Here is a 57346-nt window from a genome sequence, read left to right on the forward strand (position 1 = left end):
GCACTCTGTGGTTTGGCGCAAAGCATTGTACAACTTAGTATTTTTCGTGCGATTCAAGGGATTGGTGGCGGAGCATTGATGCCCATTGCATTTACAATTGTATTTGACGTGTTTCCACCAGAAAAACGAGGGAAAATGACTGGATTGCTCGGTGCAGTCTTTGGGATGTCAAGTGTGCTTGGTCCGTTGCTCGGTGCTTATATTACCGATTATTTAAGCTGGCATTGGGTTTTTTATGTCAATGTACCAATCGGCTTGTTGTCTATTTTCTTTATTGTTCGTTATTACAAAGAAACAACGCCACATTCAAAACAATCGATCGATTGGCTTGGGGCAATCACCCTTGTCGTCACAGTCGTTAGCCTAATGTTTGCTCTTGAATTAGGCGGAAAAAAATATGATTGGGATTCGATCACGATCATATCATTATTTACAATTAGCGCTGTTTTTTTAGTAGCATTTTTGTATGTAGAAACGAAAGCAAAGGAGCCCATTATCTCATTTTCACTTTTTAAACGGCGAACGTTTGCTGTCGCACAGTTGCTCGCTTTTTTATACGGTGCCACATTTGTTATTTTAACTGTTTTTATTCCTGTCTTTGTACAAGCTGTATATGGCGGTACAGCGAAAAATGCCGGACTCATCTTAATGCCAATGATGCTCGGGTCTGTCGCAGGCAGTTCGTTTGCTGGTGTTTCACAAACGAAAACGTCGTATCGAAATATTATGTTTATTTCTGTAATCGCTTATTTTACAGGTATGCTCTTACTTAGTCTTATGACACCAGAAACATCGCGCATATGGTTAACTATATATATGGCAATTTCTGGATTTGGTGTAGGGTTCTCTTTCTCTTTGTTACCGACAGCATCGATGCACAATTTAGAGCCACGTTTCCGCGGCACAGCAAATTCAACCAATTCGTTTTTTCGCTCGCTTGGTATGACACTCGGTATTACAATTTTCGGTACTATTCAAACAAATACATTAACTAACAACTTAAAAGAAGCTTTTCATTCGATGCCATCGACACATGCGTTTGACCCTCGCGCACTGTTTGAAGCGGGAACACGAGCTCAAATTCCGGCGCCCATTTTACAAAAAATTGTCGATGCGCTAGCATCATCGATTACTTATGCGTTTTCGCTTGCATTAATACCGATTGCCCTTTCTTTTCTATTCATTTTCTTTATGGGGAATGAAAAACTTGAAATACAAAAACGTGTAGAAGCAGGGAAATAAAATGAGCGTGAAACTCGTCATTCTCGGTTTGTTGATGGAAGGAGAAAAACATCCGTATGAAATTCAACAAATTGTCAATGAACGTCATATGAAGCATTACATCAAACTAGCAGCCGGATCGCTTTATTACGCTTTCGAGCAACTCGAGAAACAAGGATACGTAGAAGTAGTCGATGTTGTACGTGATACGAATCGTCCGGATAAAACAATTTACTGCATTACTGAAAAAGGAAAGCAACATTTTGAACAACTATTACTAGAACAGTTACAAAAACAAGAACATATTCATCGCTCTATTTATGCAGGACTGTCGTTTGCTGCATATGCTGATGTGGAAAAAGTAAGTGCAGTATTAAAGCAACGATTACAAGAAACAGAACAACAGCTTGAAAAGTTAAAGTCGATATTTGAACAAAAGCGTGAAAATGAATACGTGACAAAATTATACGTATTAAAAGGGGTCATTATGCATTTAGAAACAGAAGTAGAGTGGCTGCAACAATTGATTAACATTGCTAACAATAAAAAACTAAAAGAAAAAGGGGGAGGCTTATGGCAATAAGCTTCCCTCACTTTTTTTGCAACATAAACAACCACATAAACGAAACAGCTTGTTTTAATTCGGTTGGGAGCTGTTGAAGGAAGGAACCATCAACTCCGCGCTTATATACTCCTTCTTCGGCAATAAGAGTGAACCCATTTTCCTTCGCTAACTGTTCAAACTCCCAAGGCATCATCGTATTGCAAATGACTGCTTCACCATATAGACGGCGATAACTGTTCACTCGCGGAGCGGCCGTTGGTCCAAGAATGCCAACACATACATATGCGTTTGTTTTTAACACACGGCGAACTTCTTCAAGCGCTGCAAGCGGCTGTTCTGTCCATTCTAAACAATTAATGATCATGGCACCTGCAAACGTCTCATCTGGGAAAGGCAAATTCATAATATCCGCTTGTTGAAAATGAAGATGTTCATGAGGTCTTTGTTTTTTCGCCAATTCAATCATTTCACTTGATAAATCTAATCCAATGACACGATACCCTTGTTCACACAGTTTATATGATCCGTATCCATCGCCACAACCAATATCCGCAATATACCCGTCCTTCCGCATATATGTTGTCACAAACGGAATAATCGTCTTTCGACTTCCTCTCTCCCACATCTCTTCGCTGCTTTGATGCCACCACTCTGCTCGTTCATCCCATTGTTTTTCTGCCTCTTTATGCCATGTGTGCATAACTCCACTCCTTTCCGAAAAACTAAACATGTTAAGTCTATTGTAACAGAAAGGAGTAAAAAACATGACAAAAAAAGTGAATAAAGGAAGTAAAAATCAAAACGCACCGACACAGCACGGGGAACTACATGATGGTGTAGGAGACAACAGTAAAGGGCGCAAACAAAATAAAAACCAAAACGATAAAACAGATCATTAAGAAAAGCGCAAAACGCCCTAATTTCGCCTAAAAAAGCACGCATCCTGCGGGCAACGGCGAAATGTCGCCATCCTTGGCTCAGCGAAGAGCGCACGAGTCCCACCGAGGAGGCTCAGACAAAGCAAATGGGATATTTCAAAGAAGCAAACTCAATGTGTCGCCGCCGCAGTGTGGGCGGAGCGCATCACACCGATGGCGCTTGTAGCTAGACAGCGCTCCACCTAATGGTAAGATTTTATACTTTCTTACCTTTTAAAAAAGTCGGGCTGATCGCCCGACTCACTCTTCTTGCTTACTAACACGAATGGCAGGTGTATTGTTGCCAATATAAAAAGGGACAACTTCTTCACCTTGATGCTCGTAAAAATAACGATTGATTTCTTGCTCAGCAAACGCTACTCCATCTTCTATAATCGTTCGTTTTTTATCCATCGTCTATTCCCCCTTTAGACGATAGAATAACCAAAAAAATTGCTATTCATGTAATGGATCGTCTGAAACGATCACACCATCTTCATCAACATATACGTATGTACCTGGCTTCCACTCCATATCTCCGAAATGTACAATCGTATCTCGCGTCCCTTTTCCTTCCTTTTTACTTTTACGTGGGCATGTTCCAAGTGCAAGTACGCCAATGGGCATCGCGCTTATTTCTTTCGAATCACGAATACATCCATGTACAATAATGCCTGCTAATTGACGGTCACATGCAATTTGCGCAAGACGATCGCCCACAAGTGCACATTGTTTTGAACCTTTTCCATCAACAACGACTACACTTCCTGCCGGTACCGTTTCTAGTGCTTCTCGGACAAGTACATTATCTTCTAAAACATCTACTGTTGTAATAGGTCCATAAAACGATGTCTTTCCCCCGTAGTTTTGAAATGCAAGTGAACAAACGCGTACACGTTCCCCATATTGATCACATAAATCTGCTGTTTTCATCCTCATCCCCCATTTTCGCTAATCTCACCATAATAATAGTCAATCTATTCTAAAAAATCAATCAATTAGAATAGAAATAATGAACCTTGTTCTTCTATCGCGCCGTTCGTTAAGAAATAGATGAACAAGGCGAGAAAACAGTAAAAAAGCACAGTTTCAAAAAAACTAGATGTACGATATGTAACAATAAACCGATATCTTTTTTTAGAAAATGGCCATAATAATGGGACACCTTGACTTGAACAGTAATCGGCTAAAACATGAAACGCATAACCAAGACATAATCCAAGTGTAAAAGATGAAAAATGTTGCAATAATAAAACGGCGGTGATCGTTCCCCATGCTAATAGTGAGTGCGTGAATCCGCGATGACCGAACGCCTTTTTTACTTGTTTTGCCACACCGAGCGAACGGCGACCGATGTATGAGTTTGGCTCATCAATATCAGGAAGCAGCCCCCCTATAGCTAATCCAGCAGCATAAGCAATAGTGAAAGATACGGGAGTATACGTTGCAACTCCAGCACCAATAGCTAATGATGAAACAATATGAGTATGATAACGCATTATTTTTTCGCCTTCCTTTTTGTAAACGTTTTACACAACATTTATTATTAACATTCATGAATTTGTGATGGTTTTTTCAACAAATGTTCATCCCTTGAACCAACTTTGTGAAACTATTAGCATTATACTAGTATATGAACAAACTGACAAATGAAGCTGGTGAGGAAAAGTGATGAAAAAAACACCTGCAGAACTAACCGTTATGAAAAGTTTAGCATTTTTAGCTGTCGTGTTTCAAAGTGCGTTATTATACATTATGAATTATCGCTCTCCACATGCTGAGGAAGCGATTATGATGGGGATGTTATTCCATTTTGTCAAATTTTCTGCCCCTGTGTTCGTGTTTTTAGTTGGATTTCATATGGCGCAACAGAAAGAAGCGATTCATTATCGACGATACGTATCTCATAAATGGACAGAACTCATGATTCCATATATCGCATGGTCATTTGTTTATTTTACATTATTTTCTAGTCATCTGCATGCATCTGAAGTAATGAAACAACTAGTGCTCGGCGAGGCAGCACCACATTTATGGTACGTCGTAATGATTATACAATTTCATTTACTGATTTTAATCATTGTTCCATTTTTCCGTTGGCTTGATCAAAAAAAGTATTGGAAATCATTTATTATCGTTAGCGCAATTATTTACATTGGCTTCATTACGTTCATTTCTCCAATCGTTCAAAGCGAATCATATATACATTATGTAGATCGCACGTTTTTGGCTTATTTCTTTTATTTTTGTTTAGGGGGTATGGCAGCATACACGCTACCAAGTTGGCGGAAATTTGTTATTCAGGCGATTCCACTTAACACATTTTTATTTTTATCGCTTTTTATCGTTGTTGGTTATGAGCTATTTATATCTCAAAGTATCTTTTCTATCGATTTAACAGAGATTACGTATTTAAAACCTTCGATGGTGTTATACGTTACATCAGAAACTTTCTTGTTATACGGTTTATCGATCACGATTGTGCAGACAAAATCTCGATTATATACCGCGTTGCGTTTTATCGGTCGATATACGTACGGTGCATATATTGGACATGTGTTCTTCCTACATATGTTCGCACCGATGATTCCGACGACAATGTATTCCATGTTACAAGCGGTCATCTTATTCTTAATTACAACCATCGCGTCAATCGGCATTTGTTATATGGTGCACGCAACACCCCTTAGCTTGCTTTTAATCGGTCAAACCCGGGAACATCGGACACTTTCTATTCCAACGATTTCAAAACTCAAAAAAGGGATCCCAAGTTAATAGTGGGATGCCTTTTTATTTTGTTTATCCAAACATCTTCTTGTTTCAAACATATAATAAATTGGACAAATAGAGAAAGGAGTAAGAAAATGAGCATTAGTCGAAAAATATTTTTAGGATTTTTCATCGTTTTGTGGTTCGTGATATGTATAGGAGGATTTCAAATATTTAGAATGAATGAAACAAATGAAATGTATAAACGTTTAATCAATCATCGTTTCAATGTCATTACGAAAACATACGAAATGGTTACTATTTTTTATGAAGAAAGGAAGGATATACTTACTTATTTACTACTAAAAGACAACGATTTTTTAACGAGTTACGAAGAAAAACGAAGACTGTTTTATACAAGTTATGAGCAAATAAACTCGATGTTATCGACGTCAGAAAGTAAAGCAATTGTCAATCAATTACAACAACTAGAATATGAATATTTTCAACTCGTCCAGCAATTTTTACGCACAACTAACAAACTAGAACAGTCAAACGTCATTCAAAAACTCCAAAAAACAGGAAGCCTCTTTTTACAAACAGCTGAACAAATGTTGCAACGACAGAAAAAACTATTAGTAACGGATCAAAAGCATATTGAACATTACATGAGACAAACGTACATTATATCACTTACGAGCATCACATCCCTTGTTTTACTAGGTGGCATCGCTTCCTTTTTAGTCAGTCGTCAAATTGCCCAACCTATTCTCCTCGTATCTGATGAACTACAACGTGTGGCAAAACAAGATTTATCTTCTCCCCCTTTATTAGTTAAAACAAAAGACGAGACAAGACATATGATTGAATCAATTAATCGTATGAAAATGCATTTAAAAGAAACGATACAAACAATGAAAGAAGTATCAATCCAAGTGGCATCACAAGCAGAACAGTTTACAGCAAGCGCCGAACAAAGTACACAGTCAGCTGAAAAAGCCACGGAAATGGCCGAACAAACATATGCAAAAGCCGAGCAACAACTACGTATGTTAGAAGAAGTGAACCATTCTTTACATGAGTTTGCGATCGGAATGAATCAAATTGCTGAAAACAGCGGGGATTTACTTACATCAGCGGAGCGAGCATATGAATCTGTAAGCAAAGGGAAACACGCTATCCAGGCCGTTTCGACGCAAGCAAATGAAGTACGCGTCGCCATGTTTACAACTAAAACACTTGTCGAGTCGTTAGAAAGTCATTCGGAAACGATCGGAAAAATTACAAACGTCATTACTGCAATTGCTGAACAAACAAATTTACTTGCATTAAATGCTGCAATTGAAGCGGCCAGAGCAGGAGAGCATGGAAAAGGATTTACCGTTGTCGCCGACGAAGTGCGAAAACTATCTGAGCAATCAAAAGATGCGGCAAAAGAAATTGAGATGATGCTTGAGAAAATAAAAATAGAAACGAAAAAAGTTTCCAAAGCAATGGAACAAAATACACAAAAACTTACAGACAGTACAATATACTACGAACAAACGGAACAATCATTTTACGCCATCAATGAATCTGTTGAACAAGTATTTTCAAAAATACAAACAACATCTGCAGCCATTGAACAAATGACGGCAGTTTCGAACGAACTAACACAAACCATGAAACAGCTAAAACAGCTATCACAACAAGTCATGCAGAAAAGCAAAGAGAACGCAGTAACCGCGGAAGAACAACTAGCAATGAACGAACAAATCTCTTCCGCTGCTCAATTACTAGCGAAACTCGGCGATCAGCTACGCTCAACTGTCGAATCATTTCGTATGTAGACGTGCATGCATGAGTGCACGTCTACTTCTCAAAATACTTAGCTAGTTCAACAATCATAGCCCCCATTCGTTCGTGATCGGGTGCAATGACACGTACAATCCCTTCTTCATGTAACGCTTCTTTTGTCACCTTTCCAACAGCAACAGCCACAACATCCTCTGCAAATGCTTGTTTTACTTCTTGTAAATTCCCCCACTTGTTAACAAACGAAAAGAAAAAGCGTACTTGAATCGCTGATGTAAAACAAACCGCTTGCACAGAACGAGAAATAATTTCTTCAACAAGCTGTTTCACCACATCTGATGTAGGTGGGGTATGAAGATATGGCCATACTTCTTTATACAAAGCCCCTTGTTTAACTAGAAATTGTTGTAACGATGGGATAGAATCTCCGTAAAGCTGAACAACTACGTTTTTGTTTTTCCATCCCACACCTTCCAAAGCGCATATAAGACCTTGTGTCGTTCCATCATCTGCCGTTATATCCGGACTGACCCCGTATGTACGTAGCACATTCATTGTTTTATAACCACGTACCGCCACATGTGCTTGCCGAATCGCTTCAAGTAACGCTTCCTTCATTCCCCATTCGTCCGCGGTTTTCATGAGCGTTTCGACACCGATTCCTGTCGTGAAAATAAACCAATCATTCTTTTCATTCACAATTTGGTGAAGTTGTTGCTTTAGCTCTTCATTGAAAAATATTGTTCCTTGGACAGGTCGTGAGATCGGACTGCCTCCTTGCTTAGCGATAAGTGCACTCATTTCCTCAATTTTACGGGAGGCACATATCACAATTTTTTTATTCGTCAATGCTTTCTCAACCATTTCTCTCATCTCCTTTTTCCCCATCATATCATATAAAAATGCAAAATAGCGCAAATTTTGTTGAAACATGACAAAAAACATCGAACAGTTACACATTCACACCGTCGTTAACATAGCTTACAATGAAAGAGACGATTCGACGGGAATATTCAAATTATTCAAACATATGTCGAAAGGAGCGGCTTCATATGCCCTCGCTAATTAAAGAGATTTTGTTAAACTTATTTTTTATTATACTAGCACTATTAATCATTCCAATTTGGCTTGAAGAACGTCGCATATCCGATCACTTAAAAACAATCTTGAAAACGATCGCTATTGGGGTATGCATTATATTTTGCATGACATTTCCTATACATACAACAGGAGGATTTATTTTCGATTTGCGTCAAGTCGCCATTTGGATTGGTGGTTTATATGGTGGGGCGTTTTCTGCTATTTTTCTTTCAATCGTTACTGTCATTTATCGAATTATAATTGGCGGTACAGAAGGTATTATTGTAACGATGATAATTACAGCAATCCAAGTCATCATTTGTTTCTTTTTTTATCAAAAGTTCCAAACATATTTATCCGTTAAAAATCGAATTGTTACGATTACCCTTCTATCTGTCGGAACAACGATTTTGACAATTGCATTTTCTGGGATATGGATTGTTGATGAATATCAACTGTCACATATTATCACTACGTATTTTCCAGCGCAGCCACTTGCCGCGTTTTTAGGTGCTTATATTACTGAAACTATTCAAAAACATAGTGAACTTCGTCGACGTATTATTCGTGCTGAAAAGATGGAAGTCGTTGGACATTTAGCCGCCTCGATTTCACATGAGGTGCGCAACCCGTTAACCGTATCGAGAGGATTTATGCAATTGTTATTACAAAGTGAACGAATGAATTATAAAGATAAACAATATATTCAAATCGCCATTGAAGAAATTGATCGTGCAGAAGCGATTATTACCGATTATTTAACGTTCGCAAAACCAGCGCCAGAGCACGTCGAAAAATTAAATGTAAAGACAGAAATTGAGCGAGTAATTGATATTTTACGTCCTCTTGCCAACATGAACAGCATCGAAATTCAAGCATCTCTTCTACCATTTGCAGTGAAAGGAGAACGACCAAAGTTCCAACAATGTTTATTAAACGTTATGAAAAATGCGATTGAAGCGATGCCACACGGAGGAATATTGCGTATTAATGTGTCTATTGATAAAGATTACGTACTAATTCATATCGGTGACACAGGAATTGGTATGACAAAAGAACAAATTGAACGCTTAGGGGAACCTTACTTTACGACAAAAGGAACGAAGGGAACGGGTCTTGGGATGATGGTTGTATACCGTATCGTTGAAACAATGAAAGGTGATTTATTTATTCATAGCGAAGTGGGCCACGGAACAGATGTATATATGTATTTTCCATCTTATTATAAGTCGGATATCGAAAAATCGTCAAAGCGACATCAGTTTGAACAAGTTAGTTATTGACTTGTTCTTTTTTTGTTTTTATTGATTATTTAGAACATAGTTTAATTAATGAAAAAAGGCCATGTATAAAGCGGCCTTTTATAACTGCTTGACAAAATCACGCCCGAACGCAATACATAATTGCTTATCTTCATCTGTGGGCGTCAGTTCGATCTTTAGTCCATCAAGAATGACTTCAGCTCCTCGTTCTTGTAACTTTTCAATTAGAATATCAACCGCAGCACCGTATTTTTCATAACTTGAATCGCACGAACCGAAAACTGCTGCTTTTTTCCCTGTTAAATCAACATTATCTAGTTCATCATAAAAGTCTAAAAAGTCGTCTGGTAATTCACCGTCTCCCCACGTATACGCTCCAAGTAAAATACCGTCGTATTGCTCAAGCTCTGTCGCAGTGGCGTCTAATACCTCTTTGACATCTAATTCAATCCCTTGTTCACGAACACCGTCAGCAATCGCTTCAGCCATCTCCTCTGTATTTCCTGTCATACTTGTAAATACCATGATAACTTTTGACATTAGTCATCCCCCTATCTATATTATTGATAATCATTTTCAACAATTATATATTAAATGATAATGATTATCTTTGTCAAAACTTTTTAAAAAGAAAAACGCGCGATTTTTATCATCGCGCGCTCTTGATCTATTACTCTTTCACTTCTTTTTTCCATAATCCGACCATTAATGCTGTTACGAGCGAGCCAACTAAAATTGCAAGCACATACAAAAACGGATTTCCTTTTACAATTGGGATTACGAAAATTCCGCCATGTGGGGCAGGAAGACCAATACCAAACACCATTGTCAATGCGCCCGCAATTGCTGAACCAACGATAATTGATGGAATGACACGCCCTGGATCAGCTGCCGCAAACGGAATAGCTCCTTCTGTAATAAACGAAGCTCCCATAATATAGCACGTTTTTCCAGCTTCTCGTTCTGCTTTTGTGAATTTCTTTTTAAATAACGTTGTTGCGAGCGCCAATCCTAACGGCGGAACCATTCCACCCGCCATAATAGCTGCATGTGGGGCATAGTTTCCTGCATCAATCATCGCGATACCGAACGTAAACGCTGCTTTATTAATTGGTCCACCCATATCAACTGCCATCATACCTCCAAGAACAAGACCGAGTAAAACGAGGTTGCCTGTACCCATGTTTTCAAGCCATGTTTTCATTCCTTCATTTAGTGCTTTTACTGGATCAATAACGATATACATCATAATAAGTCCTGTGAGCAATATGCCGAATAACGGATAAAGAAGAACAGGTTTAATCCCTTCAAGTGATTGTGGCAAACGACTAAACCATTTTTTTAATCCAATAACAACATAACCTGCTAAAAAGCCAGCGATCAGTCCACCTAAAAATCCTGCACCACCATTTGCTGCCATAAATCCTCCGACCATTCCGGGCGCAAATCCTGGACGATCCGCGATGCTCATTGCGATAAAGCCAGCTAACACAGGAATCATAAGTGCAAAAGCACTGCCCCCACCAATGTCCATCAGCGCTTTCGCAATCGGGTGGAACGACGGATCATTTGGATCAAATGCTTTAATACCGAAAATAAATGAGATTGCAATTAAAATACCGCCACCAACAACGAACGGAAGCATATTCGATACGCCGTTCATTAAATGTTTATAAAATCCTGTTCGTTCTTTTGACGCATACGAACGGTTTCCACCACTTGCACGATAAATTGGAGCATCTTGTTTTAATGCTCGTTCAATGAGTTGCTCTGGTTTACGAATCGCATCGGCAACAGGTACTTGGATCACATATTTGCCGTCAAATCGATCCATTTCTACTTGTTTATCCGCTGCAACGATAATCGCGACCGCTTCTTCAATTTCTTGTTGTGTTAACTCATTTTTCACCCCGCTAGAACCGTTCGTTTCTACTTTAATATCGACCCCCATTTCTTTTGCTTTCGCCTTTAAGGCATCAGCTGCCATATACGTATGCGCAATTCCTGTTGGACACGCTGTAACGGCTAATACTTTTTTGCCTCCAAACACCTGTTTTTCTTCTTTCATCATTTCCCCCTCCTTTTCTTGAATCGCCTGAATAACTTGTTGTTTTGTTAAAGCGTTTTCAATTTTTGATCGAAATGATGAGTCCATTAATAATGTGGATAATCGCGATAAAGCTTCTAAATGTGTATTGTTTGCTCCTTCTGGTGCGGCAATCATAAAAAATAAATGACTTTGTTTTCCGTCTAACGCATCGTAATCAATTCCATCTTTCGAACGTCCAAAAACAACAGCTGGCGTGCGAACCGCTTTTGTTTTGGCATGAGGGATGGCAATTCCTTCACCGATCCCTGTCGTACTTTGCGCTTCACGAGCAAAAATCGCTTCGATAAACGTCTCACGATCGTGCAATTTCCCCGTTTTCTCAAGAACATTTGCTAATTCTTCGATCACTTCTTTTTTTGTTCGTGCTTTCAAATCAAGAACAATCGTATCTTCTGTCAACAAATCAGTTATTCTCATACATCATCCTCCATTCGTGTGATGTTTACTTCACCGAGCAAGCGATGAACTTCTTCTTCTGTACATAAATCTTCAGAAAATGCCGTCGCACTCCCTGCCGCAACGCTATATCGAAACGCTTCTTCAAGCGATGCTTCATTCACATATGCAGCTAAAAAACCAGCTACCATTGAATCACCAGCACCAACTGAATTTTTCACTATTCCTTTTGGTGCTTGAGCAACTAATATGACATCTTTATGGAATAAAAACGCCCCATCTCCTGCAAGGGAAACGATGACATGTTGCACGCCATTGTCAATTAGTTTTTTTCCATATTCGATGATTTGATGGTGACTATGAATATGTGCTCCGAACAATTCTCCAAGCTCGATTTGGTTCGGTTTAAGTAAAAACGGCTCGTATGCCACTGCTTGTTTTAGTGCCTTTCCACTCGTATCAACAACAACAGAAACCCGTCGTTTTTTTGCTTCTTCTATCATAGTGACATAAAATGTATCATCTACTGACGGCGGAAGGCTTCCTGCTAAAACAAGTATATCTCCTTTTTTTAGCTGTTTAATTTTATCGATCAGCGCTTCTTTATGTTCATCGCTAATGACAGGCCCTTCGCCATTTATTTCTGTTTCTTTCTCCCCTTTTAACTTAATGTTTAATCGCGTTTGTCCAGGCACAGCAATAAAATCCGTTAAAATATGTTCTCGTTTCAATTCATCGGCAATAAACTGCCCCGTAAATCCACCAATAAAACCAAGCGCAACATTATGAACATGTAGTCGCTTCAATACGCGTGATACATTAATCCCTTTCCCGCCTGGAAAATATGCTGTTTTTGTCGCGCGATTTAATTGCCCTAGTTCAATCTGTTGTGCTTCAACAACATAATCAACAGAAGGATTTAACGTACATGTATAAATCATGATTTCACAACCTCTACTGTCGTTTTTGCTTCGTACATCGCTAGCAATTCTTCATCCGTTTCATTTGTAATCATTGTTGCTTCTTGTAATTCTGCAATTTTCGCAAATGTGCTTTCATTCAGTTTCGAGTGATCTGCCAATACAAAAGCTCGTTGTGATAAATGAATCGCTGTTTGTTTCATAAATGCTTCTTCAGGATCTGGAGTTGTATACCCAAAGTCAATATGAACACCATTTACTCCAATAAAACATTTATCAAAGCTATATTGTTGCAAGGAATGGATCGCTCCTCGACCAATTAACGCATTCGTTTTTTTCTTAATGACCCCCCCAACGAGATATGTTGGAATGTCTTTTTCTAACAACACCTCAATATGCATAATACCGTTAGTGACTACAACGATATTTTTTGCTTCGATATAAGGAATCATCTGTAACGTTGTCGTTCCCGCATCTAAATAAATACAATCTCCATCTTGAATAAGACTGGCCGCATATTTGCCAATGAGCTGTTTTTCATGAATGTTTTTGGTCGATTTTTCAAAAACGCTCAACTCTTCTCTTTTTTGTTGTAATAACGCTGCTCCGCCATGGACACGCTTCAATTTTTTTTCTTTTTCCAGCTGGCTTAAATCACGTCGAATCGTCGATTCTGAGCATTGCGTTACTTCGACCAATTCATGTAACTTTACAACTTCTTTTTCTTGTAACAACTGCAAAATAATACGATGTCGTTCTGGTGTTAACAACTTTACACCTCCTTTTTTAAATCGCTTACATCTTTATCATACCGAAGTACATGTAAAAAATCAATCAAATTCAATCAATTTTATTCAAAAATAATCATTATTTTTTACATATCATTCAAAAACGTTCATTTTTCAGAAAAATAAAAAACTGCCTCACATTGAGACAGCTTCATTTGCATTTGCAATTTTTTCTGGATAATATTCTTCAATCATTTGGATAAATGGCTCGACATATTGAGGATCGAATTGCGTCCCAGAACAACGTCGCAATTCAACAATCGCTTCGGAGAATGTTTTTGTTCGTTGATACGGGCGGTCTGTTGTCATTGCATCAAATGAGTCAATAATGCATAAAATACGTGCTAATTTTGGAATTTCTTCACCTCTCAGCCCATAAGGGTAACCTCGTCCATCATAACGTTCATGGTGAAGTTCGACAAGCGGAATAACTTCTTCAAACCGACCATCGGAAAGGACAATTTCTTTTCCCCATATGACGTGTTTTTTCATTATTTCCCATTCATCACGGTCAAGTTTGCTTGTTTTGTTAATAATATCTCGCGAAACTTCGATTTTGCCGATATCATGAACAAGTGCACCTAAAATAAGAGTTCGTTTTTCTTCTTCCGTAAGAGACAAACGATCACTAAACTCCATCGCATATTTGAATACACGTTTACTATGGCGATATGTATATACATCCTTATAGAGAAGCAGTTTCAACTGCTCTTCAATAGCATCTAAATCTTCTTTAAATTTCAATGCATCACGAGATATTCTTTTTTCATCATATAATTGCACATTATTTTTCCCTTGTGTTTTTGAATAATAAAGCGCTTGGTCTGCCTTATGTAACAATTCGCTTTCCTCATACATTTCGGCTTCATACTCCGCAATTCCGCATGAAAACGAAATACAACGATACGGAAGGCGATCAACTCCGTCAAACGGTGTATCATTTAATTTCTTTCGCAACCCATCCATAAAAGTGGCTGCCTCATGCTTTGTTGTTTTTGGCAAAACGATCGCAAACTCTTCTCCACCATAACGCGCAACAGTAAAACCTTGTTCTTTCGTTTCGTTTTTTAAATACTCCCCAACAAATTTTAATAATCGGTCACCTTGCACATGGCCATGGTAATCATTATATTTTTTGAAATCATCTAAATCTAAAAAAGCAAGTGAAAACTGCCCGCCCGCTTTTTTCGTCTCTCGAAACAGTTCCTTTAAATAATCTTTAAAATATCCGTGGTTATATAAGCCGGTGAGGTAATCTTTATTTGCTTGATTAGACATTTCTTGATACCATTCGAGCACTTTCCCAAATGTAATGGATAATAAAACAACTAAAACCGTAAACAAAAACAATCCAAAAAATCCTTCGTTATCAATTAAAATAATAAGCACTAAAGAAAGAAGAAGCGTGACAAAATATGCAAAAAATACTTCCTTTAAAAGACCCCTATTAAGAATACCTTTAAACTCCGGATGGGCGGAAACAACAAAAAATACAAAAGTAATAAACAAGTTTAACAGAAAGTAAACAAATAAGCTAATGATATATGGGAAGAGATTATCAAAATTACCCAATCTTTCCGATCCACCGAATAAAGCGAAAACTTTATGAGTAGCAAAAATCATGATGGAGTACATACAAAAATTAAAAATATGTGCCCGATTCGATACCGTTCTATTGTATAAAAAGTTTATAAAATACGTTAAAAATAATACTACCAATCCATGACCCAAACTAAAATAAAAAATAGTCGCTAAGTATACAGATGACTCCATAGAAAAAGCATTACCATTAGGCGATAATCTCATATCAAAATAACATAATAAAAATGATGCAATGGATAAGTTATAAATCCAAACCCAATCATTTAATGAATATTCATTTGGAGATACATTCATTACAAAAAATATAAAACCCAAAACTAAAATAAAGGTTAAGTATATTTTAGACATCAAAGAGAATCTATTTATTAACTTATTTGACATATAGATCACTCACTACTTTTAGATTTAATTTTGTTTTGTTTATAAAAATTAGGGAGATTTTTCTCCCCCTAAACGTTCTTTAAAAATTCACTTTAATCCCTGATGTCAAAGCGACAACAACAGAACCGATAACAATTAAGTTAATAAGTACATTTTTCACGCGTGCGTTCATGCTTTTCACCTCCCTTCATGTGTTGGTTGAAGAGAATTTGTTTGTTTTTCTTTCATCATTAAATACTGAATAAACAAAAAGACGCCAATATTCATGACAACATCGCCAATGCTAATGACTTTCGCTCGCGGATAAGGCGGTGCTAATGGAATAATGTCACCTAAAAACGGGAAAATAGTATCAGCTGTAATAACTGTATGCTTCCCGTAAAGCCCTGTTTTCAAAAGTTCAACATATTCTTGTCCTAAAACCGCTTGTGTAGCTTCAAGCGATACGGGCATTCTGCCACCGTTTAACGCGATAACAATGAAATTCAAGAGCACTCCAACAAAAATCGTCTTCATCCCTGGATAATGGCGGTTAAGCCAAATAAATGTTAATCCGACAATGTAAACGATAATAAATGTAATGTTGCTTATATTCGCTAATATAGCGATTCGGTCTTGCAATAGGAAGAAAATCCATTGCACAAGCAACAGCACAGGGAAGATCCAACCACCTTTTAACTTCAATGTTGCGATCCCTTTAAAATTGCCTCCGCGAAATAAACCGATTAAAATGCTTAAAATAATTCCATCGTATACCATATAACCCTCACATTTCTTCAAAAACAAAAATTTTTGTCTTTTTATTGATTATAATAGCACATTTTTTTTTATATGAAAACGATTATATTGACGAAATATTTCGTTTTTCTTACTGATTATTTAGAACATAGTTTTATTTATAGAAAAACCGACTGCCCAAAAGACAGCCGGTTTGGCTCTTTATTTAAACATTTGCGCAGCACGAACTGCTTTTTTCCACCCATCATATAGACGTTGTTGAGTGTCTTCCTCCATTTTTGGTTCGAAAGCACGATCAATGTTCCATTGTTTCGCAATCTCTTCTCTACTTTCCCAATACCCAATCGCAAGTCCTGCCAAATAAGCAGCACCGAGAGCAGTTGTTTCGTTCACAACTGGTCTCTCAACTGGTACGCCAAGAATATCGCTTTGAAATTGCATCAAAAAGTTATTTTTTACTGCTCCACCATCAACACGCAATGTTTTTAACGTAATGCCCGCATCTGCTTCCATTGCTTTTAATACATCTTTTGTTTGGTATGCGAGCGATTCGAGTGTCGCTCGAATGAAATGTTCTTTTGTTGTACCACGTGTCAAGCCAAATACAGCTCCTCGTACATCGCTGTCCCAATATGGTGTTCCGAGTCCTACAAACGCAGGCACCACATATACCCCATCTGTTGATTGTACTTTTGTCGCATATGCCTCACTATCTTTTGCTTCCTTAATCATCCGCAATCCGTCACGCAACCATTGAATAGCAGATCCAGCAACGAAAATGCTTCCTTCTAGCGCATATTCAACTTTTCCATCAACTCCCCACGCAATTGTCGTTAATAAGCCGTGTGTAGACTGAACTGCTTTTTCACCTGTATTCATTAACATAAAGCAACCTGTTCCGTATGTGTTTTTCGCCATTCCTTCTTCAAAGCATGCTTGCCCGAACAAAGCCGCCTGTTGATCTCCTGCAATTCCAGCAATCGGCACTTCTTGACCAAAGAAATGGTACGGTGCCGTATGTGCGTAAATTTCTGAAGATGGCCGAACATCTGGCAACATCGTTTTTGGTACATGTAAAATATCAAGTAGTTCGTCATCCCATCTTTGTTCATAAATGTTAAACATTAACGTTCTTGACGCGTTAGAGTAATCTGTCACATGCGCTTTTCCACCAGATAATTTCCAAGTAAGCCACGTATCAATCGTCCCGAACAATAAGTCACCGCGTTCCGCCTTTTCACGTGCTCCTTCGACATGATCTAAAATCCATTTCACTTTCGTTCCCGAAAAGTAAGCGTCAATCAACAAACCTGTTTTTTTCCGAAATATATCATCATATCCAGCCCGCTTTAATTGTTCGCAAATTTGTGCCGTTTGACGTGATTGCCATACAATGGCATGATAAATTGGCTGTCCTGTTTGTTTATCCCATACGACCGTCGTTTCTCGTTGGTTTGTAATACCAATGGCCGCAATTTGTTTTGGTTCAATAGCTGCTTCTGACAACACCGTTGCAATGACGGCTAAAATAGATCCCCAAATTTCATTTGCATTATGTTCTACCCAGCCTGGTTGTGGGAAATATTGTGTAAACTCTTTTTGTGCAATATGAACAATTTCCCCTTTTTTGTTAAATAAAATGGCACGTGAGCTTGTTGTTCCTTGATCAAGAGCTAAAATGTACATATACCTATCCCCCTTGCAAAAAAAGACCCACAGCGCAATCAATAAAAATGCGTGTGAGTCTCCGTTTCTCCGTCACTAACATGATGAACTTACTATAAGACTAATCAATTTCGAAAACGCTGTCAATACATTTATTACGGAGCAAAATACCGCCAAAGTTCGACATTTGATGTCGTTACCGCAACAGCTCCTGCCGCAAGCGCTGCTTCGACTTCGGTTTCGTTTTCGATTAACCCTCCAGCAATAATTTTCTTTCCGGTTCGTTCGTGAAGTTGAGCAATGACTTTTGGAACAACACCAGGCAATACTTCAATATAATCCGGATTTGTTTTTTCTACAAGCTGAACACTTCGCTCAAAGGCATTTGAATCAATAATAAATGTGCGTTGAATCGCAACAACACCTTTTTGCCTTGCTTTCGTAATCACACTACTTTTTGTTGAGATCAGTCCGTATGGTTTAACGAGCTGACATAAAAATTCCGTCGCATACTCATCACTTTTTAACCCTTGTATTAAATCAACGTGAAGAAACATTTTTTTCCCATGCTCATTTGCATATGTATACACGCTTTTCAACATACCGATATGAATGTCTAAAAACACCCCATATTCATAATTCATTTTTATTAGTTTATCAAAATCTTTCATCGAGCGCACTGCTGGCAAAATACGTTGTCCGTTCATCCTTCCATCACCTTCACATAAAACGTGCGCGTTCGCGGTCCGTCAAACTCGCAAAAATAAATGCCTTGCCACGTCCCAAGAAGCAGCTGACTTTTTGTGACAATAACATACGCTGATGAACCAACTGTGCTTGCTTTCATATGTGCTGCTGTGTTTCCTTCGCCGTGTCGATCGAGTGGATGATGCCATGGATACAACTCATCAAAACGGCGAATCATATCTCGTTTGACATCGGGATCGGCATTTTCATTAATCGTGATTCCTGCTGTCGTGTGCGGACAATAAACAACAACAATTCCTTCTTGTACACCACTCTCTGTAATAAAAGATTGAACAAAAGAAGTAATGTCTACAAACTCATCTCGCTTCGTCGTTTGAATCGTCCATTGCTTCATCATCATACTTTCCCACCTTTATTTTTAATATATTTACAATCATATATATTTTCACATTTCTTTTCCATAAAAAATTCCTGACTTAACAGCTCCTAACGTTGTTAAAGCCCAGATCATTCTGGGCTTTAGTCGTATACGTGATGGGACGGAATAATATAATCAACCGAAATCACAGGCAAATCGTGTTGTTCAACTGAGGCAACAATTAAACCTTGTTTGCTTACAATACCAAATTGTTCTTTCTGTTGATCAAATGCTGCTTCACCAAATGCTAAAACCGTGTGATATAACTTTTCTTGATCAACTTTTTGCTTCCGTACATGATTGCTTAACTTAATGATCACTTCTTTCCCACGAATTTGACCACGATACATGCCACTCACTTCCTTTCTATACTCCTTACTGTTAATGTTATGCACTTAAGATAAAAATCCTTCTCTTAAAAAATTTTTTGAAAAAATCGCCTTTTTGTCTTGACTCTTCCTTGTTGTTCGTGTATAGTCTAATTATCATCTAACTGAATATATGTCCTGCACCGAGTGGTTGCTGTGAGTATATTCCGTTATATGAAAAATTTTTTCATTAGCCTATTGGCTAAAAGGTATTAGGAGGATTCAGTATTATGCAAAACGGTAAAGTAAAATGGTTTAACAACGAAAAAGGTTACGGATTCATCGAAGTAGAAGGCGGAGACGATGTATTCGTACACTTCACAGCAATCCAAGGTGAAGGTTACAAAACATTAGAAGAAGGTCAAGCTGTTTCTTTTGAAATCGTTCAAGGAAACCGTGGCCCTCAAGCTGCAAACGTAGTGAAATTATAATCGTCTGAGATGATTCATATATAGCTCGACGAAAAGACCAGCAAATGCTGGTCTTTTTTATTACATACTCTCCTCTTTTCACACAAATACTACAAGCGAGGAGGGATGACGATGACACAAAATCCAAAGAACCCACATCTTCAGGCTGATAGCGTATTTACGAAAATTGAAAATGCACATTTGGCAGTTGAATCAGCGAAAAAAATGGTTGCAGCAGCAACGATGAGCTTAGATGAACACGCTTTTGTTCATGCAAAACAAGCGATTGAAAATGCAAAAGAAGCGATTACGCGTGCCAAAACAAGCACGCAAGATCCCTTGCTTTTGCAATGCGAAAAAGAACTTGCAGATGCACACCATCAATTAACTGAAACGATGAATCATATGTAGCAACAAGGTGTCCCGTATACTTGGGGCACCTTGTTACGTTTTTTGTTTCGCGAGCAACTGACCGTATTGTTGAATTTTTTCCCCTACTGTACACATTTGAATACAAAACGATTGTGCATACGATTTTCCGCACTCTTTACGAAACGTTCTCTTCACAAAACAACCTTCGCAATACGTATCGAATAATTCATTTATCCGAAACAACACGTCTTTTCGATTCATCGTTTACGCTCCAATTGTATTGTACTTCTAATCATCGTCCCTCGAAGCGCCTGCGTTGCTAACTGATCGGCTTCACTATTTTCTTTTCTACCAATCGGTTCATAAATAGGAGAAATACGAAGCTTCTCCATTTTTTGCTCAATTCGCTTCACCCATCTTCCTTCGTCTGAAAATACAGGCCAATCACTAGATAATTGATGCAATACAACATGCGCATCCCCGCGGAACACAACGGGTAAATGGTGAACACCAAGATGTTCAAGTTGCTCAAGTAAAAAATGAAATGCCGCATACTCTGCTTCGTTATTTGATTGTAATTCATCTAACTGCGCATTTGCGCGGATACGAAATTGTTCACCGTTTTGTTTATAATAAATAACGATCCCAATCCCTGCTTTTTTCGTTTGACGATCAAACCCACCGTCAAAATAAGCAATCACATCATGCGGTTCCGTTTCAATTTCTTTCATTAGCTTGATTAACTCTTTTTTCGTCCACGCCACATCGCTTGCATCATAAAATAAAAGTTGTTTCACTCTCCCTGTTTTTTCTATATCCTCTGCAAAAATTAAAGCCTCCGTCACTTCCATCTCTGTTGATGTCCACACCATTTCCTTTTTCTTCGGTGTTACATATGTCCACTCCATAAATACCTTCATATCGCTCACCTTTTCTTTTTATTTTATTATAACAGCTTAGACAAATAATGATGTCAGTTGTATAATATCGTTTGTGTCTTTATATTTTCATACGAGGAGGGATCACCATGTTTAACGAAATACTCGGTCTTATTTCTGCCATCGTCACCTTTTCACTTGTGTTGCTCATTTATCGTTTCTTTGGTCGCTCAGGTTTATTCGTATGGATTGGTTTTTCTACTGTCGTTGCTAATTTACAAGTCGTCAAAACGGTTGAATTGCTTAGTATGACAGCTACACTTGGAAACGTCATGTACGGAACCGCTTTTTTAGTGACAGACATTTTAAGCGAAAAATATGGGAAGAAAGAAGCACAAAAAGCGGTATGGCTTGGCTTTTTTACACTTATTTCTCTCACAATCGTCATGCAAATCGCTTTATTGTTTCAGCCGCATGCGAGCGACTTTGCTCAACCAGCGTTAGAAACGATTTTTGGTTTATTGCCACGTATCGCGCTTGGTAGCTTGCTTGCTTTTTTAATTAGTCAATCGCTCGATGTTTACTTATTTCATTGGTTTAAAAAGAAATTTCCGCGCGATTCTCAACTTTGGATTCGTAATAACGGAAGTACAATGATTAGCCAATTGATCGATACACTCGTTTTCACATCCATTGCTTTTCTCGGTGCATTTCCGTTACATGATTGGATACAAATTTTTATTACGACGTATGTACTGAAATGGATTGTTGCGATGTTGGATACACCGTTTGTATATTTTGCAAAAAAAATATCCCCAAAATATACAGAATGATGGTAAAATGTTGTATGAGACTTCGGTCTTATACAACATTTTTTGCAAAGGAGAGTCAAATGAAATACAAAGCTGACGTTAGTCTATTGTTTGTTGCATTCGTTTGGGGTGCTACATTTGTCGTCGTTCAAAACGCCATTGCTTTTTTACCCCCATTGATGTTTAATGGCGTACGTTTTGCGATCGCAAGTGTATTGTTATGGATTTGGGTATTTATCTTCGAACGCAAGCCTCTAGATCGACAACTCGTCCGTGCTGGATTGATGCTTGGCGTATGGTTATGTCTTGGATATGCCTTTCAAACGATTGGCTTATTGTATACTACTTCGTCAAAAGCTGGATTCATTACTGGATTAAATGTTGTTATCGTTCCTCTCCTCTCATTTATCATTTTAAAACATAAACCTTCGTTTAACGCTGTGATCGGAAGTATATTGGCTACATGCGGGCTATATTTTTTGACCACAAGCGGAGATATGACAATCAACAAAGGCGATGTGTTTGTGTTTTTATGCGCCATTGCTTTTGCGCTACATATCGTGTCAACAAGCATATATGCAACAAAATTTTCATCTATCCTACTAACTGCTGTTCAAGTTCAAACCGTATCTATCGTTTGTTTTATATGTTCATATTGGTTTGAAGATTGGTCCCTTATTCCGCTTGCCACTTTTTTTGAATTTGATGTATGGATGGCTCTACTCATTACTGCACTGTTCGCAACAACAATTGCTTTCTTTATTCAAACGCATTTTCAACAATATACATCTCCAACGCGTGTTGCTTTAATTTTTGCTCTCGAACCTGTTTTTGCCGCTTTAACTGCATATATATGGAATGATGAACGCCTTCAACAAGCAGCTTTATTTGGAGCTGGGCTCATTTTATTAGGGATGGTATTATCTGAACTTCCTCAACATATATGGCAAAGAAAGAAGAGCGCTCGCCTTTCATAGCGAGCGCTTCCATCTACTTATTACGTAAGATAATCCCCCTGTGGCGATACCGAGAAACGCCCCACCAATGACTTCAATTGGTTGATGACCAAGCCGTTCCCGCAACAATTCTTCTTTTCGATCTAGCTTTCCATCATCTTCAGCACCTTTTAACCGCTCAATCTCTTCAGTTAATTCGTTCACACGAATAGCTAGCTCTCCTGCTTGATGACGCACACCTTGAGCATCATACATAACGATTAAACCAAAAATAGAAGCAAGAGCAAAGTCTATACTATGCACTCCCCGTTTTAAAGCAACATATGTGGCCAGCGAAGCAACACCCGCGGAATGTGAACTTGGCATACCTCCTGTTTCAAAAAAAAGCGACCAATCCCACTTTTTTGTTTTTCTTTTCGTCAATGGAATTTTTAAAAATTGCGCTAACGCAATTGTACATAATGCTGTTTGAATGGCTCGATTCATGTCACTGCCTCCTCTTTATATATATTTTTCGAAAGAGACGGATACAATATGCACAGGAGGTGGACATAATGAGTAAAAATAACGGAAGGAATCGTGGGCAAAACGCTCCAAGCGTCAATCCACAAGGATATGATGCTACATTTACACCCGAGCCAAAAAGTGCCTTAGAAAATGCGGCGAAAAAAACGAACAAAAAATAAAGAAGAGAGCGGTCTGCTCTCTTCTTATCGTTTTAATTTTTCGCGTAATACCATCGGTAAAATACCGCCATGGCGATAGTAGTCAATTTCTACTTCGCTATCAAAGCGTACAAGCACTTCAAATTCCTTTTTGTTTCCTTCTTCGTCTGTTGCTGTTACTTTAACGTAGTCGCGCGGTTTGACGTTTTCATCAATATGCACTTCAAATACTTCTTTACCTGTCAATCCAAGCGTCTCAGCATTTTCCCCTTCTTTGAATTGAAGTGGTAATACTCCCATAAGCACAAGGTTTGAACGATGGATACGCTCAAAACTTTCAGCAATAACTGTTTTAATACCAAGCAAGTACGTTCCTTTTGCTGCCCAGTCACGCGAACTTCCCATTCCGTAGTCTTTACCAGCGACGACAACGAGTCCTGTGCCATCTTGCTTATATTTCATGCATGCATCGTAAATCGACATGACTTCGCCTGTTGGCCAATATGTTGTATAGCCACCTTCTGTACCTGGTGCAATTTGGTTACGGATACGAATATTCGCAAATGTACCTCGCATCATCACTTCGTGGTTACCACGACGAGACCCATACGAGTTAAAGTCTTTTGGATCGACACCTTTAGAAATCAAATATTTTCCTGCTGGTGTATTTACACCAATTGATCCAGCTGGTGAAATGTGGTCTGTTGTAACAGAGTCGCCAAACTTACCAACCACTCTCAAACCAGTAAGTGGTTTTACTTCTTCCACTTCTGGGGATAGTCCTTCAAAGAATGGTGGATTTTGAATGTACGTTGAATTCTCATCCCATTGATAAAGCGGCTCGTCCGTCGTTTCAATCGCGTTCCAACGCGCGTTATCATCGAATACTCGCTCGTATTCTTTACGGAACAATTCTGGTGTTACCGCTTGTTTCACAACTTCTTTCACTTCTTCGGTAGATGGCCAAATATCATTAAAGTACACATCATTTCCATTTTGATCTTTACCGATCGGCTCATTTAATAAATCAATGTCGACTGTTCCAGCTAGTGCATATGCCACAACCAGCGGTGGCGATGCTAAATAGTTACCTTTGACGAGCGGATGAATGCGCCCTTCAAAGTTTCTGTTACCAGACAATACGCTTGTTACAAGCAAATCGTTTTCTGCAATCGCCTTTTCAAGCTCTGGGGCAAGTGGACCAGAGTTACCGATACATGTCGTACAACCGTAACCAACGATATTGAAGCCGATTTGCTCTAGGTAAGGGAGAAGACCTGAATCTTTTAAGTACCCTGTGACGACTTTTGAACCAGGTGCAAGCGATGTCTTTACATATTTCGGCACTTTCAAACCTTTTTCTACCGCTTTTTTCGCTACTAAACCCGCCCCGATCAACACATATGGGTTAGATGTGTTCGTACAGCTTGTAATCGCTGCAATGGCAATGGCACCTGTTTTCATTTTTACTTCTTCGCCGTTTAACGTAACTGTCATTTCTTTATCAAAATCCGCCTCAGTCAAACCAAAGCCTTGGTTTCCTTGCGGAGAAACGACCGCTTGACGGAACGATTCTTTCATTTTTGAAAGCGGAATTAAATCTTGTGGACGTTTTGGTCCAGAAAGATTTGGTTCAATTTCTGATAAGTTAATTTCAACAACATCTGTAAATACAGGCTCTTCTGCATCTGGTGTATAGAACAAACCATTTGCTTTGCAATATGCTTCAACGACTTGCACATGTTGCTCATCGCGACCTGTTAAACGCAAGTAATCAAGCGCTTCGGCATCAACTGGGAAGAACCCGCATGTCGCCCCATATTCTGGAGCCATATTTGCCACTGTCGCACGATCAGCTAACGGCAATGTTGCAACACCAGGCCCGAAAAATTCAACGAACTTGCCGACAACGCCTTTTTTCCGAAGCACTTGTGTCACTTTTAGCGCAAGGTCTGTTGCCGTTGTTCCATTTGGCAATTTTCCTGTTAAGCGCACACCGATCACTTCTGGTACTGGGAAGTACGAAGGTTGTCCAAGCATACCTGCTTCTGCTTCGATACCACCAACGCCCCAACCGAGTACACCAATGCCATTAATCATCGTTGTATGAGAATCCGTACCTACAAGTGTATCCGGGAACGCTTCATATTCGCCATTTTCCCCTTCAACAACGTGAACAACGTTTGCTAAATACTCTAAGTTTACTTGATGCACAATACCTGTTGCTGGTGGGACAGCACGATAATTGCTAAACGCTTTTTGTGCCCATTTTAAAAACTTGTAGCGTTCTGCATTGCGCTCAAATTCTAAATTCATGTTATACTCGAGCGCATCTTCTGTTCCAGCTTTATCTACTTGAACAGAGTGATCAATCACAAGATCAACAGGAATTTCGGGGTTAATTTCGTACGGATCTCCACCGATGTCCGCCATCGCTTTGCGCATAGATGCTAAATCAACAACGGCAGGGACACCTGTAAAGTCTTGCAAGATAACGCGAGACGGTTTAAATGGAACGTCTACATCTTTCAGTTCGCTCGTTCCCCATTTCGCCAAATTTTCAACATGCTCTTTTGTAATAACGCGTCCATCAACTTGACGAAGTACGGATTCAAGAAGTACTTTAATGGAATACGGAAGGCGTGATACGTTTCCGATTCCTGCTTCTGCAAGCGCTTGTAAGCGATAGTAATGATATTTTTTTCCGTTTACTTCAAATGTAGAACGAGCTTGAAACACATCATTTTTCACCATTATGTATTACCCCCTTCTAAACAAATCATCTTCTCCCACACCCACAAAATTCCTACGCTTTTATCTTAATACAATGCTCTACATAAGTAAATAATAATTGTTTATAAGTTTCAGATAAATGCATATTTTTTTGCTCTCTTTCCAACAATAGTTGCAGGAGGTGAAACAAGATGGTGAAAAGAAAAGCTAATCATGTAATCCCTGGTATGAATGATGCGAGTGCCCAAGGAAAGGGTGCCGGCTACAATGAAGAGTTCTCCAATGAGCCGCTGACAGAAGCGCAAAAACAAAATAATAAAAAACGGAAGAAAAATCAATAATCCCGCTCTAAGCGGGATTATTCATACATGTTGACCTCGTCGACAATTGCTTGCAAATCGTGGCGAAATTGTTCAAGCTGTTTTCGTTGTTTTTCCGAAGCTACTTCAAGTGCGTTATTAATTTGCTCAAACGCTTCATTTACCTCTTGTTTCAAATGGTGCAATTGACTTCCATAATCTGCATCACTTTTTACAAGATGATCGTACCATTCTTTTGCTTCCATTGTTCCTTGTTGCGCAGCTTCAAACGCTTGTTGCTTATTTTTATGATAAGGCATGTGATTCACTTCCTCTCTTTTTAATATTATCGTGCCTATTCACGGACGAAATATGCATAAATACCGTTTATCATGCCATCATATGAAAGAAAGGAGTGTTCTGCATGAACAAAAATACAAGCAAAGATATGCGCAAAAATGCCCCAAAAGGAGATAATCCGGGACAACCAGAACCACTTAGTGGTTCAAAAAAAGTAAAAAATCAGAATCATACCCGTCAAAAGCATAACTCAAGTCACGATATGTAAAAGAGCTGACGCCATTGTCAGCTCTTTTACTTGATTCTGTTATTATTTTTTTACATAATAAACGTTGAGGTGGAATGTATGCTAACAGGTTGGTTTTTATGGTTTATTTTATTTTGGGTCGTTTTTCTTCTCGTTATGATGTCGATCGGTGGGTTTTTTATGTTTCGAAAATTTTTGAAACGTTTGCCAAAAGAAGATGGAAAATCCGAATTAGACTGGCAAGAGTATTACATTGAACAAACGCGTCATTTATGGTCTGAGAAAGAAAAAGAGTTACTTGAAGATTTAGTTCGTCCTGTTCCCGAGCTGTTTCGTGATGTAGCTCGCCAAAAAATTGCTGGCAAAATTGGAGAGTTAGCGTTACAAGAGAAAGTGAATCGAATTACAGAAGATTTAGTTGTCCGTGGCTATATTCTCGCCACACCAAAACGGGACCATAAATTTTTAATGAAAGCACTACGAGAAAAACAAATTGATTTTACAAAATACGAACATTTACTAGCCAAAAAAAGCTAATCGCCTGTTGCTGATTAGCTTTTTTCTTTTATTTCGCATTGAAGTCGACGATACGATGCGTACATCGCTACGCGCCACGGAACGATCATCGAAAAGGCTAAAATCCAAAACATTCCCGCGAGTTCTCCGTACTCAATAGTGCGACTTAAATATGTTTTTAGAGCTAGACGCAATACAATTAAACCAACAAAAATAAAAACGAACGCTTTTGATCGTTGTAAGTAAATGTCGTTACCTCGAACTTCAAACGAGGATGTTTTAATTAACAAAACAGAAAAAAGCGCTCCAACAAAAATTGCTTCTACACATTCTAGCGCCGTTACTCGAAACATCGGATGAAGAAACATAAGAGCTCCTGTGCTCATAAAAATAGGGGGTAATATAATTTTTTTGGCGTTTGTAGGTTTTTCGGCTGCTTTCATACGAATAAAGAAAACGATTCCAGCCATAAATACCGCAAATACTGAACTAAAAATAGCCAAAGTGAATCTTCCTTTCCCGCCTTACTGTAACACACGTTGAATAGCTTCCATGACGCGACTTTCATCAAATGGTTTTACGATAAAATCGAGCGCTCCTGCTTCAATAGCTTCAACAACCATCTTTTGTTGTCCCATTGCTGAACACATAATAATTTTTGCATCCGGATCATGCAATTTAATTTCCTTGACAGCTTCAAGTCCGCTCATTATCGGCATCGTAATATCAAGTGTCACCACGTCTGGCTTTAACTCTACATACAGCTCAACAGCTTCTTTCCCGTTTTCTGCTTCCCCAATCACTTCATGATTTGCTTTTTTTAAAATGTTCGCTAATGTCATGCGCATAAATTTTGCATCATCCACAATTAAAATTCTCGCCATTTTCTTTCCCTCCACACCCTAAGAAACTAGAAACCTGTAAAGCCACCAAATATATTTGTCATATAGATCGTGATTTTCGTCATCCAGTCAAAAAACAATACAACCCCCATACCAATCATGACATATCCACCGACTTTCATTAGCTTAACATGATGTCTTCGAATCCAACCCATTTTTCCAATAAAAAACGATAAAAGTAAAAACGGCAAAGCAAAACCAAGTGAATAGGCCGTCATATAAACAACACCTAAACTCGGGTTCGTCGCTGCTAGAGCAATGACCGATACTAAAATCGGACCTGTACACGGCGTCCAGCCAGCAGCAAACGCCATACCGATAAGAAAAGAACCAATGTAACCTGATGGACGTTGTTGAAATGATAAACGTCGATCAGTCATTAAAAAGGCGGGCTTAAAGATGCCGATAATAACAAATCCGAAAAATACCATCAATATTGCCCCAATTTGACGAATGAGATCTTGGTATGTATGAAAAAAACGTCCAAGCATAGATGTACCAAAACCAATGGCGATAAAAATAAATGAAAATCCGAGCAAAAAAAATAACGTATGTAACAAACTTCTTTTTTGTAACAATGCATAATCGGATTTTAAATCACTAACAGAAATTCCTGTAATATATGATAAAAAAGCTGGATAAAGTGGTAAGCAGCATGGGGATATGAACGAGAGCACACCTGCCCCAAACGCAACAAGCAGTTGAATGTCCATATGATTGACACTCCATTCTTTCTTCATTTAATTATATTTTATCAAAAAAATACAAATACGAGCAACAGCTTCTTCCTGTGCTAAAAAAGACACTCGTCACGAGTGCCTTGCCTTTATTTTAACTGGTTATTCATTGCTTTCATCATTTGATTAATTTTCTTTTGCGATGGAGTCATACCCATTTGCATCATCATCATTCGAATCATTTGCTCGTTAATCGGTGGATTTTTCTTTAAGTAGTTCATCATTGTTTTACGCGCAATAAAAAATCCTAGGGCAACGCCAGCAGCAAGCGCTACAATGCCTACTAAAATCATTTCCCACATATTTTTTCCTCCTTCATGTTGTCTACATTACACTATACTAAACAATAACGGTTTGTACAATATGTTCAGCAAAAAATCTTTATTCGATAATAAAACGGGGAGATGTGCTCCCCGTTTTATTATTTGCCTAATAATGCTTTGACTCGTGCCACAACGTTTTCCACTGTAAATCCATATTCTTGCATAATTTTTTCACCAGGTGCCGAGGCCCCGAAGCGATCGATAGCTAAAATATCACCTTCATCACCTGTATAGCGCTCCCAGCCAAGAGATGAGCCCATTTCAATAGCAAGACGTTTTTTCACATGCTTCGGAATGACACTCTCTTTATATTGCGCTGGTTGTGCTTCAAAACGATCCCATGAAGGCATGCTTACAACAGAAACGTGAATACCTTCATTCGCTAACGCTTTTTGTGCTTCTACCGCTAAGCTCACTTCTGAACCAGATGCAAGCAATAAAGCTTGTACTTCCCCTTGCGCTTCAGAAACAACGTACGCTCCTTTTTTCACTCCTTCATATGCACGCTCCGCTGTCGTTGCTAGCGTAGGAAGATTTTGACGCGTCAACACAAGCGCCGTCGGACGATCTGTGGATTCTACAGCTAATCGCCATGCAGCAGCTGTTTCGTTTGCATCTGCTGGACGAATGACACATACATTCGGCATCGCTCTTAATGAAGCAAGTTGTTCAATTGGTTCGTGCGTTGGACCATCTTCACCAACCGCAATGCTGTCATGTGTAAATACATATGTGACAGGTAATCCCATAAGCGCAGCAAGTCGAATTGCTGGACGTAAATAATCTGAAAAGACGAAGAACGTACCACCGTACACTTTTACACCGCCGTGAAGCGCCATACCATTTAACGCTGCACCCATCGCAAATTCACGTACACCAAACCAAATGTTACGACCTTCGTAACTTCCAGGTAAGAAGTCCCCTGCTCCTTTAATCAACGTTTTATTTGAACCTGCTAAGTCTGCGGATCCACCTAAAAATTGTGGCACGACTTTCGCAATTGCATTCAATACTTCTCCAGAAGAAGCACGTGTTGCTAGACTCTTTCCTTCTGCATATACCGGTAACGCTTTTTCCCAACCTTCAGGAAGTTTACCGTCAATCGCCGTTTTTAATTGTTTTGCTAAATCTGGATACGCCTTTTCATATTCAGCAAATAAAGCATTCCACTCTGCCTCTTTTCTCTCTCCAGCTTCTTTTACTACTTTTTCAAAATGAGCGTACACTTCGTCTGGAACATGAAAATCTTCTTCAAACGTCCATTTATATGCTTGTTTTGTTAGCTTAATTTCATCTTTCCCAAGCGGAGCACCGTGCACGTCTGCTGTTCCTGCTTTGTTTGGTGAACCGTAACCGATTGTTGTTTTCACTTCAATTAATGTCGGGCGTTCTAAATCTTTTTGAGCTTCAGCAATAGCCCGAGCAATTTCCTCGATGTTATTACCATCTTCTACACGAACATATTGCCATCCGTACGCTTTGAAACGCTGTTCTACACTTTCTGAAAACGAAAGATTTAATTCGCCATCTAGCGAAATATCATTCGAATCATAAAGGACGATGAGGCGACCGAGTTTTAAGTGACCAGCTAACGAAGCCGCTTCTGCAGAAACCCCTTCCATTAAGTCACCGTCACCGCAAATGGCATATGTAAAGTGATTGACGATTTCAAATTTTTCCTTGTTGTATGTAGCCGCTAAATGACGCTCTGCCATCGCCATTCCGACAGCCATCGCAATCCCTTGCCCAAGCGGTCCAGTCGTTGCTTCGACACCTGGTGTATGACCGTATTCTGGATGTCCAGGTGTTTTACTTCCCCATTGACGAAACTGTTTAATATCTTCCAGCGTGACATCGTAACCGCTTAAATGGAGCAAGCTATACAACAACATAGAACCATGTCCTGCTGATAATACAAAACGATCTCGGTTGAACCATTTTGGATTGCGCGGATTATGGTTCATAAACTTCGTCCATAATGTATACGCCATTGGCGCTGCACCCATTGGCATACCTGGATGACCAGAATTTGCTTTTTCAATAGCATCAATTGACAACGTACGAATGGCTGTAATTGATAATTGTTCGATAGAGTGTGTCATTATCTTCATCCTTTCGTTTGCAAGCATTCTCACCTTTTATGATATAGAAAAGTTCGTAAAATGTACAATGGTTCACAACATTTTTTTTGACAAACTACTGAAAAAAGAGAACATCTATGTAGTATGTTCTCCATGATAAGCACATTAATGCAAACGTTTTTTCTTACTATCCCTTAATTTTTTTGGTGTGACATCATTGCCATTTGGATCAATAACTTTTACAGCATGCAACGTTTCAATCATCGACGCTCGAAAGGCAGCAATATACTCCGTACGGAGTTGAAGCTGTTCTTGCTTTTCTTCATCTGTAAGACCTTCTACTTTTGCTTTTTTAGCTAGCGCATTAATTCGTGCTATTTTTTCAGAAGATAACATTCAACCTCATTCCTTTGTATTGACATTTTTGCTCGTATCATCATACAAAAATTTTTCTTTGTTGGCAAGTTGCTCATATTCTTTGTATCGGCGATGAACAGTCGCTTTTGATACATCATATCCTAGTGAACGGAGCGTAGCCGCAATTTCTGCGAACGTTAAGCGATTTTGACGCAAACGAACAATGTCCTCTATCGGTACGTCTTTCCTATCTCTTCCAGCCTGTTCACCAACATTGCGTAAATTATTTTCCGGTCGATAGCCGTTTTGAACAGCCCGTTGCATCCCACGTTTAATTTTTAAGTTATGTATTTTTCTTTGATACTCCTCTACAATACTAATGATTTCTAACACCATCGAATCGGCTTCTGACAACTGAAGCTCTCCGCGATGACTAACTGTATACACGCGAATACCTTCTTTTTGTAAACAACGGAGAAGGGCAATTTTTGCATTTCCCCGTCCGAGCCTTGTTTCATCTTGAACGAGAACGACATCAATGCGATGTTGTTTAATTGCATCAAGCAACTCCATAATTCCTACGCGTTCAATGTCATAACCACTTGCCTGTTCTTCAATGATCTTGATAATATTCATCTCATATTCTTGGGCTAATTTTTTGAGCTCCTCTTTTTGTCTTTGTAACGATGTTTCTTGCGCCTGTTTTGTCGTACTTACACGACAATAAATAATTGCGTTCATCCGTCATCCCTTTCTCTATGGTTTGTTAGCAACAAGTTGATTTTCATGATTTGATTTTAACACAGGAATGACAATTTTCTCACCAACGATTAATCGGTCATCCGAACGCCCATTTACTTTCATCACCCATTCAATAAATTGCTGGTGCGACAATTGATGCTCGTGTTTATATTGATCTGCAAGCTCCCATAACGTATCGCCGGCTGATACTGTAATCTCAACATATTTTTCTTTATCCACGGATTGTGTTACATGTAGAAATGCCCATACAAATAGTACACTAAATAAAACCATCACCACATAATGTGATTTCCCCATACGACCTACCCCCTAGAACATTTGTTTGTATACATAATAACGGGAACTTTTGTTCGTGTCAACTATTTTTTCGAACTTATGTTTGTATTAATGTACAAAATTATGTTATAATATGGACAAAGATTGAAAAGGAAGAGGTGCATAATGATGACGAAATTGTCAAAACGGCAACAACAAATTTTGGACTTTATTAAACAAGAAGTGCGTACAAAAGGGTATCCACCGTCAGTAAGAGAAATCGGCGAAGCAGTTGGTTTAGCCTCGAGTTCTACCGTCCACGGACATTTAGCTCGTTTAGAAAGTAAAGGCTTCATCCGACGCGACCCTACAAAACCTCGAGCTATTGAGATTTTGGACGAGCACGAATCCATCCCAAAAACCAATGTCATCAATGTTCCGATCGTTGGAAAAGTCACAGCCGGACAACCAATTACTGCAATTGAAAACATTGAAGAATATTTCCCTCTTCCAGAACGGTTCGTCTCACCAGATGATCAAGTATTTATGCTACAAATTGTCGGAGAAAGCATGATTGAAGCCGGTATTTTAGACGGAGACTATGTGATCGTTCGTCAACAACAAACCGCTAATAATGGGGATATCGTTGTAGCGATGACTGAAGATCATGAGGCGACAGTGAAGCGATTTTTTAAAGAAAAAGATTATATCCGTTTGCAACCCGAAAATTCAGCGATGGAACCAATTATTGTTCAAAATGCTACAATTTTAGGGAAAGTCATAGGTGTATATCGTGCCATTTATTAAAAAAGGAAACATAAAAAAGCTAACGGAAAAACCGTTAGCTTTTTTTAGTAAAGGCTCATATATTGCTCACGTTCCCATGGGTGTACCGCTGTGCGGAACATATCCCACTCAATTTCTTTCGCTTCGACAAAGTGCTCGAATAAATGTTTACCAAGCGCGTTAACAATTACTTCATCCGATTTTAAGTTTTGAAGCGCTTCTGCTAATGTTGCAGGTAAGTCAACAATACCTTCTTCTAAGCGTTCCTCCTTTGTCATCACATAAATATTGCGATCGACTGGTGCAGGAGGTGTTAATTTATTTTTGATTCCATCTAATCCAGCTGCCAATAATACAGCCATCGCTAAATATGGGTTTGCCGCAGGGTCTACACTGCGCACTTCAATGCGCGTACTCATGCCACGTGACGCAGGAATGCGAATAAGTGGGCTCCGGTTGCGTGCTGACCAAGCAACGTAACAAGGTGCCTCATATCCTGGTACAAGTCGCTTATACGAGTTCACCGTCGGGTTTGTTACTGCTGTAAAGTTTGGCGCATGCTTTAACACACCTGCGATAAACTGCAATGCTGTTTCGCTTAATTGCAATCGACCGTTTGGATCAAAGAAAGCATTTTCACCATTTTTAAAGAGCGATAAGTTACAATGCATGCCTGAACCATTCACGCCAAAAAGCGGTTTTGGCATAAATGTCGCATGTAAACCGTGTTTACGTGCAACTGTTTTTACGACAAGTTTAAATGTTTGAATATCGTCGCATGCTTTTACAGCATTCGCATACTTGAAGTCAATTTCATGTTGCCCTGGTGCAACTTCATGATGGGATGCTTCGATTTCAAATCCCATCTCCTCTAACTCTAGTACAATATCGCGTCGGCAGTTTTCACCTAAATCCGTTGGTGCTAAGTCAAAGTAACCGCCATTATCGTTTAACTCTAACGTCGGCTCTCCTTTTTCATCTAACTTAAATAAGAAAAATTCCGGCTCTGGACCTAAATTAAACTCTGTAAATCCGAGCTCCTCCATCTCTTTTAATACACGTTTTAAGTTATAACGTGGACACCCTTCAAATGGCGTACCATCTGGATTGTAAATATCACAAATAAAACGTGCCACTTTTCCTTTTTCTGCTGTCCACGGAAAGATCACAAATGTATCTAAATCTGGGTATAAATACATATCAGACTCTTCGATACGAACAAATCCTTCGATTGATGATCCGTCAAACATCATTTTATTATCGAGCGCCTTTTGTAATTGACTAACTGGAATTTCCACATTTTTAATCGTGCCGAGAATGTCTGTAAACTGCAAACGAATATACTTTACATTCTCTTCCTTAACAATACGAAAAATGTCTTCTTTCGTGTACTTAGCCATACATATTCCTCCCCCAAAATGAAAAAGATCATTTATGTTAAAAAACATAAATTTTTAGTGAAAAAAGCGAGCAATATCTCCTTGACGAAGCGATGCCCGATTAAAACGGCCGGCTTGCATCAACTCGGCACGCAACAGTTTGCGCAACTCCGCTTCGGACAAATCTTGTTTCATCACTTTCGGTGCAACAGATGGCGTTGTTTCCATATGTTGTTGTTGACGCGAAGCAAAAATTTGTTTAATACCTGCTAAATTAACACCTTGCTCGATTAAATCTTTAATTTCAAGCAAACGATCCACGTCATTAAACGAAAATAATCGGCGGTTACCTTCTGTCCGAGCAGGTGAAACAAGACCGTGTTCCTCATAATAACGAATTTGTCGCGCTGATAAATCTGTTAATTGCATAACGATGCCCATTGGAAATAACGGCATGGAGCGACGAATGTGACTATTCATGTCGACCCCTCCTTACGTAATACGTATTTTCATTTTATTCTATGTCACTTTATATGTCAATGATATGTTATATTTTATCACATATTTTTTCTGAAAGATTTTATAATTGAATCAATTGTTTTTCAAGCAATCGATCAATCGCCATACACACAGCAATTTTTACATGTGAATACGTTAATCCGCCTTGCACATACGCCACATAAGGCGGCCGAATTGGCCCATCAGCTGATAATTCAATGCTTGCACCTTGTACAAACGTTCCTGCGGCCATAATGACGTCATCTTCATAGCCTGGCATGTAGTTTGGATATGGCGTAAAATGCGAATTGACAGGAGACGCAAATTGAATCGCTTGACAAAATGCGATCATTTGTTCTGCATCGTCAAATTGCACAGATTGAATTAAATCGGTACGTGTTGCGTTCCATGTCGGATACGTATTCATACCAATACGCTCAAGCATCGCCGCAGTAAAGACCGCACCTTTTAACGCTTGGCCGACAACATGTGGCGCTAAAAAAAAGCCCTGATACATCTCCTGCAAGCTGTACAGCGAGGCGCCTGCTTCCGCACCAATTCCCGGTGATGTCATCCGATACGCACACATTTCGATATATTCGCGTTTACCAACGAGATATCCTCCTGTTTTCGCTAATCCGCCACCTGGATTTTTAATAAGCGAACCAGCAATTAAGTCTGCACCAACATGGCACGGTTCCTGCTCTTCGACAAATTCTCCATAACAGTTATCGACGAACACGACGACGTCTTGTTTGATTGCTTTGACAAAATCAATCATCTCTTTTATTTCAGCAATAGTAAACGACGGACGAGGGTCATATCCTTTCGAGCGTTGAATGCCGATCATTTTCGTCCGTTCGTTAATCGCTTGTTTCACCGCTGCAAAATCGACTTTCCCTTCAGTGGTCAGCGGAACGCTCTGATAGCCGATATGGAACTCTTTTAACGAACCGATGCCTTTGCCACGAATACCGACGATTTCTTCGAGCGTATCGTATGGTTTGCCGGTAATATATAATAGTTCATCTCCCGGACGTAATACACCAAATAAGGCAATTGTAATCGCATGCGTGCCAGAAATAATTTGTGGACGAACGAGCGCCCTTTCTCCTCCGAATACGTCGGCATACACTTTTTCGAGCGTATCACGTCCGATGTCATCATAGCCATATCCTGTCGATGGAATAAAATGCGCATCGCTTACCTGATGGTGGCGAAAGCTTTGTAATACACGATATTGATTGGAATCAATACGCTCATCAATCGCTTGATGAATCGGTGCAATTTGTGCTTCAATTTCTTTAACGAGCCTAGCAATTTTTTCTCCATGTGTAAAATGCTGAAACATAACAAAACCCTTTCTATTTACTGTATGTTCTTAGTTGTAACAAAAGTGGATGCTCTGGCAATAGGTAACCGCTACATTCATACATACCACTTTGTTCATTGAAATGAATGTGTCGTACAATTGTTTCTGCTTTTAGCTGGGCGAGCAATTTTCCTGCAAACGCTGGAATCGCCACATCGTAACGCTCCATCGCTTCTGTCATCTTTTCTTCAATAAAATTGCGCAAATTTTGAACATCTTGTTCATAAAACGCACTCACTAACATATAATCGGTCTTCGGGCTTGGTACAAAGCTTGGAAGAACGATGTCACGTTTGTTATATACCGTCGCCATTGGAATGTTTGTCGCTTCCAGCTCCTCAAGCAAACGGTAAACGGTTTGTTCATGTTGAATATAGTCCGGATTTGACGAATCAACAATATGTAAAATCAAGTCGGCTTCTTTCACTTCTTCTAGCGTCGAACGAAACGCCGCAACGAGCGTTGTCGGCAAGTCTTGAATAAACCCGACCGTGTCCGTCAAAAGCGTGGTATAGCCACTTGGTAACACCAGTTTCCTTGTGAGCGGGTCTAGTGTCGCGAACAATAAATTTTCTTCAAACGCATCCGCGTTCGTGAGCCGGTTAAAAAGCGTTGATTTCCCAGCGTTTGTGTAGCCGACTAGCGCGATTTGAAACACCGCATTTCTCTTTCGTCGTTGGCGATACCGTCCGCGATGTTCAACGACCGCTTTTAGCTGCGCTTTAATTTCGTCGATGCGGCCGCGAATATGACGACGGTCTGTTTCTAGTTTCGTTTCTCCCGGTCCTCTCGTTCCGATTCCACCGCCTAATCGAGAAAGTTCTACACCTTGTCCACTTAAGCGCGGCAAAATATATTGTAACTGAGCAAGCTCGACTTGCAATTTCCCTTCCCTTGAGCGAGCACGGCTTGCGAAAATGTCTAAAATAAGTTGCGTCCGATCAATGACGCGTACGTGTAATAACTTCGTTAAGTTGCGGTTTTGGCTTGGTGACAATTCATCATTAAAAATAACGACATCTGGTTCAAGCTGTTCAACAAGCCGAACAAGTTCTTCCACTTTTCCTTTACCGATATATGTCGCTGGATGAATCGTGTCCCGTTTTTGTGTAAGACTTATGACTACCTCACCGTTTGCGGTATGAACGAGTGAAGCAAGCTCTTCTAGCGAATACGAGAACCTTTCATCATCAACGTGTGGTAATTGACACCCAACAATAATGACTCGCTCTTGTTTTTTTTGCATATTTTCCCTCTTTCCTGTTGAACGTCTGTTCTCATCATAACAAATCTTATGTAAAAGTGCTATGACTGAAAAATGATCGTTGATTTTTTCATATTTTATACATAAAATTTTAACGTAATGTTACATTATAGAAAGGATTGCGAGAATGACTTGGGAAGTATTAAGTATGATTGGTACCATTGCTTTTGCGATTAGTGGAGCTATTGTCGCTATGGAAGAGGAATACGATATTTTAGGTGTATACATCCTCGGAATTGTTACGGCATTTGGTGGCGGTGCTGTGCGCAACGTATTAATTGGTGTACCTGTATCTATTCTTTGGCAACAACAAACACTTTTTTTTATTGCATTTATTGCGATGACGATTGTCTATTTGTTTCCACAAAAAACGTTACCTCATTGGCAACGTTGGGGAAACTTTTTCGATGCCCTTGGACTTTCAGCCTTCGCCATTCAAGGGGCGCTGTATGCCGTTCAAATGAATCGTCCGCTAAGCGCAGTGATTGTTGCGGCTGTATTAACTGGGAGTGGTGGCGGAATGATTCGCGATATACTAGCCGGAAGAAAGCCTCTTGTATTACGTGATGAAATTTATGCTGTTTGGGCCATTGTAGCGGGGGTTGCTGTCGGAACGGGAATCGTACATTCTTCAGTTAGTTTGTATGTATTATTTGTTATCGTTGCAACTTTGCGCATTTTATCTTATACATACAACTGGAAATTGCCGAATAAGTCATTGAAGGCGGAAAACTGAAACAGAGGGTGTCCCAAAAATAACGGGACACCTTTCTTATTACTTATTACCATGCATACCATGAAACACCTTCATAAAACTGTGTCGTCCCTCATTATTCTTCGCATCGTTCAACAATAGTCGCGGTTGCCATGCCGTGCCCAATGCAAATCGTTAATAATCCATAGCGTCCCTTTCGTCGTTCAAGTTCGTGAACGAGAGACGTCATGAGTTTCACACCCGTTGCCCCAAGCGGATGACCTAACGCAATCGCACCGCCGTTGACGTTTACTTTCGAAAGCGGCGCACCGATTTCTTTTTGCCAAGCAAGGACAACAGGAGCGAACGCTTCATTAATTTCAACAAGGTCGATATCGTCAATTGTAAGGTTCGCTTTTTGCAATATTTTTTCGTCGCCGGAATGACACCGTCCAACATGTACGTCGGATCGGAGCCGACGACTGTTTGAGCAACAATTTTTACTTTTGGTTTCAAACCAAGACAAAGCGCTGTTTCGCGCTCCATCAGTAGCACGGCCGCTGCGCCGTCGCTCATTTGACTTGCGTTTCCAGCTGTAATTTTTCCGTCTTGTTTAAAGACCGGCTTCAACGCTGCCAACGCTTCAAGCGATGTATCTTGGCGCGGTCCTTCATCGGCGGTTACGATGATGTCGTTACCGTCTTGATCAATCCCACCTACTGGTACAATTTCTTCAGTGAAACGACCTTCTGCTTGCGCCCGAAGCGCCCGCTGGTGGCTTTCGTACGCATATGCATCTAACTGTTCTCGTGTCAATCCGTATTTTTCGGCAATCAATTCAGCAGAAATGCCTTGGTGGACGAATTCGTATTTTTCATGGAGCGACGGTGGAATCGTCCGCTCGTTTCCATCGCTTAAAATCGGCACTTTCGTCATACTTTCCACACCAGCCGCAATCGTGATGTCCATATCGCCTGATTTAATTTCCTGCGCAGCGAAATGAAGCGCTTGCTGCCCCGAACCGCACATGCGGTTAATTTGCACTGCGGGCACGTCAACGGGAAAGCCTGCCTCAAGTGCCGCTAAACGCCCGATATTATATCCTTGCTCGCCAATCGGTGTCACGCATCCCATCACAATATCTTCAATCAACCGCTTTTCTACCTTAGCACGCTTCACGACTTCTTCAAGTACAATGGCCGCTAAATGCACCGGATGTTTGTCGCGAAATACCCCGTTTCGCTTGCCGACAGGAGTGCGTACCGCTTCAACAATGACCACTTCACGCATGCTTTTCCCTTCCTTCACTCATATGTGTAAAATCCTTTGCCTGTTTTTCGGCCGAGATGTCCTGCTTCAACGAGTTTTCGGAGCGTTTGTGGCGGGCGGAACCGATCGCCATATGCTTCTGTCATATTTTCGCTAGCCAATAACATCGTATCTAATCCGACTAAGTCGGCAAGTTCAAGCGGACCCATCGGGTAATTCAGCCCCAGGCGAATCGCCTTGTCAATATGTTCCGCAGAAGCGACTCCTTCTTCGTACATGCGAATACATTCCAACATATGCGCAGCTAGCGCCCGCGTCGTCACAAATCCCTGCATATCTTTTACAATGACTGTTTCTTTGCCGATAGATTCCGATAGTTGCTGAATCGCTTCAATCGTTTGTTCAGATGTCGCCACACCTTTGACGATCTCAATGAGTTTCATGACTGGAGCCGGATTAAACCAATGCATGCCGACGACTTGGCTCGGACGCTTCGTCGCCGCAGCAATCGCCGTGACGCTTAATTCCGACGTATTTGTCGCTAAAATCGCTTCTCGTTTCGCGTAACGATCAAGCTGTTCAAATACTTGTTTTTTGAGCGGCAAATGTTCTGGCACCGCTTCGATGACAACGTCCGCCGCTTTCACTGCTTCTTGCAAGTTCGTTTCGGTTTGAATGCGTGAAAGAATAGCCGTTGCCTCTTGTTCTTGTAGTTTGCTAGCTTTTACAAAACGAGAAACGCTTTTTTGAATGGATTGCATTCCTTTTTCAAGCGCTTCATCAGAAATATCGTATAAATAAACTGTTTTTCCGCCCATCGCTAATGACTGGGCGATGCCGCTTCCCATTAAGCCAGCACCAATCACCGCAATTGTTTGCATCCCCACTCCCCCCTATTGAACGTTTGTAAAATAATCGCGCAGTTGTTCACGTAATTTCATTTTTAAAAATTTTCCGACACTCGTTTTCGGAATTTCGCTCATGAAGACGATGTCATCTGGCAGCCACCATTTCGCAAATTGCGGACGTAAAAACTCGTATAGCTCCTCTTTTGTCACATGCTTTCCTTCTTTCACTACGACGCATGCGATCGGGCGCTCTTGCCATTGTGGATGCGGCACGGCAACAACCGCCGCTTCAAACACCGCTTCATGCGCCATCAATGCATTTTCTAAATCGACAGACGAAATCCATTCTCCACCGCTTTTAATGACGTCTTTTGTCCGGTCCACAATTTTAATAAACCCTTCTTCATCTACTGTCACGACATCGCCTGTATAGAGCCATCCGTCGCGAAACGCGTCTTTGCTTCGCTCATCATTATAATATTCATCGGCAATCCACGGACCGCGCAAGCATAGTTCGCCCATTTCCGTTCCGTCCCACGCCACTTCGCCGTCTTTGCCAATTACTTTCATTTCTACCCCAGGGACAAGAAATCCTTGCTTCGCACGAATGTCCATTTTTTCTTCGTTCGATACGTGCTGCTGGTAGCTTTTGAGGCGCGACAAGACGACAAGTGGACTCGTTTCCGTCATGCCGTAGGCGTGTACGAACGGGATGCCGTATTTTTCTTCAAAGGCGCGAATCATTCCTTTCGGTGCTGCTGAACCGCCGCATAAAATGCGCGTTACGCTGCGTAAATCGTATGTGCCTCTCTCCAACTCGTTCAATAACCCAAGCCAAACAGTCGGCACACCGGCAGCAAGCGTCACTTTCTCTTGTTCCATCAGCTCGGCTAATATTTTCGGCGTAAATGCCGCCCCCGGCATGACAAGCGTCGTCCCGAACCAAACCGCCGCAAACGGCAAACCCCACGCATTCGCATGAAACATCGGAACAACTGGCAGCGCCACATCCGATTCCGATAACGCCGCGCTATCGGCAAGCCCAAGCGCCATGCTATGGAGAACGATGCCGCGATGGGAATATAACACGCCCTTCGGATTTCCGGTTGTTGCGGACGTATAGCACATGCCAGCAGGGTGATGTTCGTCGATGTCTTTAACAAACGAAATCGGTTCGGCTTGTTGCAGCAACTGTTCATAATGATAAACGGGCGCAAGCGTCGTCTTCGGAAGCGTCGGTTCATCGGTCATAATGATAAACGCCTCGACGTTTATTTCGTTTTTCACCCGTTCAATGAGCGGCAATAAATCGTCGTCAATCAATAGCACGCGGTCGTTGGCGTGGTTAATAATATAGGCGATATGTTGCGGCGACAGGCGAATGTTAATCGTATGCAACACCGCCCCGATACCCGGAATGGCAAAATACGCTTCTAAATGGCGATGATGGTTCCACGCGAACGTGCCGACGCGGTCTCCTGTATTGACACCAAGCGCTCGCAGTGCACTAGCAAGCTTTCTCGTCCGCTCGCCAATTTCTTTATACGTATGGCGGACAATCCCGTTTTTCATCCGCGAAATGACTTGTTTTTTCGGAAAAAACATTTCTGCCCGTTCAAGCATTGTCGCAATATTTAATGGAATGTTCATCATTTACCACCACTCCTTTATGTTCGTTTAGTTTCGGGGCTCGTGTACGTTTCGCAAAAAACTGCTCATCGTAACGGGTCGCTACTTCGATTTGGTCGTTGTCGATATGAATCATTTTTCGGTACGTATCGCTTGTAAACCACGTTTTCGCCTCATCGGTTTCTAATACCGGTGTTAAACAACAGTCGACTTGTCCAGAAAAAGCGATCCATTGTTGAAACGTTTTCGAACGAAACAACTGCTTTATTTCTAGAAAGAGAGGATTGTCGTCGCAAGCCGCTGATAGATGTCCTTCGTACCACTCTGGCTTTTTGACTGCATCGCAAAAATTGCGCCAAAAATGCACTTCAAGCGCCGCAAGCGCCACATATCGCCCGTCTTTCGTTTCATACAGATGATACGACACAACCGTCCCAGCTAATATCGGAATCCCATTTTTTTGTCCGGTATCGTGCTCGAATACAAAATGGTTCGTCATCATCGCAAGCAAGCCGTCAACAAGGGAAACGTCTATATAACGTCCTTTCCCAGTCCGTTCGCGCGCATATAACGCAGCGGTAATTTGTTCGACGACATGCATGCTCCCGATGAGATCAGCAAGCGTAATCGTCGGATGAATTGGGCGACCGTCCGCTTTCAGCTGGGCTAAAACGCCTGAAAGCGCCATGTAGTTTAAATCATGACTTCCAAACGATGCATACCGGCTATGTTGACCGTAACCACTAATCGAACAATATACAAGTGATGGATTCATAATGGATACGTCTTCATAGCCGAGCCCAAGCTTTTTCATAACACCGGGGCGAAAACTTTCGATAACGACGTCCGCTTGGCGGATGAGCTGTTGCGCCGTTTGAACATCTGTTGCGTTTTTCAAATTTAACGCTATGCTTTTTTTATTTTTATTGTTCGCGTCAAACAGGCAGTCAGCAGCAAGCCCCCGCATCCGTTCGCCTGTTTTTGGCTCGATTTTGATTACTTCCACACCTAAATCGGCTAAGCGAAGGCTCGCAAACGGGCCGGGGAGATAGTGGGAAAAATCAATCACTTTGATTCCATCCAGCAACAAAATCCCCCCTACAATCCAAGATGTTTGGCAATGATCATTTTCATTACTTCATTCGTGCCTGCATAAATAGCGCTAACCGGAATGTCGCGATAACGTCTAGCCATTTCGTATTCTTCCATATAGCCATAGCCTCCATGAAGCTGCATTCCTTCCGAAGCGACACGCTTTGTCATTTCCGTAATCCACCATTTCGCCATCGATACGTTGGCCACAACGTCTTTCCCCGCGATATGTTGTTCGATAACATCATCAAGAAACGCGCGCCCTAATGCAATTTCCGTCGCCATTTCCGCGAGCCGGAATTGGACGGTTTGAAATTGGCTAATCGTTTTTCCAAACGCTGTACGCTCTTTCACATATCGTTTCGTTAAGTCAAACATCACTTCTGCTGCTGTTTGGGCAGCGATGGCGACGATAAGCCGCTCTTGTTGTAATTTTTCCATTAAATAGTAAAAACCTTTTCCTTCTTCGCCGAGCAAGTTTTCTGCCGGAACTTTCGCGTCGCTAAAAAATAACTCGGCTGTATCTTGAGCATGTAAGCCGACTTTTTCTAGCTTCCGGCCACGTGTAAATCCCGGTGTTTCTCGTTCGACGACAAGGAGACTCATGCCTTTATGCGGCGGATTAGCCTGCGGATTTGTTTTGCAGACGACGATGACTAAATCCGCATGAATGCCGTTTGTAATAAACGTTTTTTGTCCGTTGACGATATAATGGTCGCCATGTTTCACTGCTGTTGTTGCAATACTTGCTAAATCAGAACCTGCACCTGGTTCGGTCATCGCAATGGCGGTGACAAGCTCCCCAGACACGCATTTTGGCAACCATTTTTTCTTTTGCTCATCTGTTCCGTACGACGCGATGTACGGAACAACGATATCGTTATGCAAGCCGATGCCGACAAGGCTTGACCCTACTTTCTCTAACTCTTCATTAATGACGACCGAATAACCGAAATCGGCACCAAATCCACCGTATGTTTCGTCTACCCACGGACAAAGGAAGCCGTTCTCTCCCATTTTCCGCCAAAACTCCCGTGGAATGATTCCTTGTTTTTCCCATTCGGTATAAAACGGATACGCTTCTTTTTGTAAAAATTTACGGAACGCTTCACGAAATATATGATGTTCTTCCTGTAAATATGTTGCCATGCTGTCACCACCCTATGATTGCGTCATTTTCTTCATTTGTTCGCGCAATAAAAACTTTTGAATTTTTCCGCTCGCATTGCGTGGTAGTGCATCGACGAAATAATAGGCGCGCGGTCGTTTGTATGGCGCGAGTTTGTCGCTTTGTTTGCAAAACACCTCTAATTGTTCCGCAGTAAGCGATTCGTCTTTTTTCACAACAAACGCAATGACTTTTTCTCCCCATAGCGCATCCGGTTCACCAAGTACCGCGACATCAAGCACTCCTTCATGTTCATAAAGTACGTCCTCTACTTCGCGCGGATAGACGTTTTCACCGCCGCTAATAATCATGTCATCGACGCGATCCGCAACGTATAAATACCCATCTTCATCCATATAGCCTAAATCGCCGGAATGATACCAACCTTTATACATCGCTTTTTCCGTCGCATCTTCACGGTTGTAGTAGCCAACCATCATGCACGGGCCTTTGACAATAATTTCGCCGACTTGTCCTGGCGGCAAAATGTCATCCGGGTCAGACGGTCCATCTTCGCGCGGTTTAACGATGCGAATTTCATGATTTAAGCACACGCGCCCGGCAGACCCCGCTTTCGTTAATTGCTCATCTTCGTATAAGAAAGTCACCGCCGGCCCCATTTCCGTCATGCCGTACGCTTGAATTAAGTCAATGCCTAACCGTTCTTTGCATTCTTTCACAAGCACTGGCGCCATCGGAGCAGCTCCGTATAACCCGATGCGAAGCGACGATAAATCATAATCGGACAATTTCTCTTGCAACAGCATATTCCACATCGTCGGTGCAGCAAATAATATAGTAATTTGCTCTTGCTCGATGACGCTTAACACTTGTTTCGGGTCAAAATGGTGGACGATGACGTTTGTTGCGCCAGCGTGAACACGCGGAAGGAAACAACAATGCAATTCTGCGCAATGAAACATCGGTGCGGTGACAAGTCCCCGCTCTGTTTCGCGAATACGCATAACAGAATTGCAAATCAAGCTTTGTTCGACCATGTCGCGATGTCGATGCATCACTCCTTTTGGTCGCCCTGTCGTTCCGCTTGTGTACATAATCGCATACAAGTCATGTTCAAAAACATCGATGGCTGGAAGTTCGCTATTTGCGCGTTGGATTTGTTCATGATAGGAAACTGCATATGCTGGTGCTTGCCCATCAATGACCCAAAAAGAAATATGTGGAAATTCATGATGAATGGCTGCGATTTGTGGCTCAACGGCTTGTTCAAATAGCACGATTTTTGGAGTGGCATCAGCTAAAATGTAAGCGATTTCTTGTGAGCGTAAACGAAAGTTGATCGGGTTGAAGACAGCCCCGATTTTCGCGCACGCAAAAAAAGCAGTCGCCAGTTCTGCCGTATTAAATAACACGGTCGATACGCGATCTCCTTTTCGGACTCCCGCTTCTAAGAAAGCGTTTGCAAGTTGGTCCACTTCTTTTTCCCATGCTTCGTACGTATAACGAAGCCCTGTACGAACATCAACAAGCGCCTCTTTTTTTGGGAATTTCCTTACAGACTGTGAAAATAGTTCTCCAATTGTAATATACAAAATAACCCCTCCTCAACTTTTTATATTAATATAAGTAATATTTTTTATTTTCAGATTATATTCTACAAAATAAAAAAGAAACCCTTCTTTCTTACATAAAAAATAAGGAAGGTCTCCCTTCCCTATTTATTCAACAACTAAATCGCGTTCTCTTATAATCATCAATTCTTTTTTATCATAACGCCCTTCATGCAACAGGCGCACTGCTTGTTTCCGAATTGCTTTTTCAATCAAATTTCGAATGTAACGACCGTTACTAAACTTTCTTTGATACCCCCCAGTTAACAGCTGTTCAATATGTTCACGTAGCTTTCGTTCTGCTTCGGAAGTAAGCTCATATTCTCTCATGTGAAGCATTTGTTTTGCGATTTGTACAAGTTCCTCTGTTGTGTAATCAGGAAATTCGAGCATTAACGGAAAACGTGACGGCAATCCTGGGTTTAACGATAAAAAATAATCCATCTCAGCCGGATATCCGGCTAAAATTACGACTAAATCGTCAGAAAAATCTTCAATTCCTTTTACTAATGTATCGATGGCTTCTTTTCCAAAATCTTTTTCTCCTCCGCGTGCAAGTGAGTAAGCTTCATCAATAAATAAAATGCCTCCGCGTGCTTTTTTAATTAAATCGCGCGTTTTATTCGCTGTATGACCGATGTATTCACCGACTAAATCAGCACGTTCTGCTTCAATAAAGTGTCCTTTGGATAAAACGTTCATTTCTAAAAACAACTTTCCAAGAATGCGAGCAACTGTCGTTTTTCCTGTACCTGGGTTCCCTTTAAAAATCATATGAAGCGATTGTTTATTTCCTTTCAATCCGTTCACTTGACGTGCTTTATTAATATATAGCCAAGCATAAATTTCCTTAATTAATTTTTTCACTTCACTCAGTCCAACTAATTCATCTAGCTCTTTTTGAATTTCTTTCAGCACCGCATGTTGATGATAATCAATTCGATTAGGTGCTTCTTCTTTTGGCAAATAATTGACGTTTTTTGCGTTAAGCACAATATTAATTTGACTTTTCGTTTGCTTCATCGTCAACTCTGACAAGGCGACGTCACCTCTCCTTCATCGTTGCTTCTTTTATCAATATACGCTGTTGTTGCCTATTTCGTGACAAATGCCTAATGAAAAAAATCGCCCACCGATATGGTGAGCGATTTGGGTTACTCGATCTCGATTTTCACATTTTTTTGTGGTGCAAATGTGGAAATCGCATGTTTATAAATTAGTTGTTGTCTTCCGTCCACTTCTAATAACACTGTAAAATTGTCAAATCCTTTCACTAATCCACGCAATTGAAATCCATTCAGTAAAAATACAGTAACCGTCGTTTCTTCCTTCCGCAATTGATTTAAAAACTGATCTTGAATGTTTATTGTGTTTTTCATTACGTCGTCCTCCTCTTTTTCTCTCTACATTACGTCTATATATTCGCTTGAAAGTGAAACTTTCCTTCTATGTAGTGCAAAATTTCATTGACTCGCATCTCAAACATTGTGTCATCCGTCATGTCAAACCACCGAACAGGCATTTGGTTACGGAACCATGTAAGTTGGCGCTTCGCGTAGCGACGGGAGTTTTGTTTCAACTGTTCGATCGCTTCTTCAAGCGTAATTTTTCCATCTAAGTGTGCATAGAGCTCTTTATAACCGATGGCTTGAATGGCTTGACAGTCGTGTAAACCTTGATCATACAATCGCTTCACTTCTTCAATCAATCCTTGAGCAATCATTTCATCTACTCGCCGATTAATACGTTCATATAGTTTTTCTCGTTCCATTGCCAACCCAATGAGCGCAACATTGTAAACAAGTTGTCGTTTTTGTTCTTTTAGCCATTCTGTCATTGTTTTCCCTGTGCAATGGTAAATTTCTAACGCACGTATGACACGGCGAACATTATTCGGATGGATACGTTCCGCACTTAAAGAATCTATACGTTTCAGTTGTTCATACAGCTCATCAGACGAATATCGCTCGAGCGACTGACGATACAAGTTGTTGGAAGGTGCATCTGAAAATTGATAATCATAAATAACAGATTGAATATATAGCCCTGTACCACCAACGATGATTGGAAGCTTTCCTCGTCTCGTAATATCTGTAATAAGTGAGCGAGCAAGCGTCTGAAACTCTGCAACAGAAAAAGATTCATGTGGCTCTTTTATATCTAGTAAATGGTGTGGGATGCCTTCCATTTCTTCTTGACGAATTTTAGCCGTCCCGATATCTAGTCCTCTGTATACTTGCATGGAGTCTCCATTGATAATTTCTCCGTTTAAACGTTTGGCTAACTCTACGCTCATTTTCGTTTTCCCCACAGCCGTTGGACCAATTAACACAACGACTTTCTCTCCCATACAATACCACTACTTTCCACTCTAATTCACATTTATTTATTATAGACAAACCTTGTGCATTTTATCATCTCATTTTGAAAAATTTCATTCGAAAGCGGACGAAACATATTCGGTTTCTACATGACGCGTTTAAACATTTTTTCTAGCTCATAAGTAGAAAAATGAATAATAATAGGCCGACCGTGCGGACATGTAAATGGATCGCTCGTTTTACGCAACGATTCAAGCAACGCAAATATTTCATCGTTGCGCAAAAACTGATTCGCCTTAATGGATTGTTTACAACTCATCATAATGGCCGCTTTTTCTCGGAGTTGCTTAATGTCTACTTTTTTCATCACTAACACTTGCTTGATCATTTCCTCAATGATTGTTGCTTCTTCCCCTTTTGGAAACCATTGAGGATGAGAACGAACAATAAAACTGTTATGACCAAACGGCTCTAAAAATACGCCACACGCAGCTAATTGATCGCGATAACTGTCAATAAGCAAATATTCACTTGATGAATAAGTAAACGTCAACGGGATAAGCAACGGTTGTAACTCATTTGTGACCATTACTAATTTTTCGCGAAAATATTCATATTTGATTCGCTCTTGTGCAGCATGTTGATCAATAATATACAGCCCATTTTCATTTTGAGCTAAAATATACGTCCCGTGCATTTGTCCAATCGGATATAGCGGTGGAATACGCTCTTGATCTATTTCTTCTAGGTTCTCCACATTAGGTGACTCCGTATCCATATCACTAGCACGTTCTTCGCTTTTCTCTAATACGATTTGTTGTTCTGCTTTCTTTTCTGGCTCACAAGATGAGATCGTTCGCGGTGGAACAATGTTCGATTCCTTCACGATATGTTCAAACGAAAACGTTTGTTGTTCTGTTCTCGGCTTTTCCACTCGTGGTATGGTTACTTCGGGAATGAGCGTCTGTTTTTGAAACGCTTGGCGAATCGTTTGTTGGACAAGCTCATTTAACTCGGATTCTTTACTAAAGCGCACTTCCAACTTTGCTGGATGAACGTTTACATCTACAAGAAGTGGATCCATAACAATATTTAAAAATGCAATTGGATGCCGTCCAATTGGAAGAAGCGTATGATACCCTTCTTCAATCGCTTTATATAACGAATAGTTTTTAATATATCGTCCATTTACGATCGTCGTTATATAGTTCCGGGACGCGCGCGTCACCTCAGGTAAAGCGACATAACCGTCAATCGTAAAATCAAGAGTCTCTGCATGAATAGCAATCATTTTTTTTGCAGTATCAAATCCGTAAATTGCAGCTAACACTTGCCGTACATCCCCATTTCCGTTCGTATAAAACAGTTGTTTTCCGTTATGTGTTAATCGAAATGAAATATGCGGATGTGCAAGCGCTAGACGATTCATGACATCAACCACATGACCAAGCTCCGTATGAATGGTTTTCATATATTTTAGACGAGCTGGCGTATTGAAAAATAAATGGGAAACGGTCATATCTGTTCCTTTTCGACTGCTCGTCCGACCATGCTGCACAAGTTCTCCGCCTTTGAAAACAAGCCACGTTCCTGGTCCTTCACCGGTACTCGTCTTCAGCTCTAAATGCGAAACGGATGCAATACTAGGCAATGCCTCCCCTCGAAAGCCAAGCGTACGAATGCGAAACAAATCTGTTTCTTCTTTAATTTTACTTGTTGCATGTCGTTCGAACGCTAAAAAACAGTCTTCCTCTTCTAACCCATCTCCGTTGTCAACCACGCGAATTTTTGCCAATCCCGCTTCTTCTAACTCGACTTCAATGATGGTGCTATGAGCATCAATCGCATTTTCAACAAGTTCCTTCACAACAGAAGCCGGGCGTTCCACAACTTCCCCTGCTGCAATTTTATTCGCTAACGCGTCATCAAGTTTGCGAATTTTCCCCACGTTTTTCCTCCTTTCACTTTAGTAGCTTTTGAATGTCATATAGTTTATTCATCGCTTCAAGCGGTGTCATATCAAGTAAATCGAGCGCCTGAATACGCTTAATCACTTCTTTCTCCTTTTTTGATATATCCGAACGCACTTTGTCATGTTGTTCTTCAAACATGCTTAATTGCTCAAACTTCTCTTTCTTGTCTTTTATGATCGGTGTCGAATTTGATTCAAATTCAAATAAAATTTGTTCAGCCCGTTGAATCAAATCTAACGGCAACTTAGCTAAGTGAGCTACATGAATGCCGTAACTTTTATCCGCTGGACCTTCTTTAATTTTATGCAAAAAGATTAATTTACCATTTTCTTCTATAGCACTCACATGAACATTTTTTAGGCGTGGCAATCGTTGTTCGAGTGCCGTTAATTCGTGATAGTGAGTACTAAATAGCGTTTTGGCACCGATGCGATCATGAATATATTCGATCATAGCTTGGGCGAGCGCCATACCGTCATATGTGGATGTTCCACGACCAATTTCATCAAATAAAATAAGGCTATTTTGTGTCGCGTGAACGATCGCATGACGCGCTTCTAACATTTCAACCATAAACGTACTTTGACCTGCAACTAAATCGTCAGCCGCTCCAATGCGCGTAAATACTTGATCAAAGATCGGTAATATCGCTTCTTCCGCTGGAACAAAACAACCAATTTGTGCCATAATAGCTGTTAATGCAATTTGACGCATGTACGTGCTTTTTCCAGACATATTCGGTCCTGTAATAAGCAGCATTTCTCGTTCAGCATCCATATAACAATCGTTTGGAACATAAATATTTGATCCTAATACTTTTTCAACAACAGGATGTCGCCCCTGTCGAACTACAAGACGACGATCGTGAGAAAACTGCGGTTTACAGTAATTATACTTTTCACTGACAGTAGCAAAACATTGTAAAACATCTAATTGGCTTATGTTTTTTGCTAATTTTTGCAAACGAACAATATATTGTTTTACTTGTTCACGTATAGAAACAAACAATTCATATTCTAATTCTATGCTTTTTTCTTCTGCTTCTAAAATAAGTGCTTCTTTTTCTTTCAACTCTTTCGTCACAAAACGTTCGGCATTAGCTAGCGTTTGTTTACGTTCATACCGCCCTTCAGGTAATAAATGTAAATTTGCTTTTGTTACTTCGATATAATATCCAAACACTCGATTGTAACCAATCTTTAATGATTTAATTCCCGTTAATTCTCTCTCTTTCGCTTCTAACTGCGCAATCCATGTTTTCCCATTCCGACTAGCATCCCGAAATCGATCTAACGTTTCGTTGTAACCATCTTTAATGATTCCACCCTCCTTCACAGAAAGCGGTGGATTTTCTTCAATTGCTTCTTCTAACAATTGAACAAGTTCTTCACAGGCATCTAACTGTTGTGCAAATGATTGAATGTGCTCATCACAAATTTGCATAAGAAGCGAGGAAATGAAAGGTACTTGTTTTAACGATTTTTTCAATTGAATTAAATCACGCGCGTTCACATTTCCAAATGCCACACGTCCAGCTAACCGCTCTAAATCATATACACTGCGAAGGTATTCACGTAATTCTTGTCTTTCAAAATAATGTATCAAAAATTGCTCCACGAAATGCAATCGCTGTTCGATTTTTTCACGATCTAATAGCGGACGATCAATCCATTGCTTAAGTAAACGCCCGCCCATAGCGGTCATTGTCTCATCAAGAAGCCAAAAAACAGAACCAACTTTTCCTTTTGTTCTCATCGTTTCCGTTAACTCTAAATTCCGTTTGGAGTACATATCAATTTTCATATGTGAATTAACTTCATACAGCTCGACCGGCTGCAAATGCGTCAAATTTCGTTTCTGTGTTTTTACTAAGTAATTCAATAATCTTCCAAACGTCACGAGTAACTTTTCTTGTTTCAAATGTGAAACAACACGTTCACAAGCCGGTGGAATCATTGTTTCATCTTCACATGAAATCGTAAGAGCATATCGTTCTTGTAGCGATTTCCATTGTTCTTTAGACGTCGTCGCAACAACAATTTCTTTTGTGCCAATGGAATAAATTTCATTGAACACATCTTCAAACGAATGAAGAAGCGTGATACGGCTTTCCCCGGTTGTCAAATCTGTATACGCGAGTCCGTACGTACCATCTTCAAATGACGTCAATGAGGTTAAATAGTTGTTTGCTTTCTCTTCAAGCTGCTTCCCTTCCATAACCGTTCCTGGTGTAATGAGTTGAACAACTTCTCGGCGCACTACCCCTTTCGCTGTTTTTGGATCTTCAACTTGCTCACAAATCGCAACTTTATAACCTTTCTCAATCAAACGTTCGATGTACATAGCAGCCGAATGATAAGGCACCCCGCACATCGGTACGCGTTCTTCTCCCCCACCATCTCGGCTTGTAAGCGTAATTTCTAATTCTTGTGATGCTTTAATTGCATCTTCAAAAAACATTTCGTAAAAATCACCGAGGCGGAAAAATAAAAAAGCATCTTTATATTGTGACTTAATTGCTAAATATTGTTGAATCATCGGTGTATAAGCCATGATCTTTCCTCCAACATCCGAAATATTGACTTCAATTATTATAACAAAAATAAAAACTAGGAAGAACAAACTTCCTAGTTTTTATTGCTCCCTTCTTGAAGAAGCTCTTCATCTAACTGTTCTAATTCCGCTTCAATATCTTCCTCTATTTCGTCTGATGATGTATCAACGACCGCAATACGTACTTTTGTTTCTCCGATGACTTCTGCAACAAACTCCCGCTCTACTTCGACAGTTACTTTATTTCCGTTTGGAGCAATCGTACATTCTAAACAATTTGGTTGTTGAACAACGCGTGCAATCACTTCTTGTTCTTCACTAATAAGCTCTTCATTACGATACTTTAACGGAATCATATCGGTGTACGATACTGTCTCTGTAAGCACTTCCGTTTTTGTATTATCGTTGTACGAATACCAAACATTCACATCATACTTGCCATGAATTTCAACATTGCGATCTACCTTTTTTGCTTCGTACCGATGATTAATAATCCAACAACCGAGCACGCTCGTTGGACGATGTTGAGCGGAAACCGTATGCGTCGATTGCGTAAACTTTCGGCCTTTTCCCACAACCGCCTTTGTGATAATCTCTCTGTATTGGGACATGAAACAAACCCTCCTCAAAAATGCATTGTTCATTTTATCCTATGCATGAGAAACATAAAAGTGTACATAAAAAAACAATCATTCCGTATAGTTCATTGTATGCAACTCATTCGAAATATGTACAAAAAACATAAAAAAGAGCCCATATAAAATGGACTCTTTAATGACAATGTCCGCAATGGCTATGTTTCACTTGAGCGCCTGTTTCTCCTCGCAACACATCTCCGCCCGTTGATGTAATAATTTCATCTGTTACTGTCTTTGAAATAGTGGAAGCAACAAGTTGCAATAAATCGTTAATTTCTACTTGCGATTGTTTAAATTGTTCCACAATTGGAATTTCTGAGAGCTGTTCGTAAATGTCATCAATTTCTGCTTCTACTTTTTTTAATGCTTCAACTTTGCCGTAATGTTGCAAATTTACAGCTTGTTTTTGTAATGATTTCATTTTAGAAATCATCGTGCGCACTTTTTCATTTTCATGAATTTTCGCTTCTGCTTGTTTAAAAATCTCTACTTCTTCTGTTTCAGCAATCATTTTAGCCAATTCTTTTGCTTTTTGTACGATGTCATCTTTCGTATATTTCGCCACGTTATTTCACCTCAATCGTTTCTTCTACCATTTCTCCGTTTAACGTCCATGTTTTCGCCTCTGTAATTCGTACTTTTACAAGTTGACCAATTGCTGACTTAGGACCAACGAAGTTAACAAGCTTGTTTTTACGTGTATATCCAGCGAGAACATTCGGGTTGTTTTTACTTTCCCCTTCTACTAATACTTCGACAACTTGCCCCTCGTACTCCTTCATTTTTCTCGCAGAAATTTCGTTCACTAATGCATTTAATCGTTGTAAACGTTCTTTTTTCACTTCCATCGGTACGTTGTCGACCATTTTTGCTGCTGGCGTCCCTTCACGTGGCGAGTAAATGAACGTAAATGCAGAATCAAATTCTACCTCACGATATAGCGACAACGTTTCTTCAAACTGCTCGTCTGTTTCATTCGGAAAACCGACAATGATGTCTGTTGTGAGCGCTACACCAGGAATTGCTTCTTTAATTTTGCGAACAAGCTCTAAATATTGTTCACGTGTATATTTACGTGCCATCATTTTTAACACTTCACTACTTCCCGATTGAACCGGTAAGTGAATGTGCTCCACTAAATTTCCGCCTTTCGCTAACACTTCGATTAAACGGTCATCAAAATCACGTGGATGACTTGTTGTGAAACGAATACGTGGAATATCAATTTTACGTAATTCATCCATTAAATCACCAAGACCATATTTCATATCAGTAAAATCTTTTCCATACGCATTCACGTTTTGACCTAAAAGCGTAATTTCCTTATATCCTTGTGCTGCTAAATGCCGCACTTCTTGAATAATATCTTCTGGACGACGGCTCCGTTCTTTTCCGCGCGTATACGGAACGATGCAGTACGTACAAAACTTATCGCAACCGTACATAATATTAACCCATGCTTTAATATTTCCTTTGCGCACTTTTGGTAAGTTTTCGATAACGTCGCCTTCTTTTGACCATACTTCAACAACCATTTCTTTTGACATGTACGCCTCTTTCAAAATATACGGAAGACGATGAATATTATGCGTACCGAAAATCATATCAACGTATTGGAATTGTTTTAAAATTTTATTGACGACCGATTCTTCTTGCGACATACAGCCACATACACCGAGCAATAAATCAGGATTGTTTTGCTTCAACGGCTTTAAGTGACCAATTTCTCCGAATACTTTATTCTCCGCATTTTCACGAATCGCACACGTATTTAATAAAATGACGTTGGCATCTTCTGGACGATCCGTCGGCTCATAACCGAGCGCCATAAAAATTCCAGCCATCACTTCTGTGTCGTGCTCATTCATTTGACAGCCGTACGTACGAATGTAAAATTTACGGCCGTTCCCCATACCGCGAAACTCTTCTGGAATCGAAAAATCTTTATGATATTTCACTTCCTCTTTCCCGCGTTTTTTCGCCTCTTTTAAAGATGGTGGCACAAATACAGTTGAAAAATATTTTTCATAGTCTTGACTCGTTTTTTGCTTTAAACGTTGCAAATTTTCATCCAAAGCGGATTTTTTGTCCGTTGGATGATCAGTTTCAATTTGTGCTGTGTACTGTAAACGTTGTTTTTCGTTCATCGTTATTTCTCCTTTCTTTTATTCGCACGTGCACACTAACATAGTATATTATTTTCCGGACTTTTAAACAATGTTTTTCCATAAAAAAGAGGATGGCTTTCACCACCCTCTTTTCTTTCTTACATAAATTCTCCCACAAGTTGATCGAATTTTTCTTTACTAATTGTTAAATCCGCTTCTGTCAGCGGTTTTTCGCTGTAACCTGGCACAAGGTCTTGATATGATTTACGCTCTTTATTTTGATAAATAAGCCCTGTAACGAGTCCTTTATGTTTCATTAACGTTTGCATCGCCATTTCGCGATTAGATGGATCATACCCTTCAATAGAACTCAAACTCGTTAAATTGTCTTTAAACCAATCGTATGTGTTCACTTTATTGTACGTGACGCAAGGGCTAAATACGTTAATGAGCGAGAACCCTTTATGCTTCATTCCTTCTTCAATTAATTGCGTCAATTCTTTTAAGTCGCTAGAAAAGCTTTGAGCGACAAACGTTGCTCCTGCAGTTAACGCCATTTCCATAATCGACAATGCTGGTTCAACTGAACCTTGTGGCGTACTTTTCGTTTTAAAGCCCACTTCACTACGCGGTGATGTTTGACCTTTTGTTAAACCATAAATTTGGTTGTCCATGACGATGTACGTAATGTCGATATTACGACGAATCGCATGAATCGTATGTCCCATTCCGATCGCAAATCCATCACCGTCACCACCAGCAGCAATGACAGTCAAGTCGCGATTGGCCATTTTCACCCCTTGAGCAATTGGGAGTGCCCGACCGTGAACACCGTGAAAACCGTATGAATTAATGTAACCAGAAATACGCCCGGAACAACCAATTCCAGATACAACAACAAGCTCATGTGGTTCAAGTCCAACGTTGGCAGCTGCG

At 40.1% G+C, this 57346-nt stretch carries 62 protein-coding genes and 1 pseudogene (2 of these 63 only partly in view); 16 read left to right on the forward strand and 47 right to left on the reverse strand.

All coding sequences use genetic code 11. From position 1 onward, the window contains the following. Together HNQ82_RS08080 and HNQ82_RS08085 are read left to right on the forward strand one after the other, a co-directional pair. Positions 1-1242 carry the 3' portion of an MDR family MFS transporter gene (locus HNQ82_RS08080; protein ID WP_183248709.1) on the forward strand. 264 nt of this gene lie to the left of the window's left edge, so the window shows 1242 of its 1506 coding nt (coding positions 265-1506); its start codon lies off the left edge, out of view; its stop codon occupies positions 1240-1242. A 1-nt stretch (position 1243) separates the two neighbouring features. Then, positions 1244-1804: a PadR family transcriptional regulator gene (locus tag HNQ82_RS08085; RefSeq protein WP_183248710.1), complete on the forward strand. Its 561-nt coding sequence runs from the start codon at positions 1244-1246 to the stop codon at positions 1802-1804. Between the two features lie 7 nt (positions 1805-1811). Here HNQ82_RS08085 and HNQ82_RS08090 read toward each other — a convergent pair whose 3' ends face one another. After that, the gene (locus HNQ82_RS08090; protein WP_183248711.1) at positions 1812-2486 is read right to left on the reverse strand and encodes a class I SAM-dependent methyltransferase; all 675 of its coding nucleotides are present in this window, start codon (positions 2484-2486) and stop codon (positions 1812-1814) included. Between the two features lie 64 nt (positions 2487-2550). On the opposite strand from HNQ82_RS08090, the gene HNQ82_RS14685 reads away from it, so the two are divergent. Then, entirely contained in the window at positions 2551-2685 is a 135-nt protein-coding gene (locus tag HNQ82_RS14685; protein ID WP_280790530.1) for a hypothetical protein, read from the forward strand. A 279-nt stretch (positions 2686-2964) separates the two neighbouring features. On the opposite strand, the gene HNQ82_RS08095 is transcribed toward HNQ82_RS14685, so the two are convergent. From HNQ82_RS08095 to HNQ82_RS08105, 3 genes are all read right to left on the reverse strand, one after another. Continuing rightward, positions 2965-3117, reverse strand: coding sequence for a hypothetical protein (locus tag HNQ82_RS08095; RefSeq protein ID WP_183248712.1), 153 nt, complete (start codon positions 3115-3117; stop codon positions 2965-2967). Between the two features lie 42 nt (positions 3118-3159). Next, positions 3160-3636, reverse strand: coding sequence for a ribonuclease E activity regulator RraA (gene rraA / locus HNQ82_RS08100; RefSeq protein ID WP_183248713.1), 477 nt, complete (start codon positions 3634-3636; stop codon positions 3160-3162). A 65-nt stretch (positions 3637-3701) separates the two neighbouring features. Further along, on the reverse strand, positions 3702-4202 hold the full coding sequence (locus tag HNQ82_RS08105; RefSeq protein WP_183248715.1) for a metal-dependent hydrolase: 501 nt from the start codon (positions 4200-4202) through the stop codon (positions 3702-3704). A gap of 169 nt (positions 4203-4371) precedes the next feature. Here HNQ82_RS08105 and HNQ82_RS08110 point away from each other — a divergent pair, with 169 nt between their 5' ends. Continuing rightward, positions 4372-5478, forward strand: coding sequence for an acyltransferase family protein (locus tag HNQ82_RS08110; RefSeq protein WP_183248717.1), 1107 nt, complete (start codon positions 4372-4374; stop codon positions 5476-5478). An 89-nt stretch (positions 5479-5567) separates the two neighbouring features. Next, on the forward strand, positions 5568-7241 hold the full coding sequence (locus HNQ82_RS08115) for a methyl-accepting chemotaxis protein (RefSeq protein ID WP_183248719.1): 1674 nt from the start codon (positions 5568-5570) through the stop codon (positions 7239-7241). Between the two features lie 22 nt (positions 7242-7263). Here the strand turns inward: HNQ82_RS08115 and HNQ82_RS08120 are convergent, their stop codons facing one another. Then, on the reverse strand, positions 7264-8070 hold the full coding sequence (locus HNQ82_RS08120) for a uroporphyrinogen-III synthase (protein WP_246348948.1): 807 nt from the start codon (positions 8068-8070) through the stop codon (positions 7264-7266). A gap of 188 nt (positions 8071-8258) precedes the next feature. Here HNQ82_RS08120 and HNQ82_RS08125 point away from each other — a divergent pair, with 188 nt between their 5' ends. Then, on the forward strand, positions 8259-9569 hold the full coding sequence (locus HNQ82_RS08125; RefSeq protein ID WP_183248723.1) for an ATP-binding protein: 1311 nt from the start codon (positions 8259-8261) through the stop codon (positions 9567-9569). Between the two features lie 78 nt (positions 9570-9647). On the opposite strand, the gene HNQ82_RS08130 is transcribed toward HNQ82_RS08125, so the two are convergent. The 10 genes from HNQ82_RS08130 to HNQ82_RS08175 form a co-directional block, all read right to left on the reverse strand. Then, the gene (locus tag HNQ82_RS08130) at positions 9648-10088 is read right to left on the reverse strand and encodes a flavodoxin (RefSeq protein ID WP_183248725.1); all 441 of its coding nucleotides are present in this window, start codon (positions 10086-10088) and stop codon (positions 9648-9650) included. Positions 10089-10218: 130 nt separating this feature from the next. Further along, a complete protein-coding gene (locus HNQ82_RS08135) occupies positions 10219-12075 on the reverse strand; it encodes a PTS fructose transporter subunit IIABC (protein ID WP_183248727.1) in 1857 nt (618 codons plus the stop codon). Continuing rightward, positions 12072-12995: a 1-phosphofructokinase gene (gene pfkB / locus HNQ82_RS08140; RefSeq protein WP_183248730.1), complete on the reverse strand. Its 924-nt coding sequence runs from the start codon at positions 12993-12995 to the stop codon at positions 12072-12074. Before pfkB ends, HNQ82_RS08135 begins: the two co-directional genes overlap by 4 nt. Next, positions 12992-13744, reverse strand: coding sequence for a DeoR/GlpR family DNA-binding transcription regulator (locus HNQ82_RS08145; RefSeq protein ID WP_183248732.1), 753 nt, complete (start codon positions 13742-13744; stop codon positions 12992-12994). The genes pfkB and HNQ82_RS08145 overlap by 4 nt, the downstream gene beginning before the upstream one ends. A 153-nt stretch (positions 13745-13897) precedes the next feature. Beyond that, positions 13898-15745 (reverse strand): bifunctional diguanylate cyclase/phosphohydrolase, encoded by a 1848-nt coding sequence (locus HNQ82_RS08150; protein WP_425486249.1) that lies wholly within the window; start codon positions 15743-15745, stop codon positions 13898-13900. 177 nt (positions 15746-15922) lie between these two features. Then, positions 15923-16504 (reverse strand): DUF5317 domain-containing protein, encoded by a 582-nt coding sequence (locus HNQ82_RS08155; protein ID WP_183248734.1) that lies wholly within the window; start codon positions 16502-16504, stop codon positions 15923-15925. A 180-nt stretch (positions 16505-16684) separates the two neighbouring features. Beyond that, positions 16685-18169: a glycerol kinase GlpK gene (gene glpK / locus HNQ82_RS08160; RefSeq protein ID WP_183248736.1), complete on the reverse strand. Its 1485-nt coding sequence runs from the start codon at positions 18167-18169 to the stop codon at positions 16685-16687. Positions 18170-18303: 134 nt separating this feature from the next. Beyond that, positions 18304-18855, reverse strand: a complete 552-nt coding sequence (locus HNQ82_RS08165) for a glycerol-3-phosphate responsive antiterminator (RefSeq protein ID WP_183248738.1) — start codon at positions 18853-18855, stop codon at positions 18304-18306. Beyond that, positions 18852-19253, reverse strand: a complete 402-nt coding sequence (locus HNQ82_RS08170) for a secondary thiamine-phosphate synthase enzyme YjbQ (protein WP_183248740.1) — start codon at positions 19251-19253, stop codon at positions 18852-18854. Before HNQ82_RS08170 ends, HNQ82_RS08165 begins: the two co-directional genes overlap by 4 nt. A gap of 122 nt (positions 19254-19375) precedes the next feature. Then, positions 19376-19624: a hypothetical protein gene (locus tag HNQ82_RS08175; RefSeq protein WP_032099526.1), complete on the reverse strand. Its 249-nt coding sequence runs from the start codon at positions 19622-19624 to the stop codon at positions 19376-19378. A gap of 248 nt (positions 19625-19872) precedes the next feature. Here HNQ82_RS08175 and cspD point away from each other — a divergent pair, with 248 nt between their 5' ends. Next, entirely contained in the window at positions 19873-20073 is a 201-nt protein-coding gene (cspD, locus tag HNQ82_RS08180) for a cold-shock protein CspD (protein WP_003398931.1), read from the forward strand. A 111-nt stretch (positions 20074-20184) separates the two neighbouring features. Next, positions 20185-20463, forward strand: coding sequence for a DUF2564 family protein (locus HNQ82_RS08185; RefSeq protein WP_183248742.1), 279 nt, complete (start codon positions 20185-20187; stop codon positions 20461-20463). Positions 20464-20496: 33 nt separating this feature from the next. Here HNQ82_RS08185 and HNQ82_RS08190 read toward each other — a convergent pair whose 3' ends face one another. Both HNQ82_RS08190 and HNQ82_RS08195 read right to left on the reverse strand, forming a co-directional pair. Then, positions 20497-20685, reverse strand: a complete 189-nt coding sequence (locus tag HNQ82_RS08190; RefSeq protein WP_183248744.1) for a zinc-finger domain-containing protein — start codon at positions 20683-20685, stop codon at positions 20497-20499. Further along, entirely contained in the window at positions 20682-21344 is a 663-nt protein-coding gene (locus HNQ82_RS08195) for a ribonuclease H family protein (protein ID WP_183248746.1), read from the reverse strand. The genes HNQ82_RS08190 and HNQ82_RS08195 overlap by 4 nt, the downstream gene beginning before the upstream one ends. A gap of 107 nt (positions 21345-21451) precedes the next feature. Here HNQ82_RS08195 and HNQ82_RS08200 point away from each other — a divergent pair, with 107 nt between their 5' ends. Together HNQ82_RS08200 and HNQ82_RS08205 are read left to right on the forward strand one after the other, a co-directional pair. After that, positions 21452-22135, forward strand: coding sequence for a queuosine precursor transporter (locus tag HNQ82_RS08200; RefSeq protein ID WP_183248748.1), 684 nt, complete (start codon positions 21452-21454; stop codon positions 22133-22135). A gap of 59 nt (positions 22136-22194) precedes the next feature. Next, the gene (locus tag HNQ82_RS08205; RefSeq protein ID WP_183248750.1) at positions 22195-23091 is read left to right on the forward strand and encodes a DMT family transporter; all 897 of its coding nucleotides are present in this window, start codon (positions 22195-22197) and stop codon (positions 23089-23091) included. Here HNQ82_RS08205 and HNQ82_RS08210 read toward each other — a convergent pair. Beyond that, a complete protein-coding gene (locus HNQ82_RS08210) occupies positions 23086-23556 on the reverse strand; it encodes a divergent PAP2 family protein (protein ID WP_183248752.1) in 471 nt (156 codons plus the stop codon). The two genes, HNQ82_RS08205 and HNQ82_RS08210, sit on opposite strands and share 6 nt — an antisense overlap. Before the next feature lie 68 nt (positions 23557-23624). Here HNQ82_RS08210 and HNQ82_RS08215 point away from each other — a divergent pair, with 68 nt between their 5' ends. Then, positions 23625-23756, forward strand: a complete 132-nt coding sequence (locus HNQ82_RS08215; RefSeq protein ID WP_021094632.1) for a Small acid-soluble spore protein — start codon at positions 23625-23627, stop codon at positions 23754-23756. Positions 23757-23780: 24 nt separating this feature from the next. Here the strand turns inward: HNQ82_RS08215 and acnA are convergent, their stop codons facing one another. Further along, positions 23781-26489, reverse strand: a complete 2709-nt coding sequence (gene acnA / locus HNQ82_RS08220; protein WP_183248754.1) for an aconitate hydratase AcnA — start codon at positions 26487-26489, stop codon at positions 23781-23783. A 170-nt stretch (positions 26490-26659) separates the two neighbouring features. Here acnA and sspO point away from each other — a divergent pair, with 170 nt between their 5' ends. Further along, positions 26660-26809 carry a small acid-soluble spore protein O gene (gene sspO, locus HNQ82_RS08225; protein ID WP_032099534.1) on the forward strand — a complete coding sequence of 50 codons (150 nt, stop codon included), beginning with the start codon at positions 26660-26662 and terminating at the stop codon, positions 26807-26809. 17 nt (positions 26810-26826) lie between these two features. Here sspO and HNQ82_RS08230 read toward each other — a convergent pair whose 3' ends face one another. Beyond that, complete coding sequence (locus tag HNQ82_RS08230) at positions 26827-27087, reverse strand: hypothetical protein (protein WP_035019584.1); 261 nt, start codon at positions 27085-27087, stop codon at positions 26827-26829. A gap of 104 nt (positions 27088-27191) precedes the next feature. On the opposite strand from HNQ82_RS08230, the gene HNQ82_RS08235 reads away from it, so the two are divergent. Next, positions 27192-27335 carry a small acid-soluble spore protein P gene (locus HNQ82_RS08235; RefSeq protein WP_006318326.1) on the forward strand — a complete coding sequence of 48 codons (144 nt, stop codon included), beginning with the start codon at positions 27192-27194 and terminating at the stop codon, positions 27333-27335. A gap of 78 nt (positions 27336-27413) precedes the next feature. Then, positions 27414-27851, forward strand: coding sequence for a DUF2621 domain-containing protein (locus HNQ82_RS08240; RefSeq protein ID WP_032099536.1), 438 nt, complete (start codon positions 27414-27416; stop codon positions 27849-27851). Positions 27852-27865: 14 nt separating this feature from the next. Here the strand turns inward: HNQ82_RS08240 and HNQ82_RS08245 are convergent, their stop codons facing one another. From HNQ82_RS08245 to yneA, 8 genes are all read right to left on the reverse strand, one after another. After that, positions 27866-28333, reverse strand: a complete 468-nt coding sequence (locus tag HNQ82_RS08245; protein WP_183248756.1) for a CcdC family protein — start codon at positions 28331-28333, stop codon at positions 27866-27868. A gap of 21 nt (positions 28334-28354) precedes the next feature. Beyond that, positions 28355-28714: a response regulator gene (locus HNQ82_RS08250; RefSeq protein ID WP_183248758.1), complete on the reverse strand. Its 360-nt coding sequence runs from the start codon at positions 28712-28714 to the stop codon at positions 28355-28357. Between the two features lie 26 nt (positions 28715-28740). Further along, positions 28741-29445 carry a cytochrome c biogenesis CcdA family protein gene (locus tag HNQ82_RS08255; protein WP_055441333.1) on the reverse strand — a complete coding sequence of 235 codons (705 nt, stop codon included), beginning with the start codon at positions 29443-29445 and terminating at the stop codon, positions 28741-28743. A 113-nt stretch (positions 29446-29558) separates the two neighbouring features. Beyond that, complete coding sequence (locus tag HNQ82_RS08260) at positions 29559-29771, reverse strand: YneF family protein (RefSeq protein WP_003398951.1); 213 nt, start codon at positions 29769-29771, stop codon at positions 29559-29561. 119 nt (positions 29772-29890) lie between these two features. After that, on the reverse strand, positions 29891-31894 hold the full coding sequence (tkt, locus tag HNQ82_RS08265) for a transketolase (protein ID WP_183248760.1): 2004 nt from the start codon (positions 31892-31894) through the stop codon (positions 29891-29893). A gap of 144 nt (positions 31895-32038) precedes the next feature. Continuing rightward, on the reverse strand, positions 32039-32269 hold the full coding sequence (locus HNQ82_RS08270) for a DUF896 domain-containing protein (protein ID WP_183248762.1): 231 nt from the start codon (positions 32267-32269) through the stop codon (positions 32039-32041). A gap of 6 nt (positions 32270-32275) precedes the next feature. After that, positions 32276-32971, reverse strand: coding sequence for a YneB family resolvase-like protein (locus HNQ82_RS08275; RefSeq protein ID WP_183248764.1), 696 nt, complete (start codon positions 32969-32971; stop codon positions 32276-32278). Positions 32972-32986: 15 nt separating this feature from the next. Then, positions 32987-33289, reverse strand: a complete 303-nt coding sequence (gene yneA / locus HNQ82_RS08280; protein WP_032099544.1) for a cell division suppressor protein YneA — start codon at positions 33287-33289, stop codon at positions 32987-32989. Positions 33290-33436: 147 nt separating this feature from the next. On the opposite strand from yneA, the gene lexA reads away from it, so the two are divergent. Next, the gene (gene lexA, locus HNQ82_RS08285) at positions 33437-34054 is read left to right on the forward strand and encodes a transcriptional repressor LexA (RefSeq protein ID WP_183248895.1); all 618 of its coding nucleotides are present in this window, start codon (positions 33437-33439) and stop codon (positions 34052-34054) included. A 44-nt stretch (positions 34055-34098) separates the two neighbouring features. Here the strand turns inward: lexA and glnA are convergent, their stop codons facing one another. The 4 genes from glnA to hflX form a co-directional block, all read right to left on the reverse strand. Then, a complete protein-coding gene (glnA, locus tag HNQ82_RS08290; protein WP_055441336.1) occupies positions 34099-35433 on the reverse strand; it encodes a type I glutamate--ammonia ligase in 1335 nt (444 codons plus the stop codon). A 54-nt stretch (positions 35434-35487) separates the two neighbouring features. After that, positions 35488-35892, reverse strand: a complete 405-nt coding sequence (locus tag HNQ82_RS08295) for a MerR family transcriptional regulator (RefSeq protein WP_183248766.1) — start codon at positions 35890-35892, stop codon at positions 35488-35490. A gap of 100 nt (positions 35893-35992) precedes the next feature. Continuing rightward, the gene (locus HNQ82_RS08300) at positions 35993-37261 is read right to left on the reverse strand and encodes a methionine gamma-lyase family protein (protein ID WP_183248768.1); all 1269 of its coding nucleotides are present in this window, start codon (positions 37259-37261) and stop codon (positions 35993-35995) included. A 13-nt stretch (positions 37262-37274) separates the two neighbouring features. Beyond that, the gene (gene hflX, locus HNQ82_RS08305; protein WP_183248771.1) at positions 37275-38528 is read right to left on the reverse strand and encodes a GTPase HflX; all 1254 of its coding nucleotides are present in this window, start codon (positions 38526-38528) and stop codon (positions 37275-37277) included. A gap of 145 nt (positions 38529-38673) precedes the next feature. Here hflX and HNQ82_RS08310 point away from each other — a divergent pair, with 145 nt between their 5' ends. Beyond that, positions 38674-39282, forward strand: a complete 609-nt coding sequence (locus tag HNQ82_RS08310; protein WP_055441340.1) for a trimeric intracellular cation channel family protein — start codon at positions 38674-38676, stop codon at positions 39280-39282. A gap of 94 nt (positions 39283-39376) precedes the next feature. Here the strand turns inward: HNQ82_RS08310 and HNQ82_RS08315 are convergent. The 15 genes and pseudogenes from HNQ82_RS08315 to HNQ82_RS08385 form a co-directional block, all read right to left on the reverse strand. Beyond that, positions 39377-40530: pseudogene (locus tag HNQ82_RS08315) on the reverse strand (thiolase family protein). A 14-nt stretch (positions 40531-40544) separates the two neighbouring features. Further along, a complete protein-coding gene (locus HNQ82_RS08320) occupies positions 40545-41390 on the reverse strand; it encodes a 3-hydroxyacyl-CoA dehydrogenase family protein (protein WP_183248773.1) in 846 nt (281 codons plus the stop codon). A gap of 12 nt (positions 41391-41402) precedes the next feature. After that, positions 41403-43010, reverse strand: a complete 1608-nt coding sequence (locus HNQ82_RS08325) for a long-chain fatty acid--CoA ligase (protein WP_183248774.1) — start codon at positions 43008-43010, stop codon at positions 41403-41405. Beyond that, entirely contained in the window at positions 42973-44073 is a 1101-nt protein-coding gene (locus tag HNQ82_RS08330; protein ID WP_183248776.1) for a CaiB/BaiF CoA transferase family protein, read from the reverse strand. Before HNQ82_RS08330 ends, HNQ82_RS08325 begins: the two co-directional genes overlap by 38 nt. An 11-nt stretch (positions 44074-44084) precedes the next feature. Then, positions 44085-45227 (reverse strand): acyl-CoA dehydrogenase family protein, encoded by a 1143-nt coding sequence (locus tag HNQ82_RS08335; RefSeq protein ID WP_183248778.1) that lies wholly within the window; start codon positions 45225-45227, stop codon positions 44085-44087. A gap of 12 nt (positions 45228-45239) precedes the next feature. Then, the gene (locus HNQ82_RS08340) at positions 45240-46799 is read right to left on the reverse strand and encodes a fatty acid--CoA ligase (protein ID WP_183248780.1); all 1560 of its coding nucleotides are present in this window, start codon (positions 46797-46799) and stop codon (positions 45240-45242) included. 126 nt (positions 46800-46925) lie between these two features. After that, positions 46926-47855 (reverse strand): stage V sporulation protein K, encoded by a 930-nt coding sequence (gene spoVK, locus HNQ82_RS08345; RefSeq protein WP_183248782.1) that lies wholly within the window; start codon positions 47853-47855, stop codon positions 46926-46928. A gap of 116 nt (positions 47856-47971) precedes the next feature. Continuing rightward, complete coding sequence (gene hfq, locus HNQ82_RS08350; protein WP_012575112.1) at positions 47972-48196, reverse strand: RNA chaperone Hfq; 225 nt, start codon at positions 48194-48196, stop codon at positions 47972-47974. Between the two features lie 35 nt (positions 48197-48231). After that, a complete protein-coding gene (gene miaA, locus HNQ82_RS08355; protein ID WP_183248783.1) occupies positions 48232-49167 on the reverse strand; it encodes a tRNA (adenosine(37)-N6)-dimethylallyltransferase MiaA in 936 nt (311 codons plus the stop codon). 116 nt (positions 49168-49283) lie between these two features. After that, positions 49284-51086 (reverse strand): DNA mismatch repair endonuclease MutL, encoded by a 1803-nt coding sequence (gene mutL / locus HNQ82_RS08360; RefSeq protein ID WP_183248785.1) that lies wholly within the window; start codon positions 51084-51086, stop codon positions 49284-49286. A 13-nt stretch (positions 51087-51099) separates the two neighbouring features. Continuing rightward, a complete protein-coding gene (gene mutS / locus HNQ82_RS08365) occupies positions 51100-53664 on the reverse strand; it encodes a DNA mismatch repair protein MutS (protein ID WP_183248787.1) in 2565 nt (854 codons plus the stop codon). 74 nt (positions 53665-53738) lie between these two features. After that, positions 53739-54275 carry an outer spore coat protein CotE gene (locus HNQ82_RS08370; protein ID WP_055441350.1) on the reverse strand — a complete coding sequence of 179 codons (537 nt, stop codon included), beginning with the start codon at positions 54273-54275 and terminating at the stop codon, positions 53739-53741. A gap of 160 nt (positions 54276-54435) precedes the next feature. Continuing rightward, entirely contained in the window at positions 54436-54867 is a 432-nt protein-coding gene (locus tag HNQ82_RS08375) for a YlbF family regulator (RefSeq protein ID WP_183248790.1), read from the reverse strand. Between the two features lies 1 nt (position 54868). Then, positions 54869-56449, reverse strand: a complete 1581-nt coding sequence (gene miaB, locus HNQ82_RS08380; RefSeq protein ID WP_183248792.1) for a tRNA (N6-isopentenyl adenosine(37)-C2)-methylthiotransferase MiaB — start codon at positions 56447-56449, stop codon at positions 54869-54871. Positions 56450-56568: 119 nt separating this feature from the next. Beyond that, on the reverse strand, positions 56569-57346 hold the 3' portion of the coding sequence (locus HNQ82_RS08385; RefSeq protein ID WP_183248794.1) for a 2-oxoacid:ferredoxin oxidoreductase subunit beta. The gene runs 89 nt beyond the window's last position; the window shows 778 of its 867 coding nt (coding positions 90-867); the start codon falls outside the window, past its right edge; its stop codon occupies positions 56569-56571.

It is taken from the genome of Anoxybacillus tengchongensis (genome assembly GCF_014201585.1).
GTDB classification, from domain to species: Bacteria; Bacillota; Bacilli; order Bacillales; family Anoxybacillaceae; genus Anoxybacillus; species Anoxybacillus tengchongensis.

What these genes read in the sequence shown, in the direction of transcription:
- HNQ82_RS08085 (WP_183248710.1), top strand. Translation starts at nt 1,244, where the DNA reads ATGAGCGTGAAACTCGTCATTCTCGGTTTGTTGATGGAAGGAGAAAAA.
- HNQ82_RS08090 (WP_183248711.1), bottom strand. Translation starts at nt 2,486, where the DNA reads ATGCACACATGGCATAAAGAGGCAGAAAAACAATGGGATGAACGAGCA.
- HNQ82_RS14685 (WP_280790530.1), top strand. Translation starts at nt 2,551, where the DNA reads ATGACAAAAAAAGTGAATAAAGGAAGTAAAAATCAAAACGCACCGACA.
- HNQ82_RS08095 (WP_183248712.1), bottom strand. Translation starts at nt 3,117, where the DNA reads ATGGATAAAAAACGAACGATTATAGAAGATGGAGTAGCGTTTGCTGAG.
- rraA (WP_183248713.1), bottom strand. Translation starts at nt 3,636, where the DNA reads ATGAAAACAGCAGATTTATGTGATCAATATGGGGAACGTGTACGCGTT.
- HNQ82_RS08105 (WP_183248715.1), bottom strand. Translation starts at nt 4,202, where the DNA reads ATGCGTTATCATACTCATATTGTTTCATCATTAGCTATTGGTGCTGGA.
- HNQ82_RS08115 (WP_183248719.1), top strand. Translation starts at nt 5,568, where the DNA reads ATGAGCATTAGTCGAAAAATATTTTTAGGATTTTTCATCGTTTTGTGG.
- HNQ82_RS08120 (WP_246348948.1), bottom strand. Translation starts at nt 8,070, where the DNA reads ATGGTTGAGAAAGCATTGACGAATAAAAAAATTGTGATATGTGCCTCC.
- HNQ82_RS08125 (WP_183248723.1), top strand. Translation starts at nt 8,259, where the DNA reads ATGCCCTCGCTAATTAAAGAGATTTTGTTAAACTTATTTTTTATTATA.
- HNQ82_RS08130 (WP_183248725.1), bottom strand. Translation starts at nt 10,088, where the DNA reads ATGTCAAAAGTTATCATGGTATTTACAAGTATGACAGGAAATACAGAG.
- HNQ82_RS08135 (WP_183248727.1), bottom strand. Translation starts at nt 12,075, where the DNA reads ATGAGAATAACTGATTTGTTGACAGAAGATACGATTGTTCTTGATTTG.
- pfkB (WP_183248730.1), bottom strand. Translation starts at nt 12,995, where the DNA reads ATGATTTATACATGTACGTTAAATCCTTCTGTTGATTATGTTGTTGAA.
- HNQ82_RS08150 (WP_425486249.1), bottom strand. Translation starts at nt 15,745, where the DNA reads ATGTCAAATAAGTTAATAAATAGATTCTCTTTGATGTCTAAAATATAC.
- HNQ82_RS08155 (WP_183248734.1), bottom strand. Translation starts at nt 16,504, where the DNA reads ATGGTATACGATGGAATTATTTTAAGCATTTTAATCGGTTTATTTCGC.
- glpK (WP_183248736.1), bottom strand. Translation starts at nt 18,169, where the DNA reads ATGTACATTTTAGCTCTTGATCAAGGAACAACAAGCTCACGTGCCATT.
- HNQ82_RS08165 (WP_183248738.1), bottom strand. Translation starts at nt 18,855, where the DNA reads ATGAACGGACAACGTATTTTGCCAGCAGTGCGCTCGATGAAAGATTTT.
- HNQ82_RS08170 (WP_183248740.1), bottom strand. Translation starts at nt 19,253, where the DNA reads ATGATGAAGCAATGGACGATTCAAACGACGAAGCGAGATGAGTTTGTA.
- HNQ82_RS08175 (WP_032099526.1), bottom strand. Translation starts at nt 19,624, where the DNA reads ATGTATCGTGGTCAAATTCGTGGGAAAGAAGTGATCATTAAGTTAAGC.
- cspD (WP_003398931.1), top strand. Translation starts at nt 19,873, where the DNA reads ATGCAAAACGGTAAAGTAAAATGGTTTAACAACGAAAAAGGTTACGGA.
- HNQ82_RS08185 (WP_183248742.1), top strand. Translation starts at nt 20,185, where the DNA reads ATGACACAAAATCCAAAGAACCCACATCTTCAGGCTGATAGCGTATTT.
- HNQ82_RS08190 (WP_183248744.1), bottom strand. Translation starts at nt 20,685, where the DNA reads ATGAATCGAAAAGACGTGTTGTTTCGGATAAATGAATTATTCGATACG.
- HNQ82_RS08195 (WP_183248746.1), bottom strand. Translation starts at nt 21,344, where the DNA reads ATGAAGGTATTTATGGAGTGGACATATGTAACACCGAAGAAAAAGGAA.
- HNQ82_RS08200 (WP_183248748.1), top strand. Translation starts at nt 21,452, where the DNA reads ATGTTTAACGAAATACTCGGTCTTATTTCTGCCATCGTCACCTTTTCA.
- HNQ82_RS08205 (WP_183248750.1), top strand. Translation starts at nt 22,195, where the DNA reads ATGAAATACAAAGCTGACGTTAGTCTATTGTTTGTTGCATTCGTTTGG.
- HNQ82_RS08210 (WP_183248752.1), bottom strand. Translation starts at nt 23,556, where the DNA reads ATGAATCGAGCCATTCAAACAGCATTATGTACAATTGCGTTAGCGCAA.
- HNQ82_RS08215 (WP_021094632.1), top strand. Translation starts at nt 23,625, where the DNA reads ATGAGTAAAAATAACGGAAGGAATCGTGGGCAAAACGCTCCAAGCGTC.
- acnA (WP_183248754.1), bottom strand. Translation starts at nt 26,489, where the DNA reads ATGGTGAAAAATGATGTGTTTCAAGCTCGTTCTACATTTGAAGTAAAC.
- sspO (WP_032099534.1), top strand. Translation starts at nt 26,660, where the DNA reads ATGGTGAAAAGAAAAGCTAATCATGTAATCCCTGGTATGAATGATGCG.
- HNQ82_RS08230 (WP_035019584.1), bottom strand. Translation starts at nt 27,087, where the DNA reads ATGCCTTATCATAAAAATAAGCAACAAGCGTTTGAAGCTGCGCAACAA.
- HNQ82_RS08235 (WP_006318326.1), top strand. Translation starts at nt 27,192, where the DNA reads ATGAACAAAAATACAAGCAAAGATATGCGCAAAAATGCCCCAAAAGGA.
- HNQ82_RS08240 (WP_032099536.1), top strand. Translation starts at nt 27,414, where the DNA reads ATGCTAACAGGTTGGTTTTTATGGTTTATTTTATTTTGGGTCGTTTTT.
- HNQ82_RS08250 (WP_183248758.1), bottom strand. Translation starts at nt 28,714, where the DNA reads ATGGCGAGAATTTTAATTGTGGATGATGCAAAATTTATGCGCATGACA.
- HNQ82_RS08255 (WP_055441333.1), bottom strand. Translation starts at nt 29,445, where the DNA reads ATGGACATTCAACTGCTTGTTGCGTTTGGGGCAGGTGTGCTCTCGTTC.
- HNQ82_RS08260 (WP_003398951.1), bottom strand. Translation starts at nt 29,771, where the DNA reads ATGTGGGAAATGATTTTAGTAGGCATTGTAGCGCTTGCTGCTGGCGTT.
- tkt (WP_183248760.1), bottom strand. Translation starts at nt 31,894, where the DNA reads ATGACACACTCTATCGAACAATTATCAATTACAGCCATTCGTACGTTG.
- HNQ82_RS08270 (WP_183248762.1), bottom strand. Translation starts at nt 32,269, where the DNA reads ATGTTATCTTCTGAAAAAATAGCACGAATTAATGCGCTAGCTAAAAAA.
- HNQ82_RS08275 (WP_183248764.1), bottom strand. Translation starts at nt 32,971, where the DNA reads ATGAACGCAATTATTTATTGTCGTGTAAGTACGACAAAACAGGCGCAA.
- yneA (WP_032099544.1), bottom strand. Translation starts at nt 33,289, where the DNA reads ATGGGGAAATCACATTATGTGGTGATGGTTTTATTTAGTGTACTATTT.
- lexA (WP_183248895.1), top strand. Translation starts at nt 33,437, where the DNA reads ATGACGAAATTGTCAAAACGGCAACAACAAATTTTGGACTTTATTAAA.
- glnA (WP_055441336.1), bottom strand. Translation starts at nt 35,433, where the DNA reads ATGGCTAAGTACACGAAAGAAGACATTTTTCGTATTGTTAAGGAAGAG.
- HNQ82_RS08295 (WP_183248766.1), bottom strand. Translation starts at nt 35,892, where the DNA reads ATGAATAGTCACATTCGTCGCTCCATGCCGTTATTTCCAATGGGCATC.
- HNQ82_RS08300 (WP_183248768.1), bottom strand. Translation starts at nt 37,261, where the DNA reads ATGTTTCAGCATTTTACACATGGAGAAAAAATTGCTAGGCTCGTTAAA.
- hflX (WP_183248771.1), bottom strand. Translation starts at nt 38,528, where the DNA reads ATGCAAAAAAAACAAGAGCGAGTCATTATTGTTGGGTGTCAATTACCA.
- HNQ82_RS08310 (WP_055441340.1), top strand. Translation starts at nt 38,674, where the DNA reads ATGACTTGGGAAGTATTAAGTATGATTGGTACCATTGCTTTTGCGATT.
- HNQ82_RS08320 (WP_183248773.1), bottom strand. Translation starts at nt 41,390, where the DNA reads ATGCAAACAATTGCGGTGATTGGTGCTGGCTTAATGGGAAGCGGCATC.
- HNQ82_RS08325 (WP_183248774.1), bottom strand. Translation starts at nt 43,010, where the DNA reads ATGATGAACATTCCATTAAATATTGCGACAATGCTTGAACGGGCAGAA.
- HNQ82_RS08335 (WP_183248778.1), bottom strand. Translation starts at nt 45,227, where the DNA reads ATGGCAACATATTTACAGGAAGAACATCATATATTTCGTGAAGCGTTC.
- hfq (WP_012575112.1), bottom strand. Translation starts at nt 48,196, where the DNA reads ATGAAAAACACAATAAACATTCAAGATCAGTTTTTAAATCAATTGCGG.
- miaA (WP_183248783.1), bottom strand. Translation starts at nt 49,167, where the DNA reads ATGGGAGAGAAAGTCGTTGTGTTAATTGGTCCAACGGCTGTGGGGAAA.
- mutS (WP_183248787.1), bottom strand. Translation starts at nt 53,664, where the DNA reads ATGGCTTATACACCGATGATTCAACAATATTTAGCAATTAAGTCACAA.
- HNQ82_RS08370 (WP_055441350.1), bottom strand. Translation starts at nt 54,275, where the DNA reads ATGTCCCAATACAGAGAGATTATCACAAAGGCGGTTGTGGGAAAAGGC.
- miaB (WP_183248792.1), bottom strand. Translation starts at nt 56,449, where the DNA reads ATGAACGAAAAACAACGTTTACAGTACACAGCACAAATTGAAACTGAT.